The organism is Lederbergia wuyishanensis, from assembly GCF_022900255.1.
In the GTDB taxonomy this organism is placed as follows: Bacteria; Bacillota; Bacilli; order Bacillales; family Bacillaceae_C; genus Lederbergia; species Lederbergia wuyishanensis.
In genome coordinates, this window is record NZ_JALIRM010000002.1 from 57,672 (window position 1) to 115,342 (window position 57,671).

Sequence of the window (57,671 nt, forward strand, 5' to 3'; positions counted from 1 at the left end):
TAGCCTTTTAGAATTGGTAGTTTTTTAAGGGTCAGTGTTATTCTGAAGTTTTTGAAATGCAGTGATGAGGCAACTTTTATCTAAAACAATTAAAAATAATTTCCGAAAAAATAAGGGGCAAATCAAAATGAGTGAAAATCTACTAAATGCAATCCACTATTTTAGGATTCCTGTTGTCGATTTGGAGCGTTCAGTAACTTGGTACACGGAAATTTTAGGTTTTCAATTACGCTTTAATACGGGAAATTTAGCCGTATTAGCACTTCCATCAGGACCTCTTTTCGTCCTCGTAGAAGCTGATAAGGACTCTCGAGGACATTTTACAATTAATGGACAGCCTGAGTTTTCAGTAGGTTTTACCACATCTAGAATTAAAGATTTACATAACCATTTATCACATAATGGTGTTCAAGTAGAGCCTATCCAAGAAGATAACGGACATCACCTTTTTTATTTTTACGATCCCAGTGGAAACAAACTACAAGTCCATAACTAAACTTAATGAAGGGGGTTTTTAAAATGGTACAGCAGCAAACTATTTCATATGTAAAGGGAATTAATTGTATCTATCTACCCGTTTCCAATATCCAAGAATCAGCTAAATGGTATGTAGAAAATCTTCATTTAGAATTATTAAAAGAGGTACATGAGCATTCCACACAAGCACAACTGAAAATTTCATCTGAACAGACCATATTTTTAATCAAGGTTGCAAATATCTTCAACCTTACTTATTTTGAAGTAGATGGAAACGAACAATGTGTTTTAACCCTAGAGGTTTCAAATATCCAACAATTACATGAAAAACTGCGATCAAATTCAATCGAAATAGACGATATTGAAGACAACGACGGCTGTGGATTATCTTTTAAAATAAAAGACCCCGATGGAAATATGATTGATATTTGGGGTGGCTGGGCATAAAAGTTCTAAAGTTTTGATGTAGATTCATGTGGAGGTATAAGTATGCAAGATGATATTTTACTAAATCCTAGCAAAATAGTTAAACTAGAAAATTACAATTTTAGCGGGTTGGACGCTTCTTTAATAGGTGCGATTAAGTCTGTTATCAATTATTACGAACTCCCTATATCGACATCGTGGATATATGGCATGACAGGGTATGCTTTTTTACATGTTCTGGATGAAGGGCTAGTCAAACCAAATGCTGGACCACCAGAACCAGAGATTTTCAAACTTACTCGTAATATTGGTGTCGAGATAAATGGTTTCCATGTTTACGCTGAAGGGGAAGAATTTAAAAATTTACAAGCAGAGGCATGGGAGAAAGCAAAATTAGCAATTAACTCCAAACAGCCAGTTTTCGCAAAAAATATTGATATCCAAAACCAAACATCAGTTGTCTACGCTTATGATGATATCGGTTATTATACGAAATCATGGCATACAGGGTATGAACATAGTGAGGAAGTCTTACCTTGGAAAGCCCTTGGATTCGCTCTTTGTCCTTGCATCAACTGTGTTAATTCCCGAAATGAAGCTAAATTCGTAAATCCGACAGGTGGACTTATTTCTTTACATTGGGCTAGGCTCATTGAAGCTGTTAATGAAAAAACCGCTTTAAAAGAAGCTTTAGAATTTATAATTCGATTAAATGAAGAAGGGATTTACAATTGGGAAGGCAACAAGTATTTTATTGGACAAAAGGCTTATGAACGTTGGTTAACCGCAATGGAAAACAACAAAATTAACAAATATTATTTTAGCCTATTCGTTGAAATTTTAAATGAAGGTAGACATCACGCAGTTACATTCTTAACAGAGATAAAAGAGAAAATTCCTTCAATAAATGAACAGCTTATCAATGAAGCAATATCTACATACAGCGAGATTGCCTCACGGTATAAAATTTTGAATAGCATGTACCCGTATGAGGAGCCTCCCGTCATCGAAATGGAGAATAAAGAACAATGTGTTGCGATTGTTAAAGAGTTGATGAGTTTAGAGGAAAAAGCATTGAACATGTTGAAAAAAATCCATGCTTGTTTACCATAGACTTGTAACCTAACAAAGAGGGAGAATTCATAAATATAATTCCTCCCTCTTCTGTTCTTCTAAAATAAAATATTATTTATCGATTAATATTTAGACCATGATTTTGAATCTTATCCTTTTTACGCACCTTTATTCCAAACAACATTCTTGTTACAGCTAGTCGTTTTATAACAAATTCATACAGTAAAAATGAAGCCAGTAGAGTCAAAAACATAATCATGAAGAATTTTGAGTAAATGCCCACGTTTAATTTTACAATATAATATCCCACGACTACTAAAATGCTCTGATGAATGATGTAAATCGGGAATGCCGCTTCATTCATATAAGTAATCGCTTTATGAGGAAAATTTAAAAGCTTATTGCCATAACCCAAAATGACAATTAATGTTAACCACATATTCATGGTTCGTAAAAAGGCAATGAATATATCCATGGCTGAAAATTTTTGAACATCTGGATATACAGTCATGAGTACGATATGGGTCGGCACCAATATCGCTATGGAAATCAAAGCTTTAAAACGGATACGGTTAAACATTTCTTGGTACCTTGAATCACTAGCAGTGATGAATCCTGCAATAAATATCACAAGAAAATAGAATGGATTTTGACCGCCAGGAGCAGGTAGAGCCTGGGTTATAAATAATACAATAATTAAGGAAATAAAAACAAATGGTTTACTAAAATTATGATTAAACTTATTTAATTGTTCTTTGCTACATTTCATGTACCTGGAGAATAGCGGTAATGCAATGACTGATAAAACAAATAAATAGAGAATAAACCATAAATGTGCCGGCGTAAATGTTCCAAAATAACCAGATAAATCACTGAAATCGATAAAAAAACCTTTTAAGAATGAGAAATAGTTACCCGCTTCACCTGAATGGTGCAACAATGCATAATAACCTTGTGGCGGCACAATGACTAGAACACCAAAAATAAGCGGAATCAATAAACGATCATTACGTTCTTTTAAGTATTGGGAGGTCGATCTCCTTTGGAGAGCATACCAACTTGCTGATCCTGCTACCAAGAATAATAATGGCATAAACCAATTACTAGTAATCGCAATAAACCAACTTAACCCCCAACTTAAACTATCATTCTTCACATAAAACGGATCCCAATAATCAAAAACCCGTGCTGAATGGAATGGGAATAACAATAGAATTGCTAAATTCCTAAGCCAGTCAATATCATATCTTCTTACCCCAAATGCTTTCTCTTTCACGTATACTCCTCCTGATTTAGGTCTAACTCTAAACTGTGAAATAACCAACTGACAAAAATAAATATAAAATCAGGGGAGTAAAAACCTAATTAAGACTCCTAATATCACATTTATATTGATTTCATTGGTTTCCTTGTTTCGAAAAGGCTTCCGTACCTTATTACAACATTGCTTTTGCCGTCAATCCCACCAAAAATACCAAACTGAAGAATTTTTAAGTGTTCCTGCTAGTGCATTCACTGTTCCAACCCCTTGCCAGACGATGTCGCCGCAAAATCCAAATTGTTCCCAGGCAAGGGACTCTGATTCTTTCTGTGTTGTAGGAGGATTTTCAACAAATAACTCCCATACATCAGGGGTAACGACGGCAGGGATGGCTCCATATTTTTCATACCAGTATTTAAATATTGCAACTTGCTGTTCTGGTAGCGGGCATTCGTTAATCCCTCCCATGCGGACCCAAGCTGCTACCTCCCAAGGTTTATCGGTTGGAATTTTAGCTAAAATTACTTTTTCACCAATTGCATCTTCTACTGTTAAAAAATGATTTGTCGGCTCTTTTATCGAAAACTCTCCCCTAATATCGTAATCATCCTCTTCGTCCTCCATTGGCATCACATCTTGTAGCAGATCTTTCAACAATTTTTTTACATCAATATCGTTCGCTTTTGTGAGGATGGATTCTCGATCATCACGCAAATATTCCTCATCCTTCTCTACATCAACAATCTCTAACATTTCCTCTGAAGGAATAATGATTAGAGGTGTATATCCTTCTTTTTTCCCTTCTATAAAAGCTTGATTGTACCGCGCCATTATATCATCAATATATTTCTCCTGAATAATGAGACAATCGCAGCCCAAGTTAGCAATGATATTTCCAATAAGATCTTTCTTTACTTTCGTTTTTTTAAATCGATCAAATATACCCACAACCTTCATCTCCTCTTGGGTTTATAGTATATAAGTTCGACAAAATTGATTTTTTTCCTTTGAGAAACGGCCTTATTCCTCTTTTAAAAAATTGTTCAATTAGCACATCAACAACAAATAACCTGAGTCCTATAATATAGACTCAGGTTATTACATTCAATAAGCTTTATTTTTTGTCATACAGTCATTGATTCTTTTTTTCTAATAAGATGAACAAGTAAATAGACAATAGGAGTCGTAAGAATCGCAGCAAAAAATTTAAAAATATATTGTGTAATAATTAAGGTCACAAGAACTGCGTTTGGCATCATTCCATAAAATGCAATCGTTATAAAGATGGTTGTATCAATTAATTGGCTCAGCATGGTTGAAGCATTATTCCGTAACCAAAGTTTTTTTTGTCCATGAATGCTTTTTAATTTATTGAATATATAAACGTCTAAATTTTGACTAACAACGTATGAAATTAAACTTGCGATTATCACTCGAAAACTTCCATTTAAAATGGTTTCGAATGACTGCTGATCTTTAAAAACCGGTGCGGCTGGAAGATGAACCGTAATCGTAATAAAGATTAACGCTAGGATTTGTGTAATCAATCCTGCCTGTACAGTCCTCCTTGCCTCTTTTTTCCCATAAATCTCAACAATGGTATCTATAATCGGAAATGTAAATATATAAATGATGACTGCAGCGGGCAATATGGCGAAATCTCCAATATTAAACAGCTTAACCGCTACAATGTTTGACAAAATTAATAATCCAACAAAAACTCCATTTAAATATAAAATCATATCTATGTTCCTTCTTTCATCGATTATCTATCTTTTCAGGATAGAGGTCATGATTCATTAAACGAAAGTTAGCTATCTCTTCGTACTTTGTTCCTGGCTTACCATAGTTACACCAAGGATCAATCGATATCCCCCCGCGCGGCGTAAATTTCCCCCAAACCTCAATATAGCGGGGCTCGAGCAAATTGATTAAATCATTCATTATGATATTGACGCAATCCTCATGAAAATCGCCATGATTCCTAAAACTAAAGAGATATAGTTTGAGTGATTTGCTCTCAACAAGTTTTTGATCGGGGATATATGAAATATATATCGTTGCAAAATCAGGCTGTTTGGTCAGCGGACACAAACTCGTAAACTCCGGACAATTAAACTTAACGAAATAATCATGGTTCTCATGAAGATTATCCACCGTTTCCAACACATCAGGCGCATATTCAAATAAATAAGCAGTACCTTGATTACCTAATAAAGTTAAATCGTCCAATCCTTGTTCAGACTTTCGTCCAGACATAAAAAAACCTCCTGTAGATGTATCTTTCACAGGAGGGTACACTTCACCAGTCTATGGCAAACCAAGGAAATAAAAAAAACAAAAGACCAGGTCCTTATGGACATGGCCTACTAGTCATAATTCCATAGTTTTTTATAGAGGGTTATTAGCTATGAACCTCTCCCGTGCAAGTACGGGTATATTATTTTCAATATATACTATAGAGAATGCTAAAGTATTCGTCAAATGTAAATGTTAAACGATAACCAGCTTCATTATTTGTATGGGATACAGGGGTAGGTTCCTTATCTCGGAATAAAATGTAATTATTGTTTTGAACAGTAAATCTATATTTTCACGGAATATAGTGGGTCAATTTTCTTTGTATTCCGAATCAGTGATAACCTTTATTTCACAACATACTTTTTTTAATTGATAAACTCTTGTGTTACTCTTCCTTCCCCTACTCGTTCATTGAATTGCCCATTTGTGTATTCATTAATTACGTTTCTCCAAAATAATTGTGCGGGTTTATTTTTTTCGATTTGGAAAATTTCCCATTTTCCCCTATGTAAATGAAATATATCTTTAGCAACTAATTTACCTAAACCCGCTCTTCGATACTTTTTCATAATAAAAAACTCAGAAATTAGAAAGTATGCTTTAGTGTCTGTTTTTATCCATTTTACGAGGACAAAACCTGCGTTATGTCCGTCCAACCTAACTAAATATGGGAAATGATCATCCTTTGTCCAATAGTCACTTAAAGGATATTCACTGAATTTCCCATCTTCTTCAACATGTGCTTCAATATACACTGAAAAGTCATAAATATAGAATTGCAATAAGTTCTTAAGTGTTTCTTGATGTTCCAAACCTACTCTAATAATCTCGTAACTAATCATTTTTGACACCTTTCTTATTTGAATCCTAAGATATTCAATATATCGCCTATGAATCCCTGCTAAAAATCAGAAATAAATTATGCTTTGTTAAAAATGTCTTTGTGTTTAATATTCCGTTTTAGCCTATTAGCACACAATTCATTCCACCGTCACCTATATTTATCTTTATCCTTCTCTACATAATATTGAACAATCCGCTCTAGTTCTTCCAAATATAGTTTGGCCATGCGGCTGAGTTGTGCCTTTTTACTTACAATCCAACCTACAGAAATCTCTTCTCCTTCTTCAAGAGGAACTGATACAATATCGGAGCCGTTTAAATCTGAACTTAAGATTCCTGTTGAAATGGTGTACCCATTTAGTCCAATTAATAGGTTGAAAAGTGTGGCCCTATCACTCACTTGGATGCTTTTTTTACTTGGTATTGTACTAAAAATTTCTTCAGAATAATAAAACGAATTATACTCTCCTTGTTCAAAGGTAAGACGGGGATAATCCTCCAAGTCCTCCAATGTAACAGATGATCTACTAGCGAGCGGATTTTGAGAGCTCACAAAAATATGCGGGGCAGCTTTAAATAGTAGATTAAACTCCAACCCTTCCTCTTTTAACAGCGGCATCATCACTTTTTCATTAAATAGACTCATATATAAAATGCCTATTTCACTTCGAAGGTTTTTCACATCTTCAATAATTTCATAGGTTTTCGTTTCCCTCATCGTAAATTGATACTTGTCAGAACCGTATTTTTTTATCATCTCTACAAAAGCATTAACTGCAAAGGCATAATGCTGAGTGGAAACAGCAAATAACTGCGGCGAAGGTGTCGTTTTAAAATAGCGCCGCTCTAGCAGTTCAACCTGCTCCACTACTTGTCGGGCATATCCCAGAAATTCTGCTCCATCTGAAGAAAGAATGATTCCTGCAGATGTACGAGTAAAGATCGTAATGCCTAATTCCTCTTCTATATTTTTTATCGCTTTTGATAGACTCGGCTGCGAAATATAGAGTCTGCGCGCAGCCTCATTCATGGAGCCACACATTGCAATTTCAATGACATATTTTAAATGTTGTAAATTCATTCATTGTCCCTCATCTTTCACGTTACCCTAGAGAAATCTCGTGGTTTTTTTTGAAATGCGTTATAGCTTATGGTTATAACTAGTGATACCTTTTTTCAGTTAGTCTATATCCCATACCCATGATAAGATTCATTATACATTCAAATTATTCATTGTGGAAAAGAGGGAATTATATGCAAGCAACGACTACAATTTTCCGAGCTGATCAAGTGGGTAGTTTATTACGTACGGATGTCATCAAGGAAGCACGATTACAGAAAGCGGCAGGGAAAATTACAGCTGAGCAATTACGTGCGATAGAAGATAAAGAAATTGCTAGAATCATGGAAAAACAAAAGGAAATTGGCTTAAAGGCTGTTACAGATGGAGAATTCCGAAGAGCTTGGTGGCACTTCGATTTTTTAGAAGGTTTAACTGGCGTGGAAGGCTATTGGTCTGGAAACGGGATTCAATTCCAGCAACAACAAACGAAATCCCGTGCTATTAAAGTTAAAAGTAAGTTGGATTTTGAAAGTCACCCGATGCTAGAAGACTTTAAATATCTTCATCAAGTTGCGGGGGACCATGTGGCGAAATTTACAATTCCAAGCCCAAGTATGCTTCATTTCCGCGGTGAAATTGATTCTACTGTCTACCCGGATGAAGAAGAGTTCTTTGATGATTTGGCACAAGCTTATAAAAAAGGAATTAAAGCTTTTTATGATGCTGGATGCCGTTACTTGCAATTAGATGATACGGCGTGGGCCTATCTCTGTTCAGAAGAGCAAAAGGAACAGCTTCGAGCGAAGGGTAAGAATCCCGACTTTTTAGTTAAAATGTATCTCGATATGCTTAACAAAGCAGTGGCAGATCGTCCGGACGATTTAAAAATAACGATGCATATTTGTCGCGGAAATTTCCGCTCTACTTGGATTTCTTCCGGTGGATATGAGCCGGTTGCTGAACCTTTATTTGGTCACTTAAATATCGATGGATTCTTCCTTGAATATGACAATGATCGTTCAGGTGGATTTGAGCCTCTTCGCTTTGTGAATCGCTCTGATCTTAATATTGTATTAGGTCTTATCACTTCGAAACATGGTGAACTAGAAGATAAAGATTTGATTAAAAGACGGATTGAAGAAGCATCTAAATATGTGGATATTAATCAATTGTGTTTAAGCCCTCAATGTGGCTTTGCTTCAACAGAAGAAGGCAATTTGTTGACAGAGGAAGAACAATGGGATAAATTGCGGTATGTTGTTGAAATTTCCCGGGAAATATGGAAGTAAGAAGGCGAAAAGAAGTCGTTTAACTATAAAAATGTAGGAAAGTGGCGGCTCGTGCACAATGTACCTGCCGACCGCCATTAACCTATATATATTAGCTTAGTTGGAAGTTTAATTTTCCCAACATTCAAAATAATACACATACAAGGTGATGTACATGCGCGTTGTTCAAACAGCTCAGGTTATAGCTGAAAGTAAATTTAACAAGTTTCATTTATTAGTATTTTTATGGTGTTTCTATGCCATTGCTTTTGATGGCTTTGATATTGCTCTGTTTGGAATTGGCTTGCCACTAATGATGGAAGATTACAAGCTAACGGTTGTAGAAGCCGGTGCTATTGGCAGTTATACTTTAGTAGGAATGATGTTGGGTTCCTTCATTCTAGGTTCTCTTTCAGACGTCATTGGTCGTAAAAGAATTTTAGCAATTTGTATGGCTTTATTCAGTATTTTTTCTTTATTAGCAGGTTTGGCACCAAATTCCCTAGTCTTTACAATCATGCGTTTCGTTGCCGCACTTGGAATGGGTGGATTAATGCCGGCCGTTATTTCAATCATGACAGAATATTCTCCAAAGAAAAATCGTGCCCTAATAGTGGCCACAATGTATTGTGGGTATTCCATTGGTAGTATTCTAGCATCGCTCATCGGGATGTATGTAATGGAAAGTCTTGGGTGGAGATTTTTGTATTATCTGGGTATTATTCCAATCTTTACATTGCCTTTTTTCCTTAAAAAATTCCCAGAATCACTGTCTTATTATATTCTTCGTAAACAAGGGGACAAAATCGCAAATATTTTAAATAAGGTAGATCCAAAAGGAAACTATCAGGCAACAGACGACTATGAATATGATACGGTAAAAGAACAGGCAAAAGGGTTTCTTGCCAAAAAACTTGTTTCAGATAACCGCTTTGTTAGTACGTTAGCGTTTTGGACAGCTGTGTTCAGCTGCCTGCTCATGATTTATGGTCTCAACACATGGCTTCCAAAAATCATGAGGGAATCCGGTTTTGGTATTTCGTCCAGCTTATCCTTTATTTTAGTTCTAGGAGTTGGCCAAATTGGCGGATCTTTACTAGGGGGACTATTGGTAGAAAAAATTGGTCACCGCAAAGTGCTGTTACTCATGTACGGCTTAGGGACCTGTTGTTTTGTACTTCTTAGTATAACATCGAACACCCTTTTACTATATCTATTAGTCGCCATCGGTGGGGCGTGCACAGGCGGAACACAAAACTTAGTGAATCCGTATATATCTGAATTTTACCCACGCGAGATACGAACAACAGGTCTCAGTGTCACAGTCGGCATCGGGAGAATAGGAGCTATTCTGGCACCTATTTTGATCGGGCTCGTCCTCGCTACCAATATAGCACCCCAACAAGCATTCATTGCTTTTGCCATCCCAAGTATTTTGGGAGGAATTGCGTTTTTATTAGTGCAAGAGAAATATGGAAGTTTTGATCGAGTTGGAAAGGCTCCTCAGCGCGAAGCGGCATAAGAAGAAAAGTACGAGGCATCCGTTACGTCGATAAGCACATTTTCTGAGGGACTTACCTTTTAATGTCGCAGTTTTCTGGTTTCGAGCTGTTGGCGTCCATAGCTAGCAATAGTTTTAGTTCAAATTAATAAAATTATATTTCCTATAAAAACTGACCTTTGTCTCTTTGGAATTTGCTATTCTTAAAAGCATTCCAAATGAGTTCAAAGGTTCTTTATTTTTTATGCCTTTTTTAAATACTAATTTCAGAAAGATACTTTAGATAGCCTCCATTTTAATTTTCGCGTTTTTTGTCGTAAAGATTTTGAAACATTTTTAATAATTTTTCCGACTATATTCTAAAAGGAAGGTGATTATGGAAAGATGCTTTAATGTTTTCTATTTTCGAATGTAATAATTAACAGATGACAACCTCAGTAATTAAATATGCAACTACTCTTATATATAGATAAGTCCAACTTAATAAATTTATATCATTTACAAAATACGACACAATCAAAAAATAAATTTTTGTAATATAATAGTAATAGTTTTAATAATAAAGTAAAATAATTACAAGTTTTTTAGATTATAGCTGGATGTCGTTGATTTCATGGATTAACAAATAGCGGAGGGAATATTTATGGGGGCGTTACAACAACCAGTTGTTGAACTTGAGCGGGGTAAGCGGCATAAACCGCGGACAAACCGAGATTTTATTGTCATTGGAAGTATTGTTATCGCTTTGGTTATTGCACTAATATTTGCTGGGCTTAGCTTTTATCAGGCAACCCGGTTTAATTCGAACGTTACGATTAATGACGTACAGGTTGGCGGTCTGACAGCTGATAAGGCGATACAAAAATTAAAGGAAACTACATTAACAAATAAAGTCTATGTTGGAGAAGTACTTATTCTAGATGAAGAAGATACGAAAATGGCGTTTTCCAATCAAGATATGACTGAGGTTAAAAAGTTATTAAAAGACCAGTGGACGTTTTTTCCATCCTCTGAGGCAAAAAACTATTGGTTGATACCCAATATGTCGGATAATTTCCGAAACGAAACGATGGTAAAGAAATTAGAAGAAAAACTGCAATCCATGAATGCAACCTTAGAAGCTCCTAAAGATGCAGTAGTAAAATTGGAAGGCGGCAAAATTGTTATCTCCGATGGCGCTGAAGGAGGACAGTATGATATCGCTGCTTTGCTCCAGAATTTCAAAGAACAAAAGTATACAAGTGATATCAAAATGGAACCTGCATTCATTCAACCAATCAAAGCGGACAATGAGATTATTAAAGAAGAAGAGAGAAATTACCTAGCCTTTCTTGAAAGAACAGTAGATTATAAGGTTCAAGACAAAGTGTATACACTTAAAGCAAGTGAACTAATTAAAGATGCTACGATAACAGACGGTAATGTAGTGACCATTACTGCAAGTGACATTCAGAAGAAAATAGATGAAATTAATCAATCTCAATCAACTTTAAATAAGAACATTGACTTTAAGACCCATTCTGGCAAAGTCATTTCGGTAAAAGCTCAAGGCTTTGGATGGGCATTAGATGTTGAAAAAGAAGCGGAACTAGTTCGAGCAGCTTTTGAAATTGGGGAAAAGGAAGTTTCCGCTACAAATATTTACGGCCATGGCTGGACGAACGAAGGCGTTGGCTATGAAACAACCGCGAATAACGGTATTGGCGGCAATTATGCAGAAGTATCTATTAAAGAACAACGAATTTGGATTTATAGAAATGGTAAATTAGCCGTTACAACGGATGTAGTGACCGGCAAACATAGTACTGGGGAAGATACGTCTCCTGGAATTTGGTATATACTTTTTAAACGTACACCTTACACACTAAAAGGCAGTGCAGTAGGAAAAGCTGATTACGAAATTGAGGTAAACTACTGGGCTCCATTTACAAACAGCGGGCAAGGATTCCATGATGCTAGCTGGCGGAGAAACTGGTCCAAAAACGCATATCTAAGAGAGGGCTCAGGTGGTTGCGTCAACGTACAACCTAGTATTATGAAACAAGTATATGATAACTTAAATACTTATGATCCGGTTGTGGTTTATTAAGAAGGACGGGGCTTGTGCTTCCTGCCACGGAAGTTCAAGACCCGTCCCTTTTTTTAAAAAAGCCTCATAATTAATGGCATATTTTTCACAATGTATGTTTGAAAGGATTGACTAAGCATGTTGCATTTAGAAACGATTACAAAAGACAATTGGCTCAAGGCCATTTCGCTACGTGTCCGCGAAGATCAAACAAAGTTTGTAGCATCAAATGCGGTATCACTAGCCCAACTCAATTTTCTTGAAAATTTCCAGGCAAAAGGAATTTATCATGGCGAGGAAATGATTGGTTTTACTCTCTATGGAATCGACGAAGACGACAACGAGTACTGGATTTATCGAATGATGATTGATCAAAAGCATCAAGGGAAAGGATTTGGAAAAAAGGCCATTCAACTCGTGATAGACGATATAATGCATATTAAAGAGAATCACCATCAAACGATTACACTATCTTATGAACCAACCAATGAACATGCAAAACGCGTTTACGAAAAAATGGGATTCCAGGAAATAGACGGACTGCTTATCGGAGGCGAACAAGTATCCCGCTTTACGTTTTAACTTTGAAACTGAACTGCCCCGTAAAAGTTAGACACTAATCTTATTTTTACGGGGGTTTTTTTATGGAAAAATAAACTTGTCCAATAAAATACGCCCTTCAATCTAAGTATCTACATCATCTTTATCCACCCCATCAATAAATAACCCAATTACGTGACTTTAGAATCATGAAAGAGTAAAAAAATTAGGTAAAAAGGATGGTTTCCGCGTAACTCTATGGAAATATTATGCAACATCATTATCATTAGAATAGGAGATAGTCATTAGAGATCATGAATCCGAAAAATTGGTAACATTCCTTACAACAAGAAACAGTATCCTAAATAAAGGATGAAGCTTTTTTAATATGTATTCGATGATCCTGCAAAGTTATTTAATACTTTTATAAACTTATATAATTACATATTGGAGTTGAAAATGCCGATGAAACAATGGTTGTTTATCATTCTATCTGTTTTTTTATTAATTACAACTGGTTGTAGCGCTGGAAAAACTGAAGGCGCTAAGGCAAACAAAGAAAAAATTGAGATAAAGAATGAGACAAAAAATGAAGAGCAGGCAAACGAAGAGCAAACCACGACTAATGAGAAAATTGAGGCTGATGAGAACATCGAGCCCCAGAAGGAAATTACTTGGTGGGAAGAAGAGGACCCTGTATATGAACCTGAAAACAGTGCCGTCGAAATGACTGAACTGGAACAGGAATTGATGAAAAAGCCTGGACTATTCGCAGAGGATTTTAATGAGCAGCTTGCCAAAGAAAAGATTTTAGAGCTTCCAAAAGGGTTAAGTGATGATCAATACAAAGAAGCCATCTTGAAGCTCATTAGAATGGATTATCATGAAGCAGTAGAGGCTTTTTTACAATTTGATACCTCTGTAAGCGCTGGAGAAGATCGTCCTGATGAACAAATTGAAGCACCGGAAGTTACCAGTACTCATTTTGCCATTTTGCTAGATGCTAGCGGCAGTATGAATGCGAAAAATGGTAGTGGAACACGAATGGATGAAGCGAAAAGTGCCATCTTGAGCTTTATCGAATATTTACCTGAAGACAGCTCTGTCTCGCTTCGTGTCTATGGCCATAAAGGTACTGGGAGCGATGCAGATAAGGCAGTCTCGTGCGCTTCTACCGAAAATATTTATACAGGCGCAAAAGATGCGGCACAATTGAAAAAGGCCCTCGCCACTGTGAAGCCAGCAGGCTGGACACCGATAGGAAAAGCACTTGCAACAACGAAAGAAGATATTCCAGATAACGCCAGTGCAATGGTCGTCTATGTCGTCAGCGATGGAATTGAAACATGTGGCGGCGATCCGGTAGCAGAAGCAAAAAAACTTGCTGGGGAAGGAATCCAACCAATTATTAATATCATTGGCTTCCAAGTTGATAATGAAGCACAACAGCTTCTAAAAGAAGTAGCAAAGGCCGGTAATGGAGAGTTTACCTTCGCTAATTCCAAGCAAGATTTAGATAAGTATTGGAAAGTAGAATATGAGAGATTATCTAAAGCATGGGAAGAGTGGCGCAATGCCGGATTGGAAGAGGCATCAAAGAAACAACAAGAATTAATGAACAAAGCCGAAGCAACGGGAAAATCCATCATGGATAACTCAGAGGAAGAATTTAAACGGGCGGAAGTATTACTGCAAGAGCTTGCCGACAAAGAAATATTTGATAATAACAAGAGTAGATCGGCCATTTGGAAAATGCTTTATGATCGCAAAAAAGATGTTTGGGCTTACGGCTATGACACAAAAAATGAAAAATGGCGAGAATCTTATAGAAACGGAATTGAAGAATGGCGACGCATTTACTATGACGGAAATGCAAAGTGGCGGGAATATTATTATAAAAAATAATAGGTTAGATATTTTCAGTATTTTGGGATGTTGTTACAAAACATCCCAAACTTTCATTAAGAAGGACGGGGCTTGCGCTTCCTACAATGGAAGTTCAAGACCCCTCCCTTTTTTTTTCAAAAACCTCATTTACTTATGGTACTGTTTACCGTAAGTAATCAAAATAAGGTCCTACTACATTTTGAAAAAATTACTTTACTGTAATTTTCGTAATTTTACTCTTATTTTTTGCCTTATCAACTGCATATACACTTAATATACTACCTTTTTTTTGCTGCGATATTTTTATCCGGAAGTTACCTTTTGAATCAACAGTCCCCTTATTTAGATACTTCTTTCCACGATAAACATACACTGTTGCGCCTTTTTCTCCTTTACCGCTAACAACTTTAGCTTTGGAAGTTACTTTATTTACAATTGGTGCAAGAGGTGGTGTTTTATCAATCACTATGACACTTTTTGTTTTACTCACATTACCTACAGAGTCTTTTGCATGAACTAAAATTTTATTTCCTGCTTTTTGCTTAGCAATAGTAATCTTATAATCACCTTTGGCTGATGCTTTCGCCGAACCAATCGTTTTTGAACCATTTTTTGCATATACGGTCACATTGGATTTCGCTTTTCCTTTAATCACTGTATGGCTATCCCATATTGGATTAACTGTTGGAATAGGTGGTGGCACTTTATTAATATTTGCCACAGTTAAGGACCTCGTAGTGACATTGCCAGCAGTATCTTCTGCTGAAAACTTATATGTACCATTTTTACTTACAGTAAATTTAGTACTATTTTTCGTGGTTATAGAGCCATCCGGTAGGATAATCCTTTTTACTTTTACATTATCCAATGCGTTAACCGTTATAATTACATCTTTATTTGTAGGAATCACGATATTTTGAGACAATCCAAGCGCAGGAGGAAGTTTATCTATATTAGTTATTGTTATTGATTTTCTTGTAACATTATTTGCCATATCAATAGCTTCAAAAGTATAGGTGCCATTAGAAGTTACAGTAAAGGTAGTATTGGAACTATTCACATATTTATTGGGTACCCAAATGCTTTTAATCCCAAAATTATCGGACGCCTTAATATTAAGAACCACATTTCCATTAGTCATCCCTATCACATTTGGTGTTATTGTTATTTCAGGGAAAATAGTGTCAACAACGAACTCTCCAAAATAATATGCCTGATCATAGTCATTTCTCTGACCACTACTCCTGGCATGAACGTAAAATTCAAACCATCCATCTTTAGTGGGATTCCAGACAATTACATTATTGGGACTATAATCCTGTAAAACTTCCCATTTATCATTCTCTCTAATTAAAAACTTATATTCTGGTTCAACTCCTCCTGTTGCAACAGCGGTGATCGTATATTGATCTGGTGATTTACTTCTATCCACCTCTACGCTGATTTTACTTACAGGCGGGATGAATGTCTTAAAATTGAATGTAATATTATGTTCAGCAAATTCCCCCAAATAATTAGTTATAGATCCCTTATTTATTGTGATGGTATAAATAGCGTTTTCCTTGAGATTCTCTGGTTTAATAAGTAATCGTCCTTCTTTGACATCACAATCAATGTTCAGTAATCCATCGGGACCTTCCATCGTTATTTTTGACTCGTCAGCTAAATTGATTCCTTGTTGATTAAATTGAAATGAGAATGAGCTATCGAGAGGTATGTTATCCATACCATTTATAAACTCGTTTTCATTTCCACTTGAATGATAAGAACTTTTAACAATTTTGGGAGATCCTACATCATAATCATCTATATACTCAAGAAATGTTTTCTCCCCTACTGTATATATTGCAAACAGACCATTGTTATAAAAAAGTTGACTAACATTTACATTTTGTTTAATAGTGGATAGGTACTTGTTTGAATTCAATTGATAAATATCAATACCGCCACCTTCTGAATTAGCTGCAAAGGTTAGCTGTCTATCCGAATTAAATGCAAAATCTTGGTACGATTTACCCAGACTAAATTTATATTTTATATCTCATAATTGATTATCTGTAATCAAAGTATCAGGCAAGTAAAAAACATGGCCATATGTACTATTGTATATATAATGACCATCAGGGCTAATCTTTGTAACATTCCCATGTAATGAATATTTTTCATGATAGTGCGAACGAAAATAATTTTCTATAATTCCGTTATTCACCTTAAATACAGTTACTTGGTTACTTATTTCTCTATTCATTGTATAAATAGTTGAAGTTTCAGGATTATACTGGATTGTACTATTTTGCCACATGGTAAGAAATGGATGGTTGCCGTTAGAAACTTCCTTTTTTTCTTTTAAAGAGAATACTTTCATAATTTCATATTGACCAGAACCAGGTGTGACATATAAGTATCCTTCTTTATCAATCGCAATATCATATGGGTCGGCGTTTATATCAAATAAATCAGTTAGTGTAAAACTCTCGGTATCAACTTTTGCTATCGCTGCCTCGTATGGGCCAAAATCGTATCGATCATGAGCCGTTTTATGCTGAGTAACATATAGGCCCCCATCATATAATTCCATTTTCTCAGCTGGATATGGCAAGTCTAGTGAAATTATATTTCCACTCTTGTAATCTACTGAATAAATTGTATTACTCCCCAATTTCGTCATGTATACAACTTGTTTTTCCGAATCAACTACTGAGTCGTAGGGATTAAATTCAATCTGAGTTAGGACACCATTAGCATAAACAGGGGAACTTTTAATTAGATTAAAGCTGATGAAAAATATTAAAAAAATGAAAAATGCACTTATAATTTTTTTCATAACTATCCCTCCCCCTATTTCTAGATATGTATTTTGTTAGTACTCTTCAACATCATAATATTGCAGCTTTTAAGTATCTAAATTCTCTAAGCAAATAGTTTTCCAGAGATTACTTAATTCTTATTTCTAATCAATTCTTTCCTTCAATTTCCAACTCAAATTCATTCAATATATTTATCCTTTTTTTACGGTATACTTTTATTATATCAATATTGAAGATTAATTTATAAAATTTCCCATAAAAAAAACAGTTCACTCTAATGTATCTATATGAGACTTTTACCATGAATAGGGAATCGATGTCCCTTTGTACATAGCACCACTTCACATTAAATGATTGAAAATGCAGTTAGACATGGACTGCTCAGCCAAATTAAAGGGGGAACGCTGCATATTCGGATTGCTCGTTGTCAGGATAATTTCACGCTAATTTAAGTAGCAAGAAAAAGTTAGTCAACTGTTAAACTCATTCATAAAAGGAACTAGTGGAATAGGACTCTCTAATACAAACAGACGTCTAACTCAATTATACGGACATGGCTTGTCTATTATAAGTAAGCCCAATGAAGGGACCACTGTATCCTTTATGATTCCAAACACACAAAGTTAATCAAAGTTACATTTTAATGGTTTAGTTTACGACTAACTTAAGACTGTTTCCTCGATTAACTTAAACCCTTCAATCTCAGTATCTTCATCCACCTCAATCAATAAACAACGTTTCCCGTTAAAAAGGACCTGCTTGACATATCTCAAGTCTTTAGGGCTAATCGAAATATTGGCTACTTTCGTACTAATTTTGATTGATTTTGAATTATATTTCGGCAGAATACTGCTAGCTTTAAGCTCATATTTCTCGTCATCGATGACTGTTTTAAAAGCCATTTCAACTTTATCCGTACTGACGTCTTCCACTCCACTCATTTTCAGTACACGTTCAACATCTTTGTAATCTAATTTCGGAGCATCTTCCTCCTCCTCTTCTTCATCATCCTTATCCATCATTCGATTGATTTCATCATATACATTGGAAAGCGTGTGAGTATCAACCTGGTCTCCAACCACTTTTTTTACAATTTCTTCAAAAACTGCTTTATCTTCAGCAGCCGTCATGATTTCATCACCATTCAAGACATTCTCGATAAAATGATAATCCGGCAGATTGGCTTTTCCTGAAGAGTACAGAACGCGGTTAACATCTGCTGAGTTGTCAGTGAAACTTGGAAACAAAAATCCCGCTACCGGAGATGTTAGATTAATAACGGAATCGACTACAACACTGGACTTAAATTCTTTTTCAATATAATCAAACACCAACGATTTTTTCGGCTGTTCCGTCTGGTTAATGCTGCAGAGAATAAAAGGATGTGTGTAAACCTCATCCCTATCACTCACTTCTCCATCCTCACTAGTCCTTTTCGTTGGCTTAAAATATTCCCCACGTATGAAAGTAACGACCATATCTTTTTCATACTGAACGTCCTTAAACATCTTCTCAACAATTAGAAGCATCTGATCATTCCATTCGTCTGCATTTTCCGCTTGCAAACCTTCATACAGAATAACCTGAGTGTGATCTTCCGCCTGCTCTTGAAACTTTACTTCAAATAACTTCACATCTAAAGCACCAGTTAGCACTTTTTTAAAATTTTTGATGAATAACTCCTGCTGTTCCCGATCCAACATCGAAAAAGGATTGCTCTCTTGATGGTAAATGTCGCTGCTTTCCTTTCGTATATACACATTAAAAATATCAGTAATTTTTAATAAATCATTATCTAATTTGAATTGTTTACGAATGTTCGCTATATCTTTCTTGTTCATAGAAATGCGCAACTCCTTAGCTGTTTGGTCTACTGGAAAAAGGTGGCTGAGATCTTATACCAGTTTCAGGAAAAAATAAAAAAAGGAATCCAATTTGTCATTTATGGACACCCTCTTATTATAACAAGATTGATAGCGAATCAGCTTTTTAATTTGATAGTTTTTTAATTTCCAACTAGCAGTCATTTGTGGAGGAAGATAATAGGCTGCAGTAGCATCCATTTGTATAGCGAAAATTACTTTAAGTGTATTCGCCTCAAATCCGGATTTATTGAGCGCTATTTGTAAATAATACGAGAGTAAATAATAAATTGAGGAGGGATTTGTATGCAACAAGATCAACATGCTAAAAAGAATTCGGCTTCTTTTATGAAACCAAAATTTGCAGGAACTGATGCACAAAAAGTAAAACAAGAAATTCAAAAAGATGTTAGCGAAGGACAAGGATCAATGACTTCCCGAGAAGCAGGATCAATGCGCGATTAAAAACCCTTATTCATCAACGAAACGAAAACCCTTGATTTGGCCTAGGGTTTTCGTTTCGATAGCTAATCTAACTGGGGATAGTATATTTGTATAACCATATGTATTTCTATTATCATCCCTCACTAGTTTTAATAAGATTTCTACAAAGATCACTCATTAGCCATAATTCTAGGAACTGTTTTTATTTATTTGTATTCTTAATGTAGAGTTTTTTATTTACCAAACAGTTCCAATGTTAGGTTACCTTTTTCTCCAATAGTTCACTTCATTTTCAAGCTTGTCATCCCATGCCTCATACACACTATCGAAACCAAATGACCTTAATAATTTTTCGGTTGCGTTAAATAATTGAATCTGATTGTCAGGATTGGCTGATTTTGAAACGGAAACAAGTAGTTCACTTAAGACTTCCTTTTCCATTGGAACGTGTTCTAAACGATTGAGTAGGATTTCAATTCTATCTAAATAAGGGGGAATGAGTCTATTTAAACTGAAAATACAATTGATAAAGTACACAATGGAAGATGATGCCTGAAGCAAAGCTCCTAGTTCATTATTTCTCCTTACCGCTTTCATAGATCGATAAAAAGAGTTTAAGTAACCATCCAGCCATTCTGATGCTTTGTCTCTATATTCCTGGTCAGACAGTGTACAAATTTCATTAATGATTGATGGTAGCCATGTAGTATTATCTAGAATGATTTGAGCTGTTAAAAAGGCATTCGCTCGCCAATCCGGTTGATTCCTGAGGTTTTTAAGTTCTTTCACTCATGTATGAAACATCCCATTTCCAAGCTGCCTCAGGCGGGAAGAATTTGGGCTTGGAATGCTCAAAGATTACAAGTAAATCTACGTCTGATAGATGATCATGGACGTTTGCAGAAACCGAGCCCATTAAAAGAATACCTAACAAATTTGGCTGATTAAATGTCCCGTCTAATAGCTTTTTGATTTTGGTAATCACTTCAGTACACCTGCCTTTTATAGATATATCTACTTAAACAAGCTCCAATATATTTCAGTTTTTTCATCACAATAAAATCCTTCTAAGTTACAGCAATTAACTATTCTTATTACTGTTTCTTTATCCGAACACAATATAGAAAAGTGGCTATCCTTTATGTAAGGGAAAAGTGTATGGTAATGATAGGAAGCAAAACAAGGAGTGACAAAACACAAAAAAGGAAAATCGAAGATAATAAGATAGGCTTGTTATTGATACTTGAGTAGCTCTAATCTTATCTTGTCCGATATCGTTGAGGACATAGGTACTTACTTTGAAAATGGAGATCATATGGCAGTGCATATGAAATAGGCGGTGATTAAAACTCTTTCCAGTTGAATTGATTAAAGACCCATTTCAGGTTCACAAGGAGCTGGGGAAATAGCATTGTCTTTAATAATTTGTTTTTTTAACCCTAATTCGTTCGCATAATAATCAAGCATTGCAAAAACAGTGAAGCGGTGAAAACTTCCGTTGATAAATTGTGGTTCATTTCTTCTGTTAGGGTCTATCTCCCAAAGAGAAAATGAAACTCTTCCAGTATTGTCGTCCAATTCATTGATTGGAACACTAAAATCAATATATTCGTTATATCCATTGGCTATAGCCATTACTGTGACTTCCCCCATATTTTTCATAGGAAATCTACTGTCTTTAGGCACTATTACGGGTATTTTTGCCTCCCCCTGAGAGTTTGTTAATTTTGTTGATATAATCTTACCTGCAGAATTTATTACAACTATCCGAGCATTCCTTATTGGAGTATCCCGTTTTTGAGATGAAGTAATCGCTTTCACCACTTTAACAGCGTACACTGAATTTTCATTTGTCTCTCCAAATACTATTAATGATGGATTTAAACAAATAACTATAAAAATAATCATCAGGCTCTTTTTAACCAAGGATTATCACTACCTTCTATTTCTTGATATATCCTTAGTATTTTTTGATTTTCATTGTAAAAAACTCGTAAAATTCTTTTTGAACTAAAAGGTTTTTCAAAAAAAGAAAAAGCAATTCTGATCAAGTAAGCACATACCGTTACAACTTGATTTAAGTTACATAGTTATTATCGATTCGCAAATAATAATAGCTAAAAACAAAGAAGGTATAGACATGAAAAAGCTACTAATTGGTTTATTTACAACATTTATTTTTGGTTCTAACGTTCTATCTCCACTAAATTTTATCCATACAGTATCTGCTCAACAAAAGCCAATTCCTTCATATGCAAAATGGGGTGTATTGGCAATGAAGAAAACAAAAGAAAGATATCCAAATGCAAGGATTATGGATTACCTCCATATCGGAAAATTAAGTGGAACTCCCACCTCTACAGAGCATTTTAAATTCTGGTTAAAAGAAGATGGAAAAGAATTCGGTGTATATGTAAATATTGAATTTAATAACAGAACGGAGCAGATTATTAATATTACTTTTAGGGAATCACCCAAATAATCGAATAATGATTCGGTTTCAAATAAACTGCCCCGCTCGCTGTAGTGACGTATAAATACTATCTGTGCGTATTTCACTACCTACCCCGTTGAAAAAGGTATTTCTATTTACAGAATAGAAAAAGGATTTTTGTTTTATCTTCCTATTTAATTAATACTATTTTGCGAATACATGATTACCAATTTTCTTCACTATATCACGAGTACGAATCCACTCATCTGATGCAATATCTGGGTTATAAAAGTAAATTGAATCATTTAAACGATCATTTCTCAAAAGTGCCTCTTCTACTGCTCGTTTCGCATCCTCTGAAGCCGGTTTATTAATTTCACCATTTTTTACAGGTGAAAATGCATAGCTATTGCCTACTACTTGTTTAATAACACCAGTAATTGTATCGGGGAATAAGGGAGAATCAACACGATTTAAAACAACTGTCGCAACTGCTACTTTTCCTTTATATGATTCCCCTTTTGCTTCAGCTTCTACTAAGCGAGCAAACAAGTCTTTCTCCTTTTGTGAAATAGAAACTACGGGTTTTGCTAGTTTATTTTCAAGGGTTTCTACTTTGGGTTTCGATAATTGTGTTGCTAATACTTTCGTTTTATTAGGAATTCGCAATACTTCTCCTATGTAAATCCGATCGTCATCAAGATTATTTTCTTGCTTTATATCATCAATTGTTACACTATATTTTTGGCCAAGTTCCGAGAGGCTATCTCCTTTTACAACTCTATGTTTGGTAAAAACTTCAGCCGTACTATTATGTAAATCTATAAATCCAGATGATGATTTTGCTACTAATACATTCTTTATGTCAGGGATTTTCAAAGTTTCCCCTATATAAATCCAATCGTCGTGACGATTATTTTCTTGCTTTATATCATCAATTGATACACCGTATTTTTTTCCAAGTCCCCAGAGGCTATCTCCTTTTACTACATGATATTCTGTATGAGCCTCGGCCGTTGTACTCTGTAAACCTATTAATGTAAATGTAGCTATGCATGCTAAGAATAATGTTTTTATGTAAGTGTTTTTCAAAGATGCTACCTCCTGAAAATTCATAATAATAACTATTACTCTAGCATAGAATAGTTCTCACTAACTGAACGATTAAGTTACATTCATTATAGTTTGGTGAGTAACATTACAGGTAAGGACCAATTATGACAGTATTCTTTTGTTAGCGTCATATATCATCTATTATTTGCGAATTTAGTTACAAAATTGAGTTAATTCCATTTTTTTCAAACCCATTTTTATATAACAAAAATACAACATATTCTAGCTGTATAATCTAGTATTCTCTTAAGTCATGTACTTTAACCTATTATTATTTAATACGCCCCTTACCCACCAACTGGTACTCTTCTTGGTTGGAAATTTGCTCTAGTCGATAAACATGACCAAATTCTTCATCTTTTCTAATTGATGATGCAGAAACCATGTATACTTTTCCTTCTTCAATAAGGTTATAGACCATTGCATCTTCAATATATACTTTAAAACGCCCTTCGTTCTCATCATAAGAGTTATAGCCAATAACCCACAATTCTAAATATTTTCCTGGTTCAATATGATGGTGTTTTGTCTCAATAAACATTCCTGCCATGCTTATACTTCTGGTTTCTTTTAAAAAGGAATTTCCAAAGAAGAAAAAACAGCTTATGATTAGGGCAATAACACACATAGATCCAATTAAAATTCCCTTATTACTGACAAACTTCATTTATAAACCTCCTCCTTCACTATACCTAAATTTATAAAATTGTAATGAGATATATTTAAAGACTTCCTTCTATGTTCAACTCCCTGCGAAGTAAGAAGATTTAGCCCAATTTTAAAATCTCTCTTGTACCCTTAATAGTTTTGTCCTTCCAAAATAGTCTATAAAACTATTTCTCCAAAGATACTAATTCTCCTCTTACAACAAAGGAATTTAGAAGTAGTATTAAGTACCCAGGATAACGCCAATTTACAAAATTGTAGGATATTCTTACATTCTCTTAATATGAAATATACAAGACCTTCATATTCTCCGTTTATGATTTTATTGTACAAATCATTGTTAATGGAGGTTGAGATTAATGAAAAAACATCTTGCTTTAACACTCACCGCTGCTCTGATTTTTCCATCAGCAGCTGCAATACAAGCTGCCCCGAAACAAGCTGAGGTACAAGCAGTCTCATTTAATGGTATGGATGCACCGAAAACAATCGAGGAAATGTCCAAAGCCTATTCAAATGCGACAATTGATGTAAAGTACAGTGATGGCACAACGAAAACATTTCCACTCCGTTACGAAAAGCTTTTTAAATCAACAGATACTTTTGGTACAAGTGGAAAACAGATTCCTGCTGGTACACCAATTGATGCAAATGGCAACCCGATTATGGACCATAGTGTTCCGAACGATCCAGTTCCATTTATTTCAGATGCTCCCGATTCTAATAGCTTGTTAGAACCTCTAAATGGTAATAGCGGCAAGCTTCATTTAGTTTCTCATTATGAGTATCAAACCGTGGACAACTCTGGTTCAAGCGCTTATGGAAGAGTCCCTGCATCAATGACTTTATCAACGTTACAGCAAGACAAAAAAACTGGTAAACTTACCGTCGCTGGAGTTGAAAAAATTGATTTCTCGGAAACTAAAGGTCTTTGGATTCCATGTAATGGCTCACTTTCTCCATGGAACACTCACCTTGGATCTGAAGAATACGAACCAGATGCGCGTATCTTTGAGCAGGAACAAGGAACAGACAAGGATTCTACTAACGTAAAATCATTCGCAAATTATTACTTTGGGGAAAAAGGTGCCAAGATGGCAAATCCATATTGGTATGGTTTCGTTCCTGAAGTAATCGTTCATCCAAATGGCAAAGCAAAAGCTGTGAAACATTACAGCACAGGGCGCTTCTCGAAAGAGTTAATGAAGATGATGCCTGACAGCAAAACGGCCTATTTCGGGGATGACGGCTCCTATACGATGATGTTTATGTATATAGCTGATAAAGCTAAGGATCTATCAAGCGGAACCTTATATGCCGCTAAATTCCATCAAACCGGGACAGAAAATGGTGGTTCTGGAGACCTTTCTTGGATCGAGCTAGGTCATGCGACAGACAAGGAAATAGAAAAATATATTGAAAGTGGCATTACATTCAGCGACATATTCGAAACTTCAACAGAACCAAAAGTTGGATTTACAGCAATAAAAACATACGCTAATCAACAAAAAATTGAATACTTGAAAGTAAAGCCAGGCATGGAAAAAGCTGCAGCCTTCTTAGAAACTCGCCGCTATGCAGCAACACTTGGAGCAACAAGTGAGTTTAATAAAATGGAAGGTCTTGCACTGAATACTGCTGATAAAAAGGCTTATATGGCCATTTCTGATCAAAGCAAAGGAATGGAAGTAAATCCTGCTGATCCACAAGATGACATTCGCCTATCAAAAATTAAATCTGGTGTCACCTATGAACTAGATTTGCAAGCAAACCAAACAGATCGGAATGGCAATAAGATTAACAGTAGATATGTAGCGGCCTCTATGAAGGGAATAGTCGTTGGCGAAGATATGGCAAGCGCTGACCAATATGGAAATACTGCTCATCCTGAGAAAGTAGCAAACCCTGACAACCTATCTTATTCAGATGCAATGAAAACACTCTTTATTGGCGAAGACAGCGGCATGCATACGAACAACTATATTTGGGCCTATAATCCAGAGACGAAAAAGCTTTCCCGCATTCTTTCGGTACCAGCAGGAGCAGAAGCAACAGGACTTATGGCAGCTGATGACCGCAACGGATTCTCTTATATTATGAGCAATTATCAGCATCCTGGAGATGAATTGGAAGGAAAAAACATTAAAGCTGTAGACAAAGCCAAGTTAATTGAAACTATTGACAGGGAAATCGGTGTGAATAAATCAGGGGATGTAGGTTATATTACTGGCCTTCCCACAATCAAAAGTACATCGCATCCATCAAAAAAATAAGTTTATTGCGCTAAACAACAAAATGACGTGTGAATTCACGCACGTCATTTTGTTGTTTTAATTTAGTTTCTTTATCCCTTATTTATACTCTCGTGAAAGAAGAAATTAATTAGGATGAGTTAGCTGTATTGCCTGTTTAAAATAATGATAATACCCTTCCTCTATCAGCTTCTCCACAGTATTAACTTCGAAGCTTTGTATTAGAATAGCGAAAGGTTTTTTATCGACGACGGGATAGGCCATTAACGTAATTTGGTCATCTATTTTTCTCATAAATATAGGGATATCTTCAACTTTATCAATTTCTTCAATAGATGACCCAGATTGATTATGATAATCAACCATTTTATCAACAAAATCCTGATAAGAGTCACTTGCTTCAAAATTCTCCATCAAAATGTTCCTTGTATTCTCTTCTCCTCCGCCAGTCGTTATATAAAAAACCCCCTCTGAAACCGTAATCGATGCACTATTATCATGTGGTACCATATCGATTACAAGCTTTGGATCATACCCAAGATTAATTGTTTCCCATGACTTAGGCATAACAGTAGTAAATGTCTCTGTTGAATTTTGAACAGTTGTCATATCGTCTGGAATTACATAATTATTACCCGATTGATTCTGATTAGAAATAAAGTGAAAAATCGTTACAAATGCTAGCAACAAACAGACGATACTGCCTGCAACATATTTAAATGTGGAAAAAGAAAAATGTAGTTTCGCTTTTTGTCTTTCTGGTAAGTTTTCAAGTGTATTGAGCATTCTTTGTTTTACTAATGGATGTATTTCAATTTGTTCCTTTTGAAAATGATTCTTCAAATCATAATCAATTTTATTACTATTCATTTTCCACACCCCTTTCATTCTTAGATAGATTGATTATAGATAAAAGTCTATGACGAGCACGATTCAGTCTTGATTTGACTGTTCCTTCCCTTACTTTTAGTATTTGTGCCATTTCTTTAATCGAAAATTCTTCATAGTAGAAAAGGATAAGTACTATACGGTGTTTATCGTCAAGCTTCAATAACGCTTCCTTTAGTTCGGTAAATTCTTCTGGATTTTTTTCACTACTTCCAAAGGCGTCAACGGATTCTAACAAAACTAGTTTTTTCCGCTTTTTTAACATATCATTACATTCATTGATTAAGATCCGAGTAAGCCATGTTTTAAAATATTTAGGTTGTTTTAGTTGAGTAATAGAGTGATAACATTTGAGAATTGTTTCCTGTATAGCATCTGCACAATCTGCATCATCTTTTAAGATGCCTTTTGAAACACGGTACAAGGTAAGTTCGCATTCTTCAATCAAACGAGTGAACGCTTCTTTATCTCCTTTTTGAGCTAAAAGCACATCCGTTTCCAGTCCGATCTCCCCCCTTCTGACCATTAGACTTCAACATTTGCAAAAGGTTCCATATATTTCTATTTAAACACAAAAAATCCGGTTCAAAATGAATATTTCACTTTGAACCGGATTGTTCGTTTGATGCATAAGACCTAATTATTTCAAAATAATGTTTCAAAACCAATTGGTAAAAACCAACTGACGAATATGGATGTCTATTATTGCTTATTCCCCCTGTACCTTCGCCTTGAATTCGTCATAATTCTTTTTAAACTGTTCTTTAGTTACAGCGTTAAATGTTAGTTTTTGATTGGCTTCCCAAAAAGATAAATCGAAACTACTTGCATCCCCATGAAAATTCCCTTTCATCTTAGTACTTTTTCCATCTACTGTAGTGTAAAATTGCAGCATATGCCCGTCTGTTATACCGTTCAATTCATATCTGATTTCTTCGTACGGGTTATTTTTTTCACCTGTTTGCTGCATCATAAGAAGCGATCCTGACAATTCACCTTCAAGCAGAGCCTCATCGATTTTCACGAACAGTTGGTACTCTCCGTTTTCTGCGGTGTATAAATACCCATAGATACTTTTTAGTTCAGAAAAAAACGTTCTTATGAAGCTTTTAAACTTTTCTTCGGATTCATCAATAGCTACTTGCAACTCTTCTTGTAATTCTTTTTCATAGTCATCCAATTCTTTTTTTCTAATGGATTGAAATAATTTTGCGTCACTCTTGCCATGTTCTCGGAAAAAAAGGTCACCTTCAGAATACGAGGCGTCAAATTGCCTATTTTCTCCACCACTCTTTAACACTAATTCAAAACCATTTTCAGTAGTTTTCCCAGTGAAAGAGTATTTTTTTTCTTCAATAAAAGGGACCTCACCGATTTCATCTATGATTTCTTTCTGATGATACGTACCTTTTATCTTTCCGTTTCTACTAGTCATTTCAATCCAATGAAGCATACCATTATCCTTGTAAACAAATTCTTCAGATTTCATAAATGTTACTAACCATACTGCTGCACCCATCAGCAATACAATTAGCACTGCCACTCCCAAATATTTTAATTTGCCCATCTTTCTTCCTCTCCTTTGCTCACATTCCAGTGTAAACAAGATCTCTTTAAATCAATTAAAAGATGAGAATTCTGAAGCAGAGTTTGCTGTTGGTTATCCTGTTCCCATTAATAGTTCTTTTTATTATTGTAATGGAAAACTGGAAATCCCATGAAGGAAAATTTCATTTATTTCAAGTAATATAGGCACTATTACCGATTGAAAAATATTTCCATTTTATAGTATTATTCCATTTAAGGATGCATCCTACTAATTTAAGGCATCCATTTGATAGAGTAGTTTCCCTTTCAAACACATCTCAAGACCTCAATTTATCCAGCTTCTATGTCTAAGTCTACTTCGTTCTGTACTTCATGTTTTTCTACAGTTTATTCATTAACAACTTAAGAGTTTAAACTTTTTCCTAAGAAGGTGATTCATAGAAACTTTGCAATTATTTTTGTCTCCCTTATTTGATAAAAAACATTGTGAAAGGAGAAAAAAATGACTAAGAGTAAGAAAGGAACATTCACATTGGCATTATTATTAAGTTTTTCACTGTTTGGGTCTACGGTTGGTAATGCAAAGGAAAACAATTTAGCAGCTCCTAGCAAAAATCCTGCTCAAGGAATTCATATTAATGTGGAAAGAAAGCATCAAGAAATTGATGGATTTGGGGCTTCTGGTGCTTGGGCGATGGACCCGATTGGGGCTGAGTGGTCAGAAAAAAATAAGAACAAAGTGGCTGATTTGTTGTTCTCACAAGATAAGGGAATTGGCTTATCCATGTGGCGTTTTAATATTGGCGCCGGGAGTGAAGAAACAGATAAAGACATTATCCGAGATCGCTTTAGAAGAGCAGAAAGTTTTAAATCAGGAGAAAATGAGTCTTATAATTGGTCTAAACAAGCTGGGCAGCAATGGTTTCTCCAAGCAGCAAAAGAGCGTGGTGTTGAGGATTTCATTGCGTTTGTGAATAGTCCGCCTGTCTGGATGACTAAGAATGGACATGCACAGCCTGACCCTTCAGTCGGCAGCACGAATCTAAAAGATGAATATATCGATGACTTTGCCGTCTTTTTAGCTGATGTTTTAGAACATTTCGAGCAAGAGCAAATGCCATTTGGTTATATTAGTCCGATTAATGAGCCGACGTGGGATTGGAACAAAGCGGGACAAGAAGGAAACCGCTACAATATAGACGATATGAAAAAAGTGGTTAGGGCTCTATACCAAGAACTGCAAGACCGCGGTATTGAGACTGAAATTGACGTTCCGGAAGCAGTTGAATATACATCGTTACTTGATGATGATATTTATTCTGCTTTTACAGGAAGGAATAATAGCAGATATAGTAGTGGAAATGCTAGTGGTGCGTATCCGGGTAAATACCGTGAATACATTAAAGAGTTTTTAGGAGACCCCGAAATAAAAAATATGGTTGGAAATAAAATCAGTGCTCATGCGTATTGGTCTGACTATTTTTCCGGTGAGGATCGCCTCATTCCTTTAAGACAAAAGGTGCGGGAAAATATTGAGCGATATGATCCGAATGCAAAAATCTGGATGTCTGAATACTGTATTTTGGGCGGTCATGGTCACGGGCGCGATCTATCAATGAAAACAGCCCTGGATGTAGCGAGACTCATTCATTACGATATGGTCGAAACACAAGCTTCCGCATGGCAATGGTGGCTTGCCATGTCACCTTATGATTACAAGGATGGTTTGATTTACACGAATTATCTTGAGCAAGGTGATGAAGAAACGATTATTGAATCTAAATTGCTGTGGGCTTTAGGCAATTACAGTCGCTTTGTGAGACCTGGGGCGTATAGGGTAGATTTACAAGGTGCAAACGATAAAGATGGTTTAATGGGTTCTGCTTATTATAAAGAAGAAGATAACCAACTTTCGATTGTCCTTGTTAATTATAGTGACGAAACAAAACCAGTGCAGCTTAATGTTGATGGGCTTCCTGGAAAAGTGAAACAATTTAAACCATACATCACATCTGCTAATGATAATTTGGAGCAAAAAAATCAATTCCCTGCACATAAAGTGTTTAATGTTCCGCCGAGATCCGTGGTTACGTTAGTAGGTAAATAATGATCAATTAGAAGAATGCCAATCTGAAATTTGAAGGATTGGCATTCTTCTTTAATTATTTTGACTTCGTAGCTTATCTAAGGTTCTCCGTGATGCAGCTAAATTCAGTCTCGTCTAATATTAAATACTTATTAGCTTTCGAAAAATGTCTCTTTCATATAAAGATAGATATGTACCATTCTATATAAAATACTTAAGCTTAATTCGACAAAAATATTGGTAATTCGACAAAGTCTGTTGACCTTTATGAAATAAACCTATAGAATTTTTACATATTTTCAATAAATGAGGGTTCAGTATGAAAAATGTATTATTCAGGAGAAAAAATCTCGAGGAGTTATTGATAAAAAAGGGAGATATCCAGCTACAGCAATCGTTAGGAGCCTTTGATTTAATGTTGCTTGGGGTAGGTGCCATTGTCGGAACAGGTATATTTATTCTTCCTGGGACAGTAGCAGCGGAGCACGCTGGACCAGGTATCATTTTTTCCTTTATTATAGCAGCTATTGTCTGTGCATTGGCAGCTATGTGTTATTCAGAATTTTCTTCATCCGTACCAGTAACGGGTAGTGCATATACGTATGGATACATTGTATTTGGAGAATTAGTCGCTTGGTTAGTTGGATGGGCATTGCTGTTAGAATATGGCTTAGCCGTTGCCGCGGTTGCAACTGGTTGGTCTGCTTATTTAAGTGCTTTGTTAGAAGGTTTTAATATTATTATTCCAAAGGCTATCTCCGGTTCATTTAATCCAGCAGATGGAACATATGTAAATATACCGGCTATAGCCATTATATTTGCCACTGCCTTTTTATTAACGCTCGGAATAAAAGAGTCTACGAAGTTTAATACGATCATGGTATTTATTAAAGTAGGTGTTATTCTCTTATTTATTGGAGTAGGTATTTTTTATGTTGAGCCTGCTAATTGGCAACCATTTACGCCGTTCGGAATGAATGGCGTTATGAGCGGGGCAGCCCTTGTTTTCTTTGCTTATCTTGGATTCGATGCTGTTTCGTCAGCTGCTGAAGAGGTAAAGAACCCACAACGTAATATGCCAATTGGAATTATAGGATCATTATTTATTTGTACAATACTTTATGTGGCTGTTTCGCTTGTTTTGACTGGGATGGTTTCATATACAAAGCTAAATGTAAGTGATCCAGTTAGCTTTGTTATGCAAATCGTTCATCAAGATTGGGTGGCTGGCGTTATTTCACTTGGCGCTGTTGTTGGGATGATGACAGTTATACTTGTCATGTCATATGGAGGAACTAGACTTCTTTACGCGTTTGGCCGTGATGGATTGCTGCCGAAAAGTATGTACGAGCTTAGTAAAAAATATAAAACACCTGTAAAAAATACGTGGGTATTTGCAACGCTTGTAGCTTTTTGTGCCGGCTTCGTTCCGTTATCTAAACTAGCAGAACTAGTAAACATAGGAACATTAATTGCATTTACAATTGTTTCGATCGGAGTTATTTTCTTAAGAAAAAATAAGAGCATACCATCCAATGGTTTTAAAGTACCATTCTTTCCAATCTTACCGATTTGTTCATTCTTATTATGTTTATTTTTAATTACTCAACTCTCTGTTTATACATGGATTGCATGCGGTGTTTGGTTTGTATTTGGATTAATCTTCTATTTTGCTTATGGTAAAAACCATAGCGTAATGAATCAAGAATAAGATTTAGAAATGCAAGGAGTGAGCTTACGATGTCATACAGAGACAATGTAAGCTCACTTTTTTAAAAAGGATGGAACACTCTGAAGAGAGACCGTATATTCTACCTATTTAAAAGAAGGCGATAGCTACTTCCATATTTACCATAGTACGCTTCACGCAACTACACTTACATCGTAGCTGCTGAGGATGCGGAGGAATGGTCAGCTTTTACACAATCAATTGCGACAACAAGCGCAATGATGATGGTCTCCATCTCTTCATTCAATACATTGACCTTGTAGCTATCACCCCAAGTGAACCACTCTTTGTTCACACTACCGACGACCTCTCCATACTGTAACACTTCAAAATCCATATCCCACCAGTTGCCATATACTTCGATCCCTGCAGCATCAATCGTGTAGCGTGCTTTTATGAAGGAAATCTCTTTCTTTATGGTTAGTATTTCTTGCCCATCTACTTCAACAAAAAACTTCGGTAAAAAACTGAACATCTTTTTCGAAATGAGCGCAACTTCATCTCCATTTGTATTCATAATGGAGAACGTCTTAGGGATTTTCAAGAAGCTTCCTTCTACATAATAAACATCATTTTCCTGCAGATCCTTTACTGTAAATTTACCACTTAGACTGAATACTTTTTGCTTAATATATAGCTCTTTCATCCTAATCCCCCTTCAATAAAGCGTATTATTAAAAGTATACTATTGTTCTGTTTTATTTAAATCATATTATTTTAAACTAATAGATATTAGATTGGATTTGCCTATTCATAATTGCCGAATTATGGGGCGATGCATATATTGAGGGCCAACCATCCCCAAAAAAGGAATTTTTCTCTTATGAAACAATATCCCACTTTAACACTCAAAAGGCGAAGTCTTACGTTTTTGCAGGAGGACTTCGCCTTAAAATATTCGGGAATTTGACACTAAAAGTAGAATGGCATTTGCAATTCATTGAGAGATGGTTTAATAAGATAAGTCAGACTGCTATTTCTACATTCTCAAGAGTTCAGTTCAGATTCATATTTTCAAGTTTTTCAAAAACAACATCAACCCATGCTTGGTTATCCCATAGTTTTGGATCATGAAGTTTTCTATCAGCGGGATGACCCGTAACAATTGTATCTACACCATCTTTGTTTCCAAAGTATAAATCAATCATTTTTAATGCCTTGTTTTCTGCTTGAACTAACATCTTGAAGTTCATTCCAGACCCTTGATTCGAAAAAGGTAAACTTACGTAGTAAAGATTTTCATCAAGCTTCTTGAACTCTGCTTCTCCGAATTCATTTTCCAAACCGAAAATTACACCGATGCCTCCCATTAATTCCTTTTCTTGTTCTAACTTTAACATTCTATTAGTAAATGTAAGAAGGTTCTCGTTAGATATGTAATATTTAAATGATACAGCTTTTTGTTCTGCAATAGCTCCTGTATATAAATTCACAAATGCTTTTCCAAATGCTAGAACGGTTTCTTGATCATCATCACTAACTTGATTTCCTTTAATTATAAATCGTTGATTTGCCAGGTCTCCTAATATTTCTGCTGCTGATTTCTCTGGTAGTTCAAAATCAATTTCTTCACCTGATGATATATTATTTGAGACAGTAATTTTTTCTAATTCATTTATCGACTTAATTTTAGGGTTTGCTATCAATCCAACCCCAACTGCTATCATCATGACAATTGAGAAAACAAGTACCCAGAATCTTGGTTTTTTATAATTCAAAACGTTTTTAATCCTCCCTTTTACATTTCCCTCACCAAAAGCAAGCGGACTTCCATTCAAAATCTGTCTATCCGTAGCAAGTGATAATAATGATGACGCGTAAGACTTTTTTGTATAAGTATCATAGTTCAGACTTTTCAGCACGCGTTCATCACAGGAAAATTCCATATCCCTACTCATTAACATGAATGCTACCCATACAAGAGGATTAAACCAGTGAACGGACAATACCAAGAAGGCTACTAACTTAATGATATGATCATATCGTTTAATATGAGTCTGTTCGTGCAGCAGGATGAAACTGCGCTCTTCAGCATGAAGTCCAACAGGCAAATAAATTCTTGGTCGTATCAAGCCAAGCACAAACGGCGTTTTCAAATTCGTAGCTTCGTAGATATTCTTCTCTATTAATTGTGCATTTTTAAGCTGTCTCTTTAAGAGTAATACAGATACTAGACTATAAATAAGCAATGCCATTATACCTAAAGCCCAAATATATGACCCAGTCTGTAAATAATTCTGCAAATGATTTACACTATCCCCAACAGTCGGTGCTGGTAGTGTACCGCTTACAAATGAATCGACCTCTTCTATCCCGCTATTACTCTGCGGACTTTGCTGATGTATACTATCTTGAGGGATTGGATTCCTACCCCCATTCCTTGGCAACAGACTAAATACACTCTCAAATGTGAATGGAACAATAAGCCGGAAAGCTACCACGCCCCATAACATATAAGAGATGACTTTCGGGGCTTTTTTAAGTAGTAGTCTGATTAACATCACCACAAGAATGACGTAGCTTGCTGTAAGACTCATATTTAAAACAGATAAAAACAGTTCGTTCATGGTTATCCCTCCTTGTGCTCATCAATCAGCTTTTTCAGCTCCTCCGCTTGGCGGGTGCTTAATTTTTTCCCTCCCATAAACGCTGTTAAAAATTTTGGCAATGAGCCCCCATAGGTATCTTCAACGAAACGCACGCTTTGATTTGCGTAATATTCATCCTTTGTAATCAAAGATGAAACTACTGAATTTTCATTTTGAAAAAACCCTTTTTGACACAATTTTTTTAGCACAGTATAGGTTGTAGACTTTTTCCAATTCATTTCTTTTTCACATAGTTTTACAAGATCACCAGAACCAATCGGTTCGTTTTGCCAGATTAATTCGGTAAACTTTATTTCGGTTTCTGTAAGTTTGTATCCTTTCATTTTACCACCCCTCGGTCTATAGGATATCGACCTATATTTTCAGTCTATATATTATAGACCAAATGTCAATAGTAAATTACTAAGATTTTAAATTATCACAAAAATTCCTAATTGTTTTTTCTTGTATCGCTTCCCTTTTAGCCTACTTATGATGCGGCTGACCCAATAGCCAGCCGTTTCCTAGTTTCGTTCAATAAAGGCCCCCTACTTTATGTTTGCCTTCTTCTACCTATGCTATTGATTGTAAGAGTTCAATTAATTCATTATTATGTTATTGATTTAATGAAATGATGGATTATAGCTAGTACAAATTTCCACCATATACTGATAAAATGAAAAAGGATTTAATGATGGGATAAGGTGAAGTTATGACCTTTATCCTTTAAAACTGAACCATTTCAAAATAACGAAAAAATGCCCGTAGTCGATTTGAATTCATTTTTATTTCTGGGTGATGGTATGAAAATTTCAATTGAAGAAATTAACAAAGAACTGGAAGAGGAAATCCTTATTAGGTGTCATGAGGTAGATGAGGAAATATACGAAGTCGTAAACAAGCTGAAAACAGATATTCTCACGATACTCGGATATCAAAATGATCGAGTGCACCGTATCAAGCTTAGTGATATTTATTATTTCGAAGCAGTGGACGGAAAGGTTTTTAGTTATTGCAAAGACAGCGTTTATGAGGTAAAACAAAAGCTTTATGAGTTAGAGGCATTATGCAAGGAAAAGAACTGTTTTCGTGCATCCAAATCAACTATTTTAAACATAGCTAAAATCTCATCTATTTATCCTTCAATAAGCGGCCGATTCGAAGCGGTGCTTGATAACGGGGAACGTGCTGTTATATCAAGGCAGTATGTACCTGTACTTAAAAATATGCTTGGATTGTAAAGGAGGGATAAAGATTAAGCTTTCCGAATATGTACAAAAGATAATGAAAGACTTCTTGATCATCTTCGCATTAATCATAATCGTTATTACATTTTTGCGGCAAATGTATTATCCCGATATGACCTTTGATTTGAACTCGATTTATATCATCATGGCATTTTCATTAATAAGTGCATTAACTGAATTTATTTTGTATTCTCCTTATGATATAAGTGAGAAGAAAATGCGTGTAAGAATGGCCATTCATTTTTTCACATTGGAGATCCTATTAATTTCGCTTGGAAGCATATTTGGCATTGTGGATAGCGCATCTGATGTAATCATCATGGCATTGCAAATTGCAGTCATCTATATACTTGTTCGTCTCCTATCTTGGCAAAAAGATAAAAAAGAAGCCGAAAAAATCAATGAAAAACTGAAAGCATTTAAGAAAGATGTTTTTGAGCAATAAAAAAATCAGTTGCCTGACATATTATTAAGCCGTAACTTTATAATTTACGGCTTTTTTTGCATCTTATTTGCTCGTAGATACAACTTACCGTTTTTCTATATACATCTTTTCAGCGTTTTTTTATGATGTGTTCATAAGAATTCATTCGAAAAGAAGGAGTATCTAAGATGGCAACTTTGTTATTATGTATCGTTTTGATTTTGGAAATTGCTTTTGCAATTTACTGTATCGTTACTAAGCAAAACCATAAAAAATTAAAAAACTGGAGTAGGATTGCTATATTTATAGCGTTTGTTATACTCACGCTTTCACCCGTAATTGTATGGAGTTTCCGCTGGGTCATGATTGCAATACTACTTTTCATTTTAGCAATAAAATCAACAATTTCACTAATATGCAACAAAGCAAATTACCGAGTATATAATACTTCTAAAATTGTATGGAAATTCATTCTTATCATTTTGGCATTCATATTTGCTCTGACACCTGCAATTGTTTTTCCGCAGCATTCATCACCAAAAGTAACTGGTGAATATGAAGTTGCAACCGCTACTTACACATATATTGACCAAAACCGAATCGAGGAATTTACCGACAAGGGGAAAAACAGATTTGTTAATGTAGAATTTTGGTATCCAAAACATGCAGATGGCACCTACCCACTTTTGGTATTCTCACATGGAGCGTACGGTGTCAAGGCAAGCAATACCTCGACTTATACGGAACTGGCAAGCCACGGTTATGTCGTTGTTTCAATCGATCATCCCTATCATTCCTTTTATACCTCTTCAGAAGATGGAACACCTGTTTTAATCAATGAAGATTATAACCGTGAAGTCACCAATGCCAATAAAGATGGTTTTTACACGAAGAAAGAAACCTATGAACTCATTCAAAAATGGATGAAGCTGCGAACAGACGATATGAATTTTGTTATTGATACGATACTTGAAAAAGTTAAAAGTGACAATAACCCCATTTATCAACATATTAATACAGATAAAATTGGTGTGTTCGGGCACTCTATGGGCGGCGCAGCAAGTGTTTGGCTAGGCAGAGAGCGAAACGATATCAGCGCAATTGTAAATATTGATGCTCCGTTCTTTAGTGAGTTCGTTTATAAAAAAGATATTGATGATTTTGTGGCTAGCGATGAAGCCTATACGACTCCGCTTCTTAACATTTATTCTGACGATGTTTGGGAGCAGCTGAATAGCAACTCTACTTATATAGCTAACAAACTCGATAATAAGCAGTTCAAAGAAACCAACACCGTTCATTTTAAAGGAGCAAAACATTTAAGTTTGACTGATTTGCCGCTGTTCTCTCCTATTCTTGCGAATGTTTTGCAAGGCGGAAAAGCGAGCATCGATCCATATTATTGTATTGAAAATGAAAATGAATTAATTCTTTCATTCTTTGACGATAAATTAAAGGGAGTTGGCCACTTTACTCCCCAAGAAACGTATTAATTATATAAAACATATAGGTACTAAACAAAGTTCCTGCCATAGAATGCACTGTGTTTAGACGTTATTTAACATTAATAGGTGAAGCCCTGATTAGCTCTACGCTAATAGGACTTCACCTATTAAATTACCTGATTGAAAATGAAGCTAGCTTTTTAGATTTAAGCTAGAAAGCCCGAGGCTCCTTAATCATTATTTCCGAAGTTCTTCGAGCACTACCTGAACATCGTACCCAACTTGAAAATCATACAATTCACTTGTTTTACCATCAATAGCATCAACAAACTGATTGATTAATTCATTCCAAAAATGGTTGTTCTCAACTTCAATCTCTAGAAACTCCTCCCCAATTTTCCCAGCCTTTATTTTCTTCAAATCTATGAGAGATAACGTACCTTCTGTTCCATATGCCGTTAATGAAAGATGTTGTTCTTCCAATCCAGCTATTCCACTAATCCCATTAAAGGAAATTGGAACACCATTTGCTAGTCTCATTTTCGCTATGATTCCTACTTCAGGGAGATTGGAATCGCTAGGAAATTCTAGTTCACTCTCTACATCGCTAATTTGTCCAAAGAAACGTTGGATCAGTTGCACAAAATGTCCTGCTACTTCAAAAACAAAACCGCCTTGTTCTCTTGTGTCGATCCAGCTATTTTGTTGCCAATGTCTCGGCCATTTAGGAAATTGCATGGTTAGTTCCACTTTACGTAACTTGCCAATATACCCCTCCAACCACAACTCTTCAAACTTACGAGTGTTATGTAAGTAATTTAGAGGAAAGTTCATTGCATGGACCACGTTTTGTTCCTTTGCGATTCGCAACATATTTTCAGCTTCAGCCAATGAGTTTGCCAATGGCTTTTCACATATTATATGCTTGCCCGCTCTCATGACATCAACAGCAATATCATGATGCCATTTTGGCGGGACGGCCACATAAACCATATCTATATTTACTTTTTCTAGTAACTTAATATGATTCGTGAAGCCTTCAACATTATAAAGAGCCGCACATTGTTCTACCTTTTCTTTGTTCGTATCACAAACGGCAACTAATTCTACCAATGGGTGCTCAAAAAACACCTTTACCATTCCCTCACCCAAAGCACCTATTCCAATAATCGCTACTTTCTTTTTGCTCATGATTCATAAACTCCTTGCTTCAAAAAAATTAGCCCCGTATTTAGGGCTTTTTATTAGAGACTTAAGTAAGTCTACATTCAGTTAACGAAAAAACAACAAACCTATTGCATCATCATATTCGCATCTACCATAATATCACGATTTTAAAGGGTGCTTTCATTAAAAAGATAAAACTTCATTTACCTATGTTGCTTATTAAAAGTTTTCTCATGCTGGAGCAGCCATTCTTTCCTCCACAGTCCCCCTGCATAACCAGTTAATTTCCCATTAGAACCGATAATTCTGTGACAAGGAATAACAATGCTTAGCTTGTTTTTCCCATTTGCACTCCCTACAGCTCTGATCGCTTTTTCATTCCCAATGGAAACAGCAATATCCTTATATGACCCTGTTTCTGCGTAAGGAATTTCTTTTAAAGCTTCCCATACTATTTTTTGAAAGTCAGTCCCTTCAATTCGATAAGGGAATGTAAAGTCATAACGATCGCCTTTAAAATATTCGTCAAGTTGGTTGTAGCATTCTATTAAAACCTGAGGTGTTTCTGCATGTAAAAAATTCACCTTTTGACTTTCTTCAGAGAACAAAATAGAATTGATGGTTTCATGGGTACCAATTATTTCCATTATTCCAATCGGTGATTCATAGTCTAATTTATATATTTTTGTCATATAGGGACCTCCAAAGATAAAAGGTAGCATATGCCTTCCAACCTTCCCAACCTGTTGCATATTCTTCTATTTCTTCTATAGTCGGTTTCTTCTCAAGATCTAATAGATTCTTCAATGCATTGTGGAGACCGACATCTGCAACTGGGAAAGAATTGGGACAGTGCAAGCATTTCATCATCACATAATCTGCCGTCCATGCCCCGATACCTCTTATCATCATTAATGATTTTTTTATTTGCTGATCATCTTTTTTCTGAAGCAATAATTCTTTTGTTAACTCGCCATTTGTCATAGCCTTTGCAATGTCAATGATATATTCAGCCTTCCTAGTAGTAAATTGAAGTTTCCTTAAGTCATCTAGATTTATTGAAGCAATCTTTTTAAAAGAGGGGAATAACCAAAACGTTTCTCCTTCGAAAGTTAGACTCTCGCCGTATTGTTCGACAAAGCGTTTCTTTAATGTGTAAGCAAATGTTAAATTAATTTGCTGTCCGGTAATGGCCCATACTAGGGCTTCAAATAAATCCGGAATGCACATAATCCGAAGCCCGTAATATTTATGAGCAAGGCTCTCTAGAACTTTATCTTGACTAGCCACTTGATAAAATTCACCTAAATCCTGTTCTAAATCAAACCATTCCCAAATATACTCTGCTATTTTTTGTCGATTCTGAACAGGTGGGAGGGTTATGGGAAATTCTATCATTATGCAATCATTGATACAATCAATTTTACATAAAATCAAAGATTCATTCACTTTTATTAGTTTATATACAGATCTTTCTTTTATTTGAAAAAGTACTTCCTGATTGGACCTGCTCAAAAAAACTAAACACTCTTCAAAATTAAATTCCTTAGGAGGGTAAATCTCCAGATAAATTTTATGATCAATCCAATTCATTTAAGAATTCCTTTCGATATTCACTAGGTGAACAATTTTTCAAGTTGCGAAACACTTTATAAAAATTGGATGGACTATGAAATCCTACTTCATAGCAAATCTCCAGATTCGTTAGGTTTGTGGATTTAAGAAGGTATGCTGCTTTATCAATTCTTATCTTTTCTAAATAAGTACGCGGAGTCTCAGAGGTTTCTTGTTTAAATAAGCGTTCCAAATAAAAGGGACTTAAACCAACTTGATCCGCTATATCCTTTAATGCTAAATTTTGTTTATAATGATTGACTAGGAACGTAATGATATTTCTGACAAGGGCAATATTTGGTGAGTGCTCTACTTCTGGCTGGCATCTTTTGCAAGGACGATAACCCGCTTTTTCTACTTCACTCATGTCAGAGTAAAATTCTACATTCATTTTTTTAGGCTTCCTTGATCTGCAGGAAGGACGGCAGTATATTTTGGTTGTTTTTACAGCTGTAAAAAAGATCCCATCATATTTACGATCACAAGCAATAATTTTCTCCCACATCTCATCAAATGATAGATCGATATTAGTCACCATATAACTTCACTACCTTTCCTGCACTAGTGCTAGTTTTCATACGAATGGCAAGTATCCACTAGAGTTAAAATCAATCCCTTTGTCAGAGAAGGCAATTCCAACTAAAACGTCTCATACCTCATTCTTTAAGCTTATTACAATTTGTTAGTCTTGGTAAAGACAATACATTTAATGGAGCGCTGGATGGTTTTCAGAAATAATATTTCTTTAAAAATTACATCTCATTAAATTTATTTCCTCCTAATGCTATTGGAGTCATTTTAACAAGTAATCTACATCTATTTCGTCCTCATTCTTGCTCTTATGGTCTGTCTTTTTAGATAACAAAAAAAGTGAAACACATTGTGCACCACTTTTATAGTCTATCTATCAAAATCTCATCAGTAACTTTCTTATTTCCTTGTACTCCATGGTCAGTGACCTCATTTATTTCCAGTAAGTGCTCCATCCCAAATTCGATTCCCGTTTTAAAACATGTTTGATAGATTCTTAACATTAGAAATAAAAGGCCCCGTACTTGTTTCTATCTTTATCAATTGTTATCTTCTGAATGAACAGACGTAATAACCTTTCACTTTATTTTATCAATCAGCTCAATATATTGTGAATCCCCATATCCTATTGTTGGGAATACCTCAAATAACCGCTTAACCAATTCAGTTGTAGGTAAATGTTTATTTTTTGAAATGTATTTTATGACCCTATTATTTTCTGTCTGCATTTCTAAAAATAGCTCTATAGCCTGATACATAACTATAGGTACTTCATTTGTTGGTTTCATATGATTGACCAATACTTCCTCATAGACAGAATAATAGTTACCTAAAGTAAGCTCAGTTTGGCTTACTTTAAATTCATCCTCTCTAAAACTATTTAAAAAAACTTTACCTTTATACTGGGACTGTTCAAGATAAGCAAGGATTGTTAGAAGATTCATCTGACAAAACATATCTTCCCCAAACCATAGAACAATATAGTCATAGTCTTTCTCAAACAGATTATTTAAGGGTTTCATTACCTTGTTCCTGTAATTTTCTTCAGACTCACCATGTCCTGCCGCTCTTGTTTGAATAAACGCATCATCGAAAATAGTTGTTGTAGTCGCATTTACACACATCGCTTCATTGCAAGGTACATAATCAGAATCTCCCATAAGCTTATTATTTTTAAATTCCTCATACATTACTTGACCATTTAATATGTTCAGTACATTTTGGTCAAATAACTCTCTCTTCCTATTTTTTAATTGTTCAACCTCAGTTTCTCTAGATATATTCATTCTACAACCAGCCTTCCCTTTATGAATAGTTAGCTTTGGAAATGATTGAACAGGCATTTGATTGACTTGAAATTCCCTTGGATTAACACCAAAAACTGTTTTAAAAGCCCTACTATAGGCTTCTTGTGATGAATAATTATAATCAAAGGCAATATCAATTATCTTCCGATTATTTGTTAAATCTTCCGTAGATAAATACAATCTTCTTAGAAGAATATAGCGTCTAATGCTTATACCTGTTACCTGATGAAATTTAAAAGAACAATAATAAGGGGAATATCCTATATAACTAGCCAAATCCTCTAGCGAAAACTCATCTTTTAAATTATCCTCAATCCAATCAATCATCAACTGTACATATTCATTCATTCGCCTCACTCCTGAATAAAATTATAAATTACATTGATTTTATTCTTTTGATAATTGTTGTGCTGTAATATAATATCGTCCCACAAATATTTTCCTAGTCATTCTTATTAAAGCCTATCCAACACTTATCTGTCATTGTTTGTATGGAAAACCTCATTTACTTATGATACGGTTCTCCGCAGCAAATCAAAATGGGGTGAGAAAAAGAATTTACTTACAAACAATCACTTCGCGAGTAAATGACCCTTTCTTAATGACAGCTCTGTCTATAATGACAAATCCTACCTTTATAAGGATTTCATCGATTGGTTCAACGGTTACCATTACCACTTTTCTAGCAAACCTGCGTGCACTTCGGAGCATTTCGGTCTGCTCTTCAGGTGTTATAACAGAACACAAATTGTAAGGTAAATCGATAATCGCTACATCATATTGATTTGTGATGTCACGGATATCTGCTAATTTCACTTCTCCAACCAGCCCAAAATAGGCGATATTCTCTCTAGCCCCTTTTAGAATAAGAGGATTCTTGTCACTCCCTACTATATCAATCCCCATTGATAAGGCTTCTACAAGTACGGTCCCAATCCCACAGCAAGGATCAATTGCCTTTATACCGATTGGATTAGGAATGCCGATATTCACAACTGCTCTTGCTACACGCGTGTTAAGCGCAGTGGAGTAACTATGCGGCTTCCGTTGATGCCGAAACCAAACAGACTCACTTTTTACATAATCACCAAATACCCATCTTCCATTTACAACCATGACGCCAAACAATCTCTTTGGGTGAAGAATATCAGCCACACCATGGATATGTAATCCAATTTCCTTCTCAATTGCACGTCGGTTTTCAAAACCTACCTTTTCAATATTTGAAGGACCACCATCTTTTACAAATATTACTTTAAACGTTTCATCTTTTATTTGTAAGGTTGCCACTTGCTTGAGAAGATTTTGAAGGCTTTCTTCTTCATAAATGACAGATATTCTTTCCTTAATAAACGGACTTCGAATTGGATCAATTTTCACATGGCTTTCCAAAATGCTAGTTTGAGACTCACCCCCAAATAATGAACGCGTTTCTAAAGCACATAATGAACGTTCTTCCTCATAACAGGCGTAAGTATATATATAGGTCGTTTGTTTTTTGTGTTTATAATCCAATCGTTCTCATCCTTTAATCTTTTAAATTATAAAAGGCAATAGGTTTGGTCTTAAATGACTGTACCTATTGCCGTCTTAATAAAGCTTCTATCTAAAAAACACTTTGTCTATATTGTACATAGACTTGAGTTCATTAATAATATACGTTTCGTAAATTTCTCTATGGACAGGGTCTTCAATAACACAAACCTCTATTTTAGTGACTTCATCTCTATGGGTTTTAATTGGGGACACAGTATCCTCAAAGTGCTTTTTTATTCTTGGTCTCAGCTTCCTTGCTTTACCTACGAACAATAGCTCTTGATTTTTGTTATAGAACATGAAAATACCACCCTTGTCCCTAGGGATAAGATGAAAATCAGTAAACCCATAAATATTACTTTGCTCAGGATTATTCTGTTTAGTAATGGTAACAGTTGGTTTTGGAATAGTTATATTTATCACTTACGTTCACTTCCTCCTTCAATATCTCTTTATATTGTATCATAATAGGGAAAAATCTTATTTACATATAGACAGTTCACCGCAATGTATTTAAATGATTCTTGGCATACTTCTCGGAATTAAACGCCAAATATTACATACCTCCTGTTACACCAATCACTTCACCAGTAATGGCAGTCGCACCGTCTGAGGTTAAGAAAACAGCTGTCGCACCAATTTTAGATGTTCAAGTAGATGCTTCATCCCATCCATTGTTTAGCTAAGATATGGTGATTAATTGGTTGCTCTATAGTTGTTCCGTCTTGTTCTGCTAGTTTTGGTAATTGCTTTTTGATTAATTCTGTTCGTACTGGTCCTTGCATGATGGCATTAATAGTGATTCCATTGCGCCGTTTCCACTTATCATACTCTATCATTTTTTCATTATGAAATTAATCTAAACCATAGTACCTGCATACTACATAACCTACCGATTTAGCAGCTACAATTAGTGCCTCTTCATCAATATCAAATTTTGGATGATGATTGAAATATGGCTTTTCCACACCTTTTGGCGTACAGCCAATATAGAAATAGCAGCCAGGGATTTTCTCTAAATAATAAGCAAAATCATCAGAAGGTGACATCTTCGGGTACTCGACCACTTTTTTAATTTCCGGGTCATTTGCACCTTCGAGACTCATCTTGACTAAATCTGTCATTTCCGGGTTATTATAAAGTGGCGGGTAATCAGGGGCAAAGGTCAACTCACATTGAACACCAAACTCAGCTTCAATCCCGCCTGCAATTCGATGTAGTTCCTTCCCGATAATCTCCTTTGATTCCTCAGACATATATCGGATATCCCCTTCAAGTTCCACACGATCCTTAATAACATTAAAGGTTCCTTTTCCATCGAAGGAACCAATGGTGATTACACCCATTTCAAATGGATTCAAACGCCGGCTAATAATTGTTTGGACAGCTGTTACAAAATAAGCACCAGCAATAATGGCATCGTTTGCCTTATCTGGGGAGGAACCATGCCCGCCAACACCCTGAATTCCTACCTTTAGATAGGATCTGCCAGCCATCGAATAACCGCTGTGATACCCGACAAAGCCTGCTGGATTTATTGGGAGTAAATGAATTCCAAAAATATTATCAACATCATCGAGCACTCCTGAGTCGACAATACTTTTCGCACCGCCTGGTGGCACTTCTTCAGCATGCTGGTGAATGATTTTGATAATACCAGGTATTTCATTTTTTAATTCAATAAGGCAATCAGCTAGAACTAGTAAGTATGCCGTATGTCCATCATGACCACATGCATGCATGACGCCCTCATTCTTTGATTTGAACGGAAGTTCCGTTTCCTCCAATATTGGAAGGGCGTCAAAATCGGCACGAAGAGCAATGGTTTTCCCCGGCTTTCCTCCTGTAATCGTTACGATAATTCCATAACCATTTCCTACATGGGACTGAATTTTAACATCCTTATCCTTATAAAAGTCTAAAATGTATTGAGCTGTGTTTTCTTCTTTAAAAGATAACTCCGGATTCTCATGTAAATGACGGCGAATTTGAATCATTTCATCTTTACGGTCTTCCAACATTTCCAGTAGTTGTTTCTTCATCTTTTGTACCTCCCACCATTTCAAGACCCTTTATAAATACCACATTATTTGCGTATTAAATTAACTTCACCAAAAATCAAATAAGAAGAATCCTCTTAGATTATCTCCATATTTTCAGAAAAAATATCTATAATTAATCTCAAATCCTTTCAAAACAATTTGTTTTTATTTCTATTTCAATGACATTACACCTTTGAATTCCAGCTAAATCGGTATATTTTTGAATGCAATACCACACCTCTCTTTCTACAAAAGTACCTAATTTCCAATATTATTTTCCATTTCCTTAGTAAACTTTTCCTATTTATAAATGTTTATCCCCAAAGATTTTCCGATTTCTCTATAACTTTCTTTCACATTTAAATAAAGAGTAACAGCTTGTTTTTTCCTTAGTAAATTTCAGCTATAAAAATACACCCCAATTGTTAGATTATGTGTCTAACAATTGGGGTGCAGTAAAAATTCGAAGTCTTTTTCCAATTATTTGAGTGACGCTGAACGTTTATCTACAAGCTTATGCTCTTGAATAAATTCTTTTAAAATATCACTTAAATTCGGGCTGCTAATTTCATCTAAGTCATAGTGTACACGTGTGCACGGTTTATTAATCGAAATGACACGTGTTAGATCGATTGGTGTGCCAATGATCACCGCATCACAGTCAGTCTGATTAATCGTTTCTTCAAGGTCTTTTAATTGCTGTTCACCGTATCCCATTGCTGGAAGGACATTTGCGATATGCTTGTATTTGTTAAAGGTTTCTTTTAATGTACCTACTGCAAATGGACGTGGGTCAATTATTTCCTTCGCACCTAAACGTTCAGCGGCAACGATACCTGCACCAAGTTTCATCTCTCCGTGTGTCAACGTCGGACCATCTTCAACGACTAATACCCTTTTCCCAACGATGCTCTCCGGTTGATCGACGGTAATCTTAGATTCCGCTTTAATAATCGTGCTATTAGGACTTGCATATATAATATTATTTTCGACGATTTGAATGGCTTCTTCTGATGCACTATCTACTTTGTTGATGATGGCTACATCGGTTGTTCTTAAACACACTTCACCGGGATAGTATTTTAACTCATGACCAGGGCGATGTGGGTCTAAGACAGTAACGGCTAAATCAGGCTCGAAGAAAGAAAAGTCATTATTTCCTCCGTCCCATAAAATAACGTCACAACCATCTGGATCATTTTCAGCTGCTGCCAAAATATCTGCATAATCAACGCCGGCATATATAATATTTCCACGTGCTACATGTGGTTCATATTCTTCCATTTCTTCGATCGTACAATTATGTTTCTTTAAATCATCCACTGTCGCAAAACGCTGAACACGCTGTGCGTTTAAATCGCCGTAAGGCATCGGATGCCTCACTGCAACGACTTTTAAATCATGCTCAAGTAGCGTTTCGATTATTTTTCTAGATGTTTGGCTTTTTCCTGTTCCAGTTCTCACTGCACAAACAGAAATGACGGGCTTATTGCTTTTTAACATCGTGCTTTTTGGTCCGAGCAACGTGAAGTTCGCTCCCGATGCATTTGCAATCGCCCCTACACTCATCACATCTTCATAGCTTACATCACTATATGCAAAAACACATTCATCTACTTGAAGCTCTTTAATTAACTCTGGCAGTTGATCTTGTGAATAAATCGGAATCCCTTCAGGATACAGTTCGCCCGCTAGTTCACTTGGATATTTCCGGCCATCAATATCCGGAATTTGTGCTGCTGTAAATGCAGCAACATGATATGATTCATTATCACGATAATACGTATTGAAATTGTGAAAATCCCTTCCAGCTGCACCAATAATTATAATATTTTTTCTTTTCATAGTACCTTCTCCTATAATTACAATGAATTATTATAATTATAACTTTGAACGTATAAAAATACAAAGGGTATTTTTATAAGTGCAATCTAATGTACTTTTTTGATATCGTTAGTTTTATTATCTAGCTCAAACTAGGGTTTAAAAAACACTATTTCCTATCTTTAATATCTGAGCAGTGCTTAGACGACCCGCCCCCTTACTTCGTAACGATATGCCTTCACACAAAAAGCCAGCTTAATAAAATAAGCTGACCTTTTGGTTCGTAACTTCTTTATGATATAAACATAATTAAGATTAATACACCTGCAAAACCCACTACAGAAGGCATGGTAACCATCGCAAGTCATGTTTTGAGTTGATTGTTCTAACTATGAAGGATTCTCTTAAATTTTAGCACCAACATCTACCCCAGATAAAATATATGGAATAGCAGATTTAATAAATTCTTCAGGTAATCTATTTTGGCTTTTTCTTTTCCATTCTACTGAAGCTCCGTACATTCCCCATGCAAGCATGATAGCAGAGATTTTCAAACCTTCATCCTCTTCCAATTTATATTGCCTCAACAACATTTTATAGAAAATGATCTCGAGCTGTTCCCTAATAATTCGAGCAATGGTGTCCTCGTACCCTCTATGACAACGATTGGATAATGATATTTGAAAGTTTGTGATGGCCTTAAAGATTTGAGTCATCGATTCTTCGTTTATTTCGTTTTCTTCGAAGTTATTGCAGTTCAAATTGATAAATAATACTTCTGATAAAGCTTTATCCAGTAAATCATAGATGTCTTCGAAGTGATAATAAAAAGTGGCACGGTTGATCATTGCCTCGTTTGTAATATCCTTCACGGTAATATCCTTGAATTCCTTTTTACTTGAAAGCTCAATAAAAGAATCCATGATTAGTTTGCGGGTACGCAGTATTCGGGGATCTGTCTTTGTTTGAGTCATGTTCTGTCCCTCCTACTTTTTAGACATATTCGTTAATGTGTCGTATAAACGACAAATCCACTGGTTTATTGGTGTTGATCATATGTAACATTCCCTACAATGTAATTGTACAGCAAATAAGGAACTTCTCAAATAAAAGAAGCTATAAATTAAAAAGCATATTAGGAGGAAACACCATGGTCAAAATTGGTATTGTCACTGGAAGTACAAGAGATTCAAGAGTAAATATACAAGTTGCGGAATGGGTAAAATCCATTGCTGACCTAAGAACTGACGCAGAATTTGAACTAGTGGATATCAAAGATTACAATCTGCCAAGATATAACGAATCGATTCCCGCTATTATGTCGCAGGATTATCAAACACCAGAAGCCAAAGTTTGGTCGAAAAAAATTAGTGAGCTTGATGGATTTGTATTTGTCACTCCGGAATATAACAAAGGCATCACATCAGGTTTGAAGGATGCAATTGATTATCTATACGTTGAATGGAATAACAAAGCGGCAGGAATTGTCAGCTATGGCTCATCCCTCGGTGTGACAGCAGCAAACAATTTACGTTTGATCTTAACTGTTCCAAAGGTTGCAACAGTAGGAACACACCCTGCCCTGAGCCTTTTTACTGATTTTGAAGATATGAGTATCTTTAAACCAGCGCCATTTCATGCAGATACCGTGCAAAAAATGTTGGACGAGGTTGTTTCATGGTCCACTGCACTGAAAACTATAAGGGATTAATGCAGGATAACTTTTTAAAAGGAGGATAAATATAATGACGAACAAAAACAATAATATGATTTGTGATTTGGAAACAGGTGTATGCGGAGTAGCAGGCGAGGAAGAAATGGAGATTATTGATTTTAATCAGCCACAAAAGACAATTGATGTGTATTATGTGACGGATCCGATTTGCTCCCATTGCTGGGCGATTGAACCGGTTCTACGCCGTTTTAAAGAGCAGTATGGTCATTATTTTAATTTCCATTCAGTGATGGGTGGATTACTAGAAAAATGGGGTGACGGACCTGTCGACCCTGCCAACGGAATATATGGTCCTGCTGATGTGGCTGGCCACTGGAGAGAAGTCGGAGAATACTCCCGTATGCCAATAGATGGCACACTCATGATCCATAATCCGGTTCAATCATCCTTCCCGCCATCCCGTGTTTTTAAAGTGATTCAAAAACATCATGGCGATGAGATAGCCTATGATTATCTGCGCCGTGCGAGAGAAGCACTTTTCGCATTCAATCAAAATATTGGAGAAAAGTCCGTGTTGGTTGATATCACGAATCACCTTGGATTAGATGGAGAAGCAATTGTAAATGAAGCTGAAATGCCAATTGGAGAGCAATTGTTGCAAGAGGATTTTGCCCTTGCCAGAAAGCTTGGAGTAATGGGATTTCCGAGTATTATTATGATCAATGAGGAAAATAAAGGCGTGAAAATAGTTGGCGGTCGGCCGTTCGACTATTATGTTGACGGACTCAAGCGTGCGCTAAACGAAGAAAATCTGAAACCAAAACAGCAGCCCTCTCTTTCTAGCCTGCTCAAAAAGGAAAAACTATTATTTTCAAAAGAAATTGAAGTGATGTACGACATTGACCAGCAGGATATAAATGCCTTTGTTGAAAAAGAACTAAATCAGGGCAATTACCAAGTAAAAGAACTTCTAGGTGAACTATACTTTATCATTAATGAATAAAAGGAGGATAAACATGGCATATGTATTGCAAGTCGATTTCAAGATGGACGGGCCATTCGGTAATGAAATGGCAGAGGCCTTTTCTGATTTGGCGAAAAGCATTACAGAAGAAGAGGGCTTCATCTGGAAAATTTGGACGGAAAATCAGAACGAGAAAGAAGCCGGTGGAATTTATCTTTTTAAAACCAAAGAAACGGCTGAAAAATATATTGAGATGCACTCCAAAAGGCTAGCTGGCTTCGGAATTCCAGAGGTCAATGCAAAGATCTTTGCCATCAATTCCAAACTTTCGGAGATGACTAATGCTCCTATTTAAGAAATCTAAGTAAAACATCTCAAAGGGCTTGCTCTATCCCCCCCTCTATACTTTTTGAGGTGGGGTTTGAGTAATTTAGGCAACTGCTAAATCCAGTACTCTTAAAAAAAAGAAAAATTATTTAAGATCAACCGAATTAAATATCTTCCGCTTTTCTACGGGAACATACCTGTTTCATCAATCTGAACCTACACGCTTTCGTTTTAATCATTCCCCTTAAAGACATCCCTTTTTTGATATAATAGTTTGATAGTTTTGAGCTTCATGGAGGTATTATAATGAAATTAAATAAAGGCATTGTATTTGTATTATAAGGTGCTAGTTGTTTTAGTTTTACACCGATAATCGCCAAATTGGGGTTTAGCCACGGCTACTCACTTGGCCAAATTAATATCGTTCAAATGATGATTTCCTCGTTTCTATTATGGTCTTTCACCCTACTTAAACGCTCCAGCTTTAAAGGGCTTACTAAGAAGAATGTTCCTCAAATGATGATTACCGGTTGTTTTATCGGATTAACAAGTATTTTTTATTATGGTGCAATGCAATATTTGCCAGCCTCATTGGCCATTATTTTAATGTTTCAATTCGTTTGGATAGGAATTCTTTTAGAATGGATTTTCAGCAAAATAAAACCTGCCCCTGTAACTGTATTGTCTATCGTTTTAATTTTGATCGGGGTCTTTTTTGCTTCCAATATTTTAAATGGCAGCATCCAAGGACTACCTTTTAAAGGCTTCCTTTTTGGTATTCTCTCTGCATTCACTTATGCAGGATTTATTTTTTTCAGCGGAAAGGTAGCTATTAATGTTGATCCATGGACTCGGACTTCTTTAATGGCAACTGGGTCAACCATCTTAGTACTTGCCTTATTCATGCGGGACATACCATCCGTACTGCCACTGGAGACGAACTTATTAACAACTGCCGTTGGAGTTTCGCTATTTGGAGCAGTCCTTCCCCCGCTATTTTTCGCAGTCGGTGCACCACAGGTTTCAGGTGGAATCGCCAATATACTAACATCCATTGAACTACCTGTCGCTATCCTATCAGCCAGTCTTATTTTGTCAGAAACGATAACACCGATTCAGTGGTTAGGCACGGCTATTATATTAGCAGCGATTGCGTTAAACGAACTTGGCAGTACATTTTTTAGAGTTAGGAAACATATTAACGGGTAGAGTTATTAGATTTTTTTCATAAATCCTTTGCGTTTGATATGATACTGTTTTATTTAAAAGTACAAATCTAGCATTGGCCTTCAATGCTAGATTTGTACTTAAACAATTTACTAATGAACGATTGACCATATCAAAAAAACTTGAATTATTAGTTATAAAAACCGAGCATTTCCTCATAAATTATGTTTGTAATCCAAAATTTTGAGGGGGTGATGTTTCAATGGAGGAAGTTACCGAAAATCATGCACCACCTATTAAACGTTGGAAATCGATATTATTTACTATTTTCGCTTTGTTATTCGCTCTTGGAGGATTAATCTTACTCGAGTCATTACAGGAAGGTTTATTGCCATGGGTTACGATTGGGTGTCCAGGTTGTGCTTCTGATTCTGCATACAACCTGGAGAATTATCGCTGGTTTGGTGCGGAACATGGGGCTCTTGTGGGCATACTGTTTAGTGGCAGCTTGATTGCTTTGCTTTGGAAATCATGGATGAAACCTCTATTGCTACAGTTCTATATCTTAGGTCATATTATTTTCATCGGATCCTTTTATTTAATTGGAACTGAAAATCCAGATGCAGTACCTTTTATAAATCTTATTTTTTTAGTCCCTCTTCTAATACTGGCATTAACCTACCCCGGTACAAATTTATGGAAGAATATGTTTAAAAAAGCTGATTATCATCGTCCATTACTCCTTTTAACTTTAATAGCCTTTATTTTAATGGCTCCTACAATGTGGAGTCAGCTTCATTCCCAACTTAATGTAGTCAGTGAATTTTCTCAGTATAATAGATGGGCTGAAAGTGTTCAGCTTTTCTTCATTATGATTCTAGCTAGCATATTAGCTTCAACACGAAAACCAGGATGGAGAGAACTAACTTTACTTATAGGCATAGCATACCTTTTTTTGGGTGTCGCAGCCGTTACAGTACCGGATCAGGAGGGAAGCTGGGGAATGTATGGCGGTATTTTATCTATCTTGGGAGGAATTGGTTATATAGGTATTGCTACAAATAGATTTAATGGTAAAGGGAGAACATCAAATTACTAGCAAAAGCTTTTCTCGCACTGTTGCAATGTATGAATGATTTTCAAAAAAATAGAGAGATACAGTTCAGACTAGAATGAATTGTATCTCCCTAATTAAGGTAAGGATTACCAAGAAATAGTCATTCTCATTTTACACCATCAATATCTCCCGAATATCCTCTTCCGTCAGAGTCGATAGCGCCTTGTCTTCAGAATCGATCACTTCTTCAATCAAATGGCGCTTTTGCTCCTGCAGCTCGTTCATTTTTTCTTCGATTGTACCTCTTGCTACAAGCTTGATGACCTCTACAGTATTTTTCTGACCAATGCGGTGGGCTCGGTCTGCTGCTTGCTCCTCGACCGCTGGATTCCACCAAGAGTCATATAGGATAACGGTGTCTGCTCCGGTTAAATTAAGTCCGGTACCGCCAGCTTTCAATGAGATTAGAAACAGATCGCGTTCACCTGCGTTAAATCGATTAGAAATGCTTAATCTTTCTTCTGAAGGAGTGTGACCATCAAGGTAGAAAAACGGCAAGCCTTGATATGCTAACTCTTTCCCGATGATTTGAAGCATTTTCGTAAACTGTGAGAAGATTAATACCCTTCTTCCGGATAACTTTGATTCCTTTATGATTTGCATAAGTTGTTCCAATTTTGCAGAGCCGCCATTATAGCCGTCAACAAACAAGGCAGGATGACAGCAGATTTGACGAAGTCGTGTTATACCGGCCAGTATTTTGATTCGATTTTTTCGAAGTGTGTCCTTATCTAAATGCTTCAGCGTTTCGTGCTTAAGCTTGGCTAAATAAGCAGCGTACAACTTCTTTTGATCAGGAAGCAACTCCACTGTTTCTCTCGATTCTATTTTTTCAGGAATCTCTGAAAGGACATCCTCTTTTAACCTACGCAGCATAAAGGGGCGAATCCTTCGAGCAATTTGTTTCTTCGTGAGTGAACTATATTCCTTTAACCCTTGGAAAAGCTCAGGAAAGACAACGTAAAAAATAGACCAAAGCTCTTCTAATGCATTTTCAACCGGTGTACCTGTGAGTCCAAAGCGATGATCTGCTTGGATTCTTTTCACCGCTCTCGCAGTCTGTGTTGTTGGGTTTTTAAAAACTTGAGCCTCATCGAAAATAACAGTATGAAAAGCCTGTTTCTCAAACCACATAGTATCCTTACGCAACAGAGGATATGAAGTAATAATAACGTCTTGATCTGCCAAATCCTTCTGTATGTCCATTCTCTCTTTTTTATTGCCGTCAATAATCATGACTTGCACATTAGGAGTGAATTTCATGAATTCACTATACCAGTTGTACATCAAGGAAGATGGGCAAACAATAAGGGCTGGACGTTTCTTTGTACGGATATCAGATAGCTCCGACAGAATGAACGTAATGCTTTGAAGAGTTTTTCCTAAACCCATATCATCTGCAAGAATTCCACCAAAGCCATATTTAGCAAGAGTTTTCATCCATTTAAAGCCATTTTTTTGATAGTCACGCAATACATGCTCTAAACTTTGTGGTATTTCGAATTCTATTTCTTCAAGGTTATAGATGTTTTCTAAAAAATGACGGAATGATGTTTCCAGCTCAAATAGCTGATCATCATTAACCGAATCAAGAAGTTTAAGACCTTGGACAATCGGTACATTTAAGCCGCTTTCCAAATCCTCAGGCTGAGAAGGTATTGCGTTCAAAAATCGATTCACTTCATCAAACTCCCTCGAAGTTAGGGAAAAAAGGGATCCATTCGGCAGACGATAATACTTTCGCTTTTCCTCTAGTGCCAATAGAATTTCACGTATATGTTTTTCAAATATCCCATCCATTTCAAATTTGAATTCCAGCCAATTTGTCCGTTCCTTACTAACCTTCACTCTAATTCTAGGGCGGGGGTTTTCTCTAAAGATACGATTTCTTACGGCAGTCGTTGCATATACCTGTACAAGCTTATTCATTTTTGGAACGATATAGTATAAGAAATCGAACTCCAACTCCTCGTTATGCAAAAAATAACCACTTTCCGTCCTGGCAAACGAGCTTTCCTCCATAATCTTTAAAATCGTACTCTCCTTTTCTACATCCCTTATAAGGATGACGTTTGAATGTAATTCACGGTTTTCCAGTGGGTTAATCACTATATTCCCATAGTGAAACTCGAGCCCAGCAAGAAGACGATTCTTCAACCGATCTAAGTAGAGCTTAGCAACAAGAGGGGTCTCTTCAAGCATTTTAGTAATAGAGTCAGGAAGCTGGACAACTCCTAATTTTTTCAATCCTGGTATCACTTTTTCTATGAAAACATGCAGTTGCTTCTGAGGAACAGAAAATTCATTTGTCCCTGAAGAACCAAGCATCTGTTTTATCTCAATTAAACGTTTAAAGTCCTCGTTTTCCAGTCGAATGAATTTTCCATCGGACAGCACATATCCATAAGAATTCAAAACATGGATTTCGTTCAAACCAATAACCTTAAGCTTGTAGCCACCTCCCTCATCTAGAAAAGCAAACTGTAAGGGAAGCGATTCTTTCGATAAGTTAATTCCTTCAAACGAATGCCTGTCGTACTCTAACGTTATTGATGGCTCTTTTGTTAGAAGAGTCATAAGACGTTCCCAGGAAGACGGTGGAATGAGTATCGTTTGATGGTAGGATGTGTAGGCGTTGGTACCATGACGGTTCTCAAAATAAACCGTTTCATCATCCATCACTTGAATGAGCTGTTGAATGACATCATCTGTCTCTTGTTGAAAGCAATGCAGGCTTGGATCATAGGTGAAAGTGCTGGAAAGTTCACTTGTATTTCCGTTCTTCACATGCTCCAGAAAACCTCGAATATGTTCGATTTTATACGATTCTAGCAACGCATCAATTCCGATCATTTGTTGCTCATTCCCAATCTGGACAAGCTTACAGATAAAATCAAAATGGACCACTTTTCTTTTTTCAAAGTGAAGCTGTTTCCTGCTTGTTCGTAATGGGCGGTCATTGAAAATGGTCATCAAGCCTTCTGTCAGCGCTCGATTGGTTGAAACGCTTGGTTGAGGGGTGTCACCTTGACGTTCATGCTCGTAAATCGCTAGTAAAACAGCCGCAATATGCTGGCAATCCAGTTTATAGGATGCGAGTTTTGGGCAGCTGCATGTCGTATGAAAGCCTCCATCTGAAGTCTTTTTAATCGTAACATAGTAATCCTCTGACCCTTTAACTATAGCTTCACATCGATCCATACTATAATTTTCAAAAACGACTTTATCCTCTCTATAAAAGGAGTCCCCTCTTTTGAAGGAGACTGTCCCACACATTTCTTCTATGATTCTTCGATTGATATCGATATCCAAAGAACTTTCTCCTTCCTCTGGAAACTCTAATTATGAAGATTTTATCATATAATTGAATGGTTTTTAATGCATCGATACCATAAGACCATTTCATTATCATTAGTGAGCCGTTTTTATAAATGATATTGTTACTGAATAGAGACCTTTTTTATGCTTCCAGATTGGCCTTGCTTATAATCTGACTATCAAGCGCTATCCATCAAATACCAGGGATTGCCAATCCGCCAGATACCACTATAGAAAGTAAAAAAGCCATCGGGACCATCTACGACTGGCTTCTCACTACTTTCTACAGTTTTTAGGATTACTCTCAATAGTACTCTATTCATTGAAAATCGGAGGACGACTATGACGAATTAACTTTCCGCCGTCGAAAAATCGCCCATACTCTCTTGCTAATTCAATGGCTTCATCGCTAGTTGGGATAGAACCATTATGTTTGAATGTTAAAAAGTAAGCGTGGGATTTTCCACTATAAAAAACCCAACTAAAAAATCGCATAGCAAATTTATGTGCACCACTATCTCTAAATTGCTTCATTGATTTTGGTTCCCACACGGTCATGGTCAGTCCGTAGCCTTCCTTTACATTTCCTTTCATTTCAGCATAGAGTAATTTGGGAGATTTCTTCATCTGCTTCATAACAAATTGACTTACAATCCCATTCACAATGGTTTTCCAAACAGGAAATTTTTCGCCTAAAGTGATAGAAATAAGAGCATTTTTAGACAACACAATATCTCTATTGCCATATGTAATAAGTCCCTCGTATTTGCTATCTGGACTCTTATGTGTAACAAATATCTTTTCTTCCATAGACCTTCCCCCTTTTGTACATATATATGT

The 57,671-nt window shown here is 36.0% G+C and carries 53 protein-coding genes, 1 pseudogene and 1 riboswitch; of the genes and pseudogenes, 21 read left to right on the forward strand and 33 right to left on the reverse strand.

All coding sequences use genetic code 11. The annotated features are described in order from the left end of the window. The first annotated feature begins 127 nt into the window (after positions 1 to 127). From MT489_RS06400 to MT489_RS06410, 3 genes are read left to right on the forward strand one after another with little or no spacing between them, the layout of a single operon-like run. Positions 128 to 496: a VOC family protein gene (locus MT489_RS06400; protein ID WP_244680707.1), complete on the forward strand. Its 369-nt coding sequence runs from the start codon at positions 128 to 130 to the stop codon at positions 494 to 496. 23 nt (positions 497 to 519) lie between these two features. Beyond that, entirely contained in the window at positions 520 to 924 is a 405-nt protein-coding gene (locus tag MT489_RS06405) for a VOC family protein (protein WP_244680708.1), read from the forward strand. Positions 925 to 966: 42 nt separating this feature from the next. After that, on the forward strand, positions 967 to 2,016 hold the full coding sequence (locus tag MT489_RS06410; protein WP_244680709.1) for a hypothetical protein: 1,050 nt from the start codon (positions 967 to 969) through the stop codon (positions 2,014 to 2,016). Between the two features lie 76 nt (positions 2,017 to 2,092). Here MT489_RS06410 and MT489_RS06415 read toward each other — a convergent pair whose 3' ends face one another. From MT489_RS06415 to MT489_RS06440, 6 genes are all read right to left on the reverse strand, one after another. After that, a complete protein-coding gene (locus MT489_RS06415; RefSeq protein ID WP_244680710.1) occupies positions 2,093 to 3,253 on the reverse strand; it encodes an acyltransferase family protein in 1,161 nt (386 codons plus the stop codon). Positions 3,254 to 3,433: 180 nt separating this feature from the next. After that, positions 3,434 to 4,186, reverse strand: coding sequence for a DUF4253 domain-containing protein (locus MT489_RS22310; protein WP_244680711.1), 753 nt, complete (start codon positions 4,184 to 4,186; stop codon positions 3,434 to 3,436). 176 nt (positions 4,187 to 4,362) lie between these two features. Further along, complete coding sequence (locus MT489_RS06425; RefSeq protein WP_244680712.1) at positions 4,363 to 4,980, reverse strand: queuosine precursor transporter; 618 nt, start codon at positions 4,978 to 4,980, stop codon at positions 4,363 to 4,365. Between the two features lie 16 nt (positions 4,981 to 4,996). Continuing rightward, positions 4,997 to 5,497: a preQ(1) synthase gene (gene queF / locus MT489_RS06430; RefSeq protein ID WP_244680713.1), complete on the reverse strand. Its 501-nt coding sequence runs from the start codon at positions 5,495 to 5,497 to the stop codon at positions 4,997 to 4,999. A 118-nt stretch (positions 5,498 to 5,615) separates the two neighbouring features. After that, a riboswitch (PreQ1 riboswitch) is annotated at positions 5,616 to 5,663 on the reverse strand. 241 nt (positions 5,664 to 5,904) lie between these two features. Then, a complete protein-coding gene (locus tag MT489_RS06435; protein ID WP_244680714.1) occupies positions 5,905 to 6,381 on the reverse strand; it encodes a GNAT family N-acetyltransferase in 477 nt (158 codons plus the stop codon). A gap of 149 nt (positions 6,382 to 6,530) precedes the next feature. Next, on the reverse strand, positions 6,531 to 7,463 hold the full coding sequence (locus MT489_RS06440) for a LysR family transcriptional regulator (protein ID WP_244680715.1): 933 nt from the start codon (positions 7,461 to 7,463) through the stop codon (positions 6,531 to 6,533). A gap of 173 nt (positions 7,464 to 7,636) precedes the next feature. On the opposite strand from MT489_RS06440, the gene MT489_RS06445 reads away from it, so the two are divergent. From MT489_RS06445 to MT489_RS06465, 5 genes are all read left to right on the forward strand, one after another. Continuing rightward, the gene (locus MT489_RS06445; protein ID WP_244680716.1) at positions 7,637 to 8,734 is read left to right on the forward strand and encodes a 5-methyltetrahydropteroyltriglutamate--homocysteine S-methyltransferase; all 1,098 of its coding nucleotides are present in this window, start codon (positions 7,637 to 7,639) and stop codon (positions 8,732 to 8,734) included. Between the two features lie 154 nt (positions 8,735 to 8,888). Then, the gene (locus MT489_RS06450; protein ID WP_244680717.1) at positions 8,889 to 10,235 is read left to right on the forward strand and encodes an MFS transporter; all 1,347 of its coding nucleotides are present in this window, start codon (positions 8,889 to 8,891) and stop codon (positions 10,233 to 10,235) included. A 622-nt stretch (positions 10,236 to 10,857) separates the two neighbouring features. Next, a complete protein-coding gene (locus MT489_RS06455; protein WP_244680718.1) occupies positions 10,858 to 12,303 on the forward strand; it encodes a L,D-transpeptidase family protein in 1,446 nt (481 codons plus the stop codon). 117 nt (positions 12,304 to 12,420) lie between these two features. Then, positions 12,421 to 12,864, forward strand: coding sequence for a GNAT family N-acetyltransferase (locus tag MT489_RS06460; RefSeq protein ID WP_244680719.1), 444 nt, complete (start codon positions 12,421 to 12,423; stop codon positions 12,862 to 12,864). 423 nt (positions 12,865 to 13,287) lie between these two features. Further along, the gene (locus MT489_RS06465; RefSeq protein ID WP_244680720.1) at positions 13,288 to 14,727 is read left to right on the forward strand and encodes a vWA domain-containing protein; all 1,440 of its coding nucleotides are present in this window, start codon (positions 13,288 to 13,290) and stop codon (positions 14,725 to 14,727) included. Positions 14,728 to 14,917: 190 nt separating this feature from the next. Here MT489_RS06465 and MT489_RS06470 read toward each other — a convergent pair whose 3' ends face one another. The 3 genes from MT489_RS06470 to MT489_RS06485 all read right to left on the reverse strand — a co-directional run bounded on the left by MT489_RS06470 (position 14,918) and on the right by MT489_RS06485 (position 19,357). Further along, positions 14,918 to 16,636 carry an Ig-like domain-containing protein gene (locus tag MT489_RS06470; RefSeq protein ID WP_244680721.1) on the reverse strand — a complete coding sequence of 573 codons (1,719 nt, stop codon included), beginning with the start codon at positions 16,634 to 16,636 and terminating at the stop codon, positions 14,918 to 14,920. Positions 16,637 to 16,750: 114 nt separating this feature from the next. Next, entirely contained in the window at positions 16,751 to 17,533 is a 783-nt protein-coding gene (locus MT489_RS06475) for an NHL repeat-containing protein (protein ID WP_244680722.1), read from the reverse strand. 642 nt (positions 17,534 to 18,175) lie between these two features. After that, entirely contained in the window at positions 18,176 to 19,357 is a 1,182-nt protein-coding gene (locus MT489_RS06485) for a DUF4317 domain-containing protein (protein ID WP_244680723.1), read from the reverse strand. 327 nt (positions 19,358 to 19,684) lie between these two features. Between MT489_RS06485 and MT489_RS06490 the strand changes: the two genes are divergently transcribed. After that, positions 19,685 to 19,843, forward strand: a complete 159-nt coding sequence (locus tag MT489_RS06490; RefSeq protein WP_244680724.1) for a hypothetical protein — start codon at positions 19,685 to 19,687, stop codon at positions 19,841 to 19,843. Positions 19,844 to 20,083: 240 nt separating this feature from the next. On the opposite strand, the gene MT489_RS06495 is transcribed toward MT489_RS06490, so the two are convergent. The 3 genes from MT489_RS06495 to MT489_RS06505 all read right to left on the reverse strand — a co-directional run bounded on the left by MT489_RS06495 (position 20,084) and on the right by MT489_RS06505 (position 21,748). Then, the gene (locus tag MT489_RS06495; protein ID WP_244680725.1) at positions 20,084 to 20,611 is read right to left on the reverse strand and encodes a hypothetical protein; all 528 of its coding nucleotides are present in this window, start codon (positions 20,609 to 20,611) and stop codon (positions 20,084 to 20,086) included. After that, complete coding sequence (locus MT489_RS06500) at positions 20,598 to 20,807, reverse strand: nucleotidyltransferase domain-containing protein (protein WP_244680726.1); 210 nt, start codon at positions 20,805 to 20,807, stop codon at positions 20,598 to 20,600. The genes MT489_RS06495 and MT489_RS06500 overlap by 14 nt, the downstream gene beginning before the upstream one ends. Positions 20,808 to 21,190: 383 nt before the next feature. Then, on the reverse strand, positions 21,191 to 21,748 hold the full coding sequence (locus MT489_RS06505; protein WP_244680727.1) for a hypothetical protein: 558 nt from the start codon (positions 21,746 to 21,748) through the stop codon (positions 21,191 to 21,193). A gap of 214 nt (positions 21,749 to 21,962) precedes the next feature. On the opposite strand from MT489_RS06505, the gene MT489_RS06510 reads away from it, so the two are divergent. Beyond that, the gene (locus MT489_RS06510) at positions 21,963 to 22,304 is read left to right on the forward strand and encodes a YqzG/YhdC family protein (RefSeq protein ID WP_244680728.1); all 342 of its coding nucleotides are present in this window, start codon (positions 21,963 to 21,965) and stop codon (positions 22,302 to 22,304) included. 156 nt (positions 22,305 to 22,460) lie between these two features. On the opposite strand, the gene MT489_RS06515 is transcribed toward MT489_RS06510, so the two are convergent. Then, positions 22,461 to 23,348 carry a cell wall hydrolase gene (locus tag MT489_RS06515; RefSeq protein WP_244680729.1) on the reverse strand — a complete coding sequence of 296 codons (888 nt, stop codon included), beginning with the start codon at positions 23,346 to 23,348 and terminating at the stop codon, positions 22,461 to 22,463. Positions 23,349 to 23,640: 292 nt separating this feature from the next. Then, positions 23,641 to 24,036: a hypothetical protein gene (locus MT489_RS06520; protein ID WP_244680730.1), complete on the reverse strand. Its 396-nt coding sequence runs from the start codon at positions 24,034 to 24,036 to the stop codon at positions 23,641 to 23,643. A gap of 358 nt (positions 24,037 to 24,394) precedes the next feature. Between MT489_RS06520 and MT489_RS06525 the strand changes: the two genes are divergently transcribed. After that, positions 24,395 to 26,308 carry a PhoX family protein gene (locus MT489_RS06525; RefSeq protein ID WP_244680731.1) on the forward strand — a complete coding sequence of 638 codons (1,914 nt, stop codon included), beginning with the start codon at positions 24,395 to 24,397 and terminating at the stop codon, positions 26,306 to 26,308. Positions 26,309 to 26,413: 105 nt separating this feature from the next. Here the strand turns inward: MT489_RS06525 and MT489_RS06530 are convergent, their stop codons facing one another. The 3 genes from MT489_RS06530 to MT489_RS06540 all read right to left on the reverse strand — a co-directional run bounded on the left by MT489_RS06530 (position 26,414) and on the right by MT489_RS06540 (position 28,742). Beyond that, positions 26,414 to 27,157, reverse strand: coding sequence for a hypothetical protein (locus MT489_RS06530; protein ID WP_244680732.1), 744 nt, complete (start codon positions 27,155 to 27,157; stop codon positions 26,414 to 26,416). Next, positions 27,150 to 27,701, reverse strand: a complete 552-nt coding sequence (locus MT489_RS06535; protein ID WP_244680733.1) for an RNA polymerase sigma factor — start codon at positions 27,699 to 27,701, stop codon at positions 27,150 to 27,152. Before MT489_RS06535 ends, MT489_RS06530 begins: the two co-directional genes overlap by 8 nt. A gap of 183 nt (positions 27,702 to 27,884) precedes the next feature. After that, positions 27,885 to 28,742 (reverse strand): hypothetical protein, encoded by an 858-nt coding sequence (locus MT489_RS06540; protein ID WP_244680734.1) that lies wholly within the window; start codon positions 28,740 to 28,742, stop codon positions 27,885 to 27,887. Between the two features lie 483 nt (positions 28,743 to 29,225). On the opposite strand from MT489_RS06540, the gene MT489_RS06545 reads away from it, so the two are divergent. Beyond that, positions 29,226 to 30,830 carry a glycoside hydrolase gene (locus MT489_RS06545; protein ID WP_244680735.1) on the forward strand — a complete coding sequence of 535 codons (1,605 nt, stop codon included), beginning with the start codon at positions 29,226 to 29,228 and terminating at the stop codon, positions 30,828 to 30,830. A gap of 298 nt (positions 30,831 to 31,128) precedes the next feature. Continuing rightward, on the forward strand, positions 31,129 to 32,520 hold the full coding sequence (gene bcaP, locus MT489_RS06550; RefSeq protein WP_244680736.1) for a branched-chain amino acid transporter BcaP: 1,392 nt from the start codon (positions 31,129 to 31,131) through the stop codon (positions 32,518 to 32,520). Positions 32,521 to 32,686: 166 nt separating this feature from the next. Here the strand turns inward: bcaP and MT489_RS06555 are convergent, their stop codons facing one another. The 3 genes from MT489_RS06555 to MT489_RS06565 all read right to left on the reverse strand — a co-directional run bounded on the left by MT489_RS06555 (position 32,687) and on the right by MT489_RS06565 (position 35,470). After that, a complete protein-coding gene (locus tag MT489_RS06555) occupies positions 32,687 to 33,184 on the reverse strand; it encodes an LURP-one-related/scramblase family protein (RefSeq protein WP_244680737.1) in 498 nt (165 codons plus the stop codon). Positions 33,185 to 33,533: 349 nt separating this feature from the next. Then, positions 33,534 to 35,105 (reverse strand): M56 family metallopeptidase, encoded by a 1,572-nt coding sequence (locus MT489_RS06560; protein ID WP_244680738.1) that lies wholly within the window; start codon positions 35,103 to 35,105, stop codon positions 33,534 to 33,536. Positions 35,106 to 35,107: 2 nt separating this feature from the next. Next, positions 35,108 to 35,470: a BlaI/MecI/CopY family transcriptional regulator gene (locus MT489_RS06565; protein ID WP_244680739.1), complete on the reverse strand. Its 363-nt coding sequence runs from the start codon at positions 35,468 to 35,470 to the stop codon at positions 35,108 to 35,110. Positions 35,471 to 35,929: 459 nt separating this feature from the next. On the opposite strand from MT489_RS06565, the gene MT489_RS06570 reads away from it, so the two are divergent. The 3 genes from MT489_RS06570 to MT489_RS06580 all read left to right on the forward strand — a co-directional run bounded on the left by MT489_RS06570 (position 35,930) and on the right by MT489_RS06580 (position 38,290). Then, the gene (locus MT489_RS06570) at positions 35,930 to 36,367 is read left to right on the forward strand and encodes a LytTR family DNA-binding domain-containing protein (protein ID WP_244680740.1); all 438 of its coding nucleotides are present in this window, start codon (positions 35,930 to 35,932) and stop codon (positions 36,365 to 36,367) included. A gap of 43 nt (positions 36,368 to 36,410) precedes the next feature. Continuing rightward, positions 36,411 to 36,818: a DUF3021 family protein gene (locus MT489_RS06575; RefSeq protein ID WP_244680741.1), complete on the forward strand. Its 408-nt coding sequence runs from the start codon at positions 36,411 to 36,413 to the stop codon at positions 36,816 to 36,818. A gap of 167 nt (positions 36,819 to 36,985) precedes the next feature. Then, positions 36,986 to 38,290, forward strand: coding sequence for an alpha/beta hydrolase family protein (locus MT489_RS06580; RefSeq protein WP_244680742.1), 1,305 nt, complete (start codon positions 36,986 to 36,988; stop codon positions 38,288 to 38,290). A gap of 189 nt (positions 38,291 to 38,479) precedes the next feature. Here the strand turns inward: MT489_RS06580 and MT489_RS06585 are convergent, their stop codons facing one another. The 11 genes from MT489_RS06585 to MT489_RS06635 all read right to left on the reverse strand — a co-directional run bounded on the left by MT489_RS06585 (position 38,480) and on the right by MT489_RS06635 (position 49,237). Then, positions 38,480 to 39,433, reverse strand: coding sequence for a Gfo/Idh/MocA family protein (locus MT489_RS06585; protein WP_244680743.1), 954 nt, complete (start codon positions 39,431 to 39,433; stop codon positions 38,480 to 38,482). Positions 39,434 to 39,612: 179 nt separating this feature from the next. Then, positions 39,613 to 40,101 carry a methylated-DNA--[protein]-cysteine S-methyltransferase gene (locus tag MT489_RS06590; RefSeq protein WP_244680744.1) on the reverse strand — a complete coding sequence of 163 codons (489 nt, stop codon included), beginning with the start codon at positions 40,099 to 40,101 and terminating at the stop codon, positions 39,613 to 39,615. Next, positions 40,085 to 41,002: a DNA-3-methyladenine glycosylase 2 gene (locus tag MT489_RS06595; RefSeq protein ID WP_244680745.1), complete on the reverse strand. Its 918-nt coding sequence runs from the start codon at positions 41,000 to 41,002 to the stop codon at positions 40,085 to 40,087. The genes MT489_RS06590 and MT489_RS06595 overlap by 17 nt, the downstream gene beginning before the upstream one ends. Further along, positions 40,989 to 41,561 carry a bifunctional transcriptional activator/DNA repair enzyme AdaA gene (locus MT489_RS06600; protein WP_244680746.1) on the reverse strand — a complete coding sequence of 191 codons (573 nt, stop codon included), beginning with the start codon at positions 41,559 to 41,561 and terminating at the stop codon, positions 40,989 to 40,991. Before MT489_RS06600 ends, MT489_RS06595 begins: the two co-directional genes overlap by 14 nt. Before the next feature lie 571 nt (positions 41,562 to 42,132). Next, positions 42,133 to 43,209 carry a helix-turn-helix domain-containing protein gene (locus MT489_RS06605; protein WP_244680747.1) on the reverse strand — a complete coding sequence of 359 codons (1,077 nt, stop codon included), beginning with the start codon at positions 43,207 to 43,209 and terminating at the stop codon, positions 42,133 to 42,135. A 210-nt stretch (positions 43,210 to 43,419) separates the two neighbouring features. Next, a complete protein-coding gene (locus MT489_RS06610; RefSeq protein ID WP_244680748.1) occupies positions 43,420 to 44,376 on the reverse strand; it encodes a TRM11 family SAM-dependent methyltransferase in 957 nt (318 codons plus the stop codon). A gap of 87 nt (positions 44,377 to 44,463) precedes the next feature. Next, on the reverse strand, positions 44,464 to 44,820 hold the full coding sequence (locus MT489_RS06615) for a nucleotide excision repair endonuclease (RefSeq protein ID WP_244680749.1): 357 nt from the start codon (positions 44,818 to 44,820) through the stop codon (positions 44,464 to 44,466). A gap of 239 nt (positions 44,821 to 45,059) precedes the next feature. Then, entirely contained in the window at positions 45,060 to 45,236 is a 177-nt protein-coding gene (locus MT489_RS06620) for a hypothetical protein (RefSeq protein ID WP_244680750.1), read from the reverse strand. Between the two features lie 15 nt (positions 45,237 to 45,251). Then, positions 45,252 to 46,439 carry an amidohydrolase gene (locus MT489_RS06625; RefSeq protein ID WP_244680751.1) on the reverse strand — a complete coding sequence of 396 codons (1,188 nt, stop codon included), beginning with the start codon at positions 46,437 to 46,439 and terminating at the stop codon, positions 45,252 to 45,254. Between the two features lie 480 nt (positions 46,440 to 46,919). Continuing rightward, positions 46,920 to 48,284: a cyclic 2,3-diphosphoglycerate synthase gene (locus MT489_RS06630; protein ID WP_244680752.1), complete on the reverse strand. Its 1,365-nt coding sequence runs from the start codon at positions 48,282 to 48,284 to the stop codon at positions 46,920 to 46,922. Between the two features lie 383 nt (positions 48,285 to 48,667). Then, complete coding sequence (locus tag MT489_RS06635; RefSeq protein ID WP_244680753.1) at positions 48,668 to 49,237, reverse strand: TetR/AcrR family transcriptional regulator; 570 nt, start codon at positions 49,235 to 49,237, stop codon at positions 48,668 to 48,670. Between the two features lie 176 nt (positions 49,238 to 49,413). Between MT489_RS06635 and MT489_RS06640 the strand changes: the two genes are divergently transcribed. The 5 genes and pseudogenes from MT489_RS06640 to MT489_RS06660 all read left to right on the forward strand — a co-directional run bounded on the left by MT489_RS06640 (position 49,414) and on the right by MT489_RS06660 (position 53,495). After that, positions 49,414 to 49,974 carry an NADPH-dependent FMN reductase gene (locus MT489_RS06640; protein ID WP_244680754.1) on the forward strand — a complete coding sequence of 187 codons (561 nt, stop codon included), beginning with the start codon at positions 49,414 to 49,416 and terminating at the stop codon, positions 49,972 to 49,974. A gap of 34 nt (positions 49,975 to 50,008) precedes the next feature. Beyond that, on the forward strand, positions 50,009 to 50,941 hold the full coding sequence (locus tag MT489_RS06645) for a DsbA family protein (protein ID WP_244680755.1): 933 nt from the start codon (positions 50,009 to 50,011) through the stop codon (positions 50,939 to 50,941). A gap of 13 nt (positions 50,942 to 50,954) precedes the next feature. After that, positions 50,955 to 51,257: a monooxygenase gene (locus MT489_RS06650; protein ID WP_244680756.1), complete on the forward strand. Its 303-nt coding sequence runs from the start codon at positions 50,955 to 50,957 to the stop codon at positions 51,255 to 51,257. 329 nt (positions 51,258 to 51,586) lie between these two features. After that, positions 51,587 to 52,438 (forward strand): annotated as a pseudogene (locus MT489_RS22315) (EamA family transporter); the annotation flags it as partial. A gap of 220 nt (positions 52,439 to 52,658) precedes the next feature. After that, complete coding sequence (locus MT489_RS06660) at positions 52,659 to 53,495, forward strand: hypothetical protein (RefSeq protein WP_244680758.1); 837 nt, start codon at positions 52,659 to 52,661, stop codon at positions 53,493 to 53,495. 129 nt (positions 53,496 to 53,624) lie between these two features. Here MT489_RS06660 and MT489_RS06665 read toward each other — a convergent pair whose 3' ends face one another. Together MT489_RS06665 and MT489_RS06670 are read right to left on the reverse strand one after the other, a co-directional pair. Continuing rightward, positions 53,625 to 56,825 carry a DEAD/DEAH box helicase gene (locus MT489_RS06665; protein ID WP_244680759.1) on the reverse strand — a complete coding sequence of 1,067 codons (3,201 nt, stop codon included), beginning with the start codon at positions 56,823 to 56,825 and terminating at the stop codon, positions 53,625 to 53,627. 321 nt (positions 56,826 to 57,146) lie between these two features. Further along, the gene (locus MT489_RS06670) at positions 57,147 to 57,641 is read right to left on the reverse strand and encodes a hypothetical protein (protein WP_244680760.1); all 495 of its coding nucleotides are present in this window, start codon (positions 57,639 to 57,641) and stop codon (positions 57,147 to 57,149) included. Positions 57,642 to 57,671 lie beyond the last annotated feature (30 nt).

Coding starts and splice junctions, on each gene's coding strand:
- MT489_RS06590 (WP_244680744.1), bottom strand. CDS start 40,101: ATGACAAAAATATATAAATTAGACTATGAATCACCGATTGGAATAATG.
- MT489_RS06545 (WP_244680735.1), top strand. CDS start 29,226: ATGACTAAGAGTAAGAAAGGAACATTCACATTGGCATTATTATTAAGT.
- MT489_RS06630 (WP_244680752.1), bottom strand. CDS start 48,284: ATGAAAAGAAAAAATATTATAATTATTGGTGCAGCTGGAAGGGATTTT.
- MT489_RS06570 (WP_244680740.1), top strand. CDS start 35,930: ATGAAAATTTCAATTGAAGAAATTAACAAAGAACTGGAAGAGGAAATC.
- MT489_RS06575 (WP_244680741.1), top strand. CDS start 36,411: ATGAAAGACTTCTTGATCATCTTCGCATTAATCATAATCGTTATTACA.
- MT489_RS06405 (WP_244680708.1), top strand. CDS start 520: ATGGTACAGCAGCAAACTATTTCATATGTAAAGGGAATTAATTGTATC.
- MT489_RS06485 (WP_244680723.1), bottom strand. CDS start 19,357: ATGAACAAGAAAGATATAGCGAACATTCGTAAACAATTCAAATTAGAT.
- MT489_RS06540 (WP_244680734.1), bottom strand. CDS start 28,742: ATGGGCAAATTAAAATATTTGGGAGTGGCAGTGCTAATTGTATTGCTG.
- MT489_RS06460 (WP_244680719.1), top strand. CDS start 12,421: ATGTTGCATTTAGAAACGATTACAAAAGACAATTGGCTCAAGGCCATT.
- MT489_RS06520 (WP_244680730.1), bottom strand. CDS start 24,036: ATGAAGTTTGTCAGTAATAAGGGAATTTTAATTGGATCTATGTGTGTT.
- bcaP (WP_244680736.1), top strand. CDS start 31,129: ATGAAAAATGTATTATTCAGGAGAAAAAATCTCGAGGAGTTATTGATA.
- MT489_RS06645 (WP_244680755.1), top strand. CDS start 50,009: ATGACGAACAAAAACAATAATATGATTTGTGATTTGGAAACAGGTGTA.
- MT489_RS06605 (WP_244680747.1), bottom strand. CDS start 43,209: ATGAATGAATATGTACAGTTGATGATTGATTGGATTGAGGATAATTTA.
- MT489_RS06595 (WP_244680745.1), bottom strand. CDS start 41,002: ATGAATTGGATTGATCATAAAATTTATCTGGAGATTTACCCTCCTAAG.
- queF (WP_244680713.1), bottom strand. CDS start 5,497: ATGTCTGGACGAAAGTCTGAACAAGGATTGGACGATTTAACTTTATTA.
- MT489_RS06425 (WP_244680712.1), bottom strand. CDS start 4,980: ATGATTTTATATTTAAATGGAGTTTTTGTTGGATTATTAATTTTGTCA.
- MT489_RS06600 (WP_244680746.1), bottom strand. CDS start 41,561: ATGGTGACTAATATCGATCTATCATTTGATGAGATGTGGGAGAAAATT.
- MT489_RS06635 (WP_244680753.1), bottom strand. CDS start 49,237: ATGACTCAAACAAAGACAGATCCCCGAATACTGCGTACCCGCAAACTA.
- MT489_RS06510 (WP_244680728.1), top strand. CDS start 21,963: ATGAAAAAGCTACTAATTGGTTTATTTACAACATTTATTTTTGGTTCT.
- MT489_RS06400 (WP_244680707.1), top strand. CDS start 128: ATGAGTGAAAATCTACTAAATGCAATCCACTATTTTAGGATTCCTGTT.
- MT489_RS06530 (WP_244680732.1), bottom strand. CDS start 27,157: ATGAATAGTAATAAAATTGATTATGATTTGAAGAATCATTTTCAAAAG.
- MT489_RS06555 (WP_244680737.1), bottom strand. CDS start 33,184: ATGAAAGAGCTATATATTAAGCAAAAAGTATTCAGTCTAAGTGGTAAA.
- MT489_RS06650 (WP_244680756.1), top strand. CDS start 50,955: ATGGCATATGTATTGCAAGTCGATTTCAAGATGGACGGGCCATTCGGT.
- MT489_RS06660 (WP_244680758.1), top strand. CDS start 52,659: ATGGAGGAAGTTACCGAAAATCATGCACCACCTATTAAACGTTGGAAA.
- MT489_RS06535 (WP_244680733.1), bottom strand. CDS start 27,701: ATGGTCAGAAGGGGGGAGATCGGACTGGAAACGGATGTGCTTTTAGCT.
- MT489_RS06560 (WP_244680738.1), bottom strand. CDS start 35,105: ATGAACGAACTGTTTTTATCTGTTTTAAATATGAGTCTTACAGCAAGC.
- MT489_RS06670 (WP_244680760.1), bottom strand. CDS start 57,641: ATGGAAGAAAAGATATTTGTTACACATAAGAGTCCAGATAGCAAATAC.
- MT489_RS06440 (WP_244680715.1), bottom strand. CDS start 7,463: ATGAATTTACAACATTTAAAATATGTCATTGAAATTGCAATGTGTGGC.
- MT489_RS06565 (WP_244680739.1), bottom strand. CDS start 35,470: ATGAAAGGATACAAACTTACAGAAACCGAAATAAAGTTTACCGAATTA.
- MT489_RS06490 (WP_244680724.1), top strand. CDS start 19,685: ATGCAACAAGATCAACATGCTAAAAAGAATTCGGCTTCTTTTATGAAA.
- MT489_RS06465 (WP_244680720.1), top strand. CDS start 13,288: ATGAAACAATGGTTGTTTATCATTCTATCTGTTTTTTTATTAATTACA.
- MT489_RS06455 (WP_244680718.1), top strand. CDS start 10,858: ATGGGGGCGTTACAACAACCAGTTGTTGAACTTGAGCGGGGTAAGCGG.
- MT489_RS06585 (WP_244680743.1), bottom strand. CDS start 39,433: ATGAGCAAAAAGAAAGTAGCGATTATTGGAATAGGTGCTTTGGGTGAG.
- MT489_RS06525 (WP_244680731.1), top strand. CDS start 24,395: ATGAAAAAACATCTTGCTTTAACACTCACCGCTGCTCTGATTTTTCCA.
- MT489_RS06640 (WP_244680754.1), top strand. CDS start 49,414: ATGGTCAAAATTGGTATTGTCACTGGAAGTACAAGAGATTCAAGAGTA.
- MT489_RS06435 (WP_244680714.1), bottom strand. CDS start 6,381: ATGATTAGTTACGAGATTATTAGAGTAGGTTTGGAACATCAAGAAACA.
- MT489_RS06450 (WP_244680717.1), top strand. CDS start 8,889: ATGCGCGTTGTTCAAACAGCTCAGGTTATAGCTGAAAGTAAATTTAAC.
- MT489_RS06475 (WP_244680722.1), bottom strand. CDS start 17,533: ATGAAAAAAATTATAAGTGCATTTTTCATTTTTTTAATATTTTTCATC.
- MT489_RS06620 (WP_244680750.1), bottom strand. CDS start 45,236: ATGATAGAGTATGATAAGTGGAAACGGCGCAATGGAATCACTATTAAT.
- MT489_RS06410 (WP_244680709.1), top strand. CDS start 967: ATGCAAGATGATATTTTACTAAATCCTAGCAAAATAGTTAAACTAGAA.
- MT489_RS06445 (WP_244680716.1), top strand. CDS start 7,637: ATGCAAGCAACGACTACAATTTTCCGAGCTGATCAAGTGGGTAGTTTA.
- MT489_RS06580 (WP_244680742.1), top strand. CDS start 36,986: ATGGCAACTTTGTTATTATGTATCGTTTTGATTTTGGAAATTGCTTTT.
- MT489_RS06625 (WP_244680751.1), bottom strand. CDS start 46,439: ATGAAGAAACAACTACTGGAAATGTTGGAAGACCGTAAAGATGAAATG.